Below are 57,137 nucleotides of genomic sequence, written 5' to 3'. Positions count from 1 at the left end.
ACCGTCTCGTCTTGGGCATGAAGGGCACCATGAGCGAGATGGAGCTTTCCATCCTGCGCCAGCGATCGCTGGAAGCTCTGCGGCAGAAGGCCCGCCGGGGCGAGCTGTTTTTGACCGTGGCGGTCGGCTACGTCAAAACCCGCCATGACCGGATCGCCCTGAATCCGGACCAACGGGTGCGCGAGGCGCTCGCCTTGGTGTTTCGCAAGTTCGCCGAGTTCCAGAGTATCCGGCAGGTCCACCTCTGGCTTCGTCAGGAGCAGATCAGGCTACCGGCTGTCGAACAGACCGCCGACGGCCCCCGCATCGCGTGGAAGCTGCCTGTCTACAACACCATCCACCATCTGCTGACCAATCCCGTCTATGGCGGCGCCTACGTGTTTGGTCGGACCGGCAGCCGGGTCAGCGTGCGGGATGGGCGCAAACATGTCGTGCGCGGCTTCCGTCGCGCCCAGTCGGAATGGGAGGTGTTGATCCCCGAGCATCACGAGGGCTACATCTCGTGGGCGGAGTTCGGAAGGAACCAGGCACTGATCGCCGATAACGCCAACGGCAAAGGGCTTATGGCCCGCGGTTCGGTGCGCCGCGGTGACGCGCTGTTGGCTGGGCTGCTGCGCTGCGGGCACTGTGGTCGACGACTGCACGTCTCCTACAGCGGCACGGGCGGCTATTGTGTGCGTTACAACTGCCGTGGCGCACACATCAATCATGGAAGCGAACGCTGCATCTCGTTTGGCGGCTTGCGGGTCGATGGTGCCGTTGCGACAGAGGTCCTCAGGTTTCTGGCCCCATTGGGCATCGAGGCGGCCTTGCAGGCGATCGAAGCCCGCGAGGCCGAGGGGTCCGAGGCGCGCCGACAGACGGAACTCGCTTTGACCCAGGCCCGCTATGAGGCCGAGTTGGCACGCCGCCAGTATGATGCGGTTGATCCCGGCAACCGTCTCGTGGCGGCCGAGCTTGAGCGTCGGTGGAATGACCGGCTGGTAGAGGTCCACCGGCTGGAGGAACGCATAGGGGCGTTTGACGCCAACCCACGGGCCAGTTTCAAGGCCCAGGACCGTGCCCGCCTGATGGCGCTGGGCGCCGACATCCATACGCTCTGGCATCATGCTGGCGCGACGGCGGAGACGCGCAAGCGTATCCTGCGCACGGTCATCATCGAGATTGTCGCGAGGGTCGCCGCCGACACGATCCACCTCACCATTCACTGGCAGGGAGGCGATCACACCAGTCTGACCGTGCCGAAGAACCAAACCGGCAAACACCGTTGGCGAACCGACGCCGACACCGGTGACCTCATTCGGACCCTGGCACGGCAGCAGCCGGACGGGGGTATCGCCGCGATCCTGAACCGGGCCGGTAAACGTACCGGCAAGGGTAATAGTTGGACCGAAGCGCGGGTGCGCAGCTTCCGCAGCGCCCATGGCATAGCCGTCTACAGGGAGGGCGAGATCGCTGAACGAGGGGAACTGACCTTGGAGGAAGCGGCCACACGCCTACAGGTCAGCAAGATGACGGTGTTGCGTCTGATCGCCGGTGGTGCCATCCAGGCAAACCAGGCGTGTAAGGGAGCGCCTTGGGCGATTCCTGAAGCCCAGCTATCCGGGCTCAATCCGGCTTACCGTCCGGTAACAAAAAATCCGGATCAGAAGACCTTTGATTTCCAATAACGTAGCGAGGTGGGCATCATGACGCGAGAGCGGTTCCGCCGACCAGGACGACGTTACGCTGATGGGCCAGGAAGTCGCCGCCCGCCAGGTCACGGACCAGGGTCTGGTTGATGGGTGTGCCCTCGAACGCGAAGTCATCGACGTCCTTGGCCAGGGGCAGCTTGGCCAGGGTGATCTGGTAGCGGATGGAACGAGCCTGCTTCTCGCTGATCTCTGCACCCAGCAGGTCGCCGACGATGCGCTGGGGTTCGTGCTGGCGCTTGACGGCCGTGGTGATGATCTCGTCATACGCCGCCTTCATGCCGTAGAGCTTCAGCTCGGCCATGGCGGCCAGGATTTCCGGGCGCTCCATCACTGTACCCTCCCCAAGGTGTCGTACCGGGCGCAATCGGCCATGGGGGCTTGGTGCAACCGCAGCGTCTCGGGCGTTTGAATGGGCGCCGGCGCCGCCGCTTCCCGCCGCCGGGCCAAGATGTTGAGGATGACGGCGGCGGAATGGACGTTCTCGCGCAGCGCCTCGGCACAGGCCGCCTCCACCGCCGGGAGGCCGTCGCTCAGCACCGCCGTCAGGATGTCGACCATCTGCCGGTCGCCATCGTCGCTGCCCGCCAGCTTGCGCCGCACCCGGTCCAGCGCCGTGGGCAGCACCCAATCCTTGAAGGGCGCGCCGTTGCGCAGGGCCCCCGGCTTGCGCGCCAGCACCGGCACATAGTGCCAGGGATCGTAGACGGTGCGGTCGCGGCCGAAGCAACGCGCGTGCGTCCCCACCACCTGGCCGTCCTGGCGCAGTTCGATCCGGTCGGCATAGGCCCGCACCTCCACCGGGCGCCCCACCGCCTTGGCCGCCACCGAGTACTTGTTGTGGTCGAACCGCACCAGGCAGGTCTTGGACACCGACGCCGGGGTGGCGTGGAAGCCATCGAACCGCCCCACGTAGCCCACCAGGCTGGGTCGCTCCGCCTCGAACATCTCCCAGACGGTGCGGTCCCGCTGCTCGGGATGCCGGTGCGCCCTGGCGTAGGCGACGCACTGGTCCAGCAGCCAGCCGTTCAGTTCCTCGTAGCTCGCCACCCGCAGGCGCGGCGTGAAGAACCGTTCCCGCACCAGGCCCACCTGGTTCTCAACCTGGCCCTTCTCCCATCCCGCCGCCGGGGTGCAGGCCACCGGCTCCACCAGGTAATGGCTGCACATCTGCTGGAAGCGCCGGTTGTAGGCTCGCTCCTTGCCCACGAAGATCGTCTCCACCGCCGTCTTCATGTTGTCGTAGATCCCGCGCGTGCACGTGCCCTTGAAGAAGGCGAACGCCCGGTCGTGGGCGTCGAACACCATCTCCTGCGTCTCGCGCGGATATGCGCGCGCGAACAGCATCCGGCTGTGGCACAGCCGGACATGCGCCACCTTCACCGTGACCGTCACCCCGCCGATCAGCACCACCTCGTGGCTCCAGTCGAACTGGTAGGCCTCCCCCGGCGCGAAGCTCAACGGCACGTAGGCCGCCGCCTGCGACGCCCCCCGCGCCTTCTGCCAGGAACGGGCGTAGCGCCGCACGGCGTCATAGCTGCCGTCGTACCCGGCACCCCGCAGTTCCTCGTAAATCCGCACCAGCGTCAGCCGCTCACGCGCCGCCTTGGTCTCGTTGGCCAACAGCAGCGCGTCCAGCCGCTCCCGCCACGGGCCGATCTTCGGCTGGGGCTGCGCCGTTCGCTCGTACCGGAACTCCGTCGCCTCCGAACGAAGCACCTTGCGGACTACCTTCCGCGACAAACCCAGTTCACGGCAGATCGCCTTGATCGGCTTCTGCTGAACAAAGTAGGCGCGCCGGATCTTCGCGATCGTCTCCACTATCAGCATCCCAATCAAGGCTCCCGCCATTGCCATGGGAGCCAGTATGGACCCGCGCAAAAGGGGTCCCGATTGGACGCCGATCACCCCTCATACGGGGTCCTTATTCCACGCCGATTCACATGCCGGTCATGCCCATGGCCTGAACCAGGTCGTCCACGGCGCGGGTGGAGACGCCCTGGATATAGGCTTCCTGGATCACGGCGGTCAGCGCCTTCTCCGCCATGCGACGGGGCTCCAGAAATCCTGGGAAGTAGCTGCCCTTGCGCAGTTTGGGAATGTGTAGCTCCACCGTGCCGGCGCGGGTATGCCAGTCGCGGTCACGGTAGCCATTGCGCTGAACCAGGCGGTCGGCCGACCGTTCGCCGTGGCCGGCACCGGTCAACTCCTGAACCTCCAGTTCCATCAGCCGTTCGGCGGCAAAGCCGATCATCTGTCTCAGCACATCGGCGTCTGCGCCCTTTTCAAGCATCACGCGCAGCGCCATCATCGGGTCGGTCATCGTGGTCACCCTCGGTTGGGGTTTTGTTGTGGTGACCAAACTTTACCGAAGAACCGCGATGACCGCCCGCCGTGTCAGGCCTTCCAGCCGGCTACGCCGGCCTCCACGCCTGACACGGCGGAGGCGCTCCTACACCACGCGGTGGGACGTGACCCTGGACTGATGCCGAAGGGCGTCCAAACTCTTCTCGAACGCGAACCGAAAAGTGTCACTCATCCGGACGAGACAGAGTCCGGCCACCAAAGCCCGTGCTTTCTGTGGATCGGGTGTTTGGTCCAACAACGCGAAGTCGCACATGGCCTCGCTCAGCAGCGAGGCCATCGCATCGTCCCTGAGCCAACGATGATCTACGGTGACGGTATCAGCCATCTCGCATCCCCCGAACCGCCAATGTCGGGCCCAGCGGCCCATCGGACAAGCAACCAAATATGGGTTGTGTTTCCCGTGGCAACATAGCCTTCCGTGCTCTGTCGAAGGTATGTTAGCGCGCGCATCAATCGACTCTCTTAGCCTGTGCCCTGTAAAATCGCTGGCAGCGCAGGATGGGCGCGAACCGACACGACCGGTCTGCTATTGGATGTGGCGGTGACACCCGCCAAATTTTCATGACACACGCGGCGCCAAGATGGTGCTGAAGCGCTTGGTGGCCAAATGGCCTGGGGGCGATATCAAGGGCAAGGTGAAGGCCATCTTTGCCGACAAAGGCTATGCCGGAAAACCACTGGCCACCTGGGTCGAAAAGACCGTGGGCGCCGCTATGGTGATCGGCCAAAATCTGACGGCGGCAGTGAAGCGCTTTGTCCCTGATGCCAAGCGGTGGGTGGTCGAGCGCACCTTTGCGTGGATACGCGACTACCGCCGGCTGACCGAAGACGTGGAACGACATGTCCGCAACAGCGTCACTATGATCCGTTTGGCGTTCATCCGCGTGTTGCTGAGACGATTGGCGCCTCCTGAAACTCGAAGGTGGGAGCGAAAATAGGCATTAAGAGGCTGTTTGGAAAATAGCATAGGCCCTTGCGGTGTCGGCGATGTCATGATTCAAGCTGTTGATGTGGACGAAGCAGAGCCGTGGTCGGATGACCGAAATCGCCAAGAAGACGAAGCGCTATCCGTCTGACCTGACGGACGAGGAGTGGGAGCGGATCGCGTCACTGATGCCGAAGCCAGGCCGCCGCGGCCGGCCGCGCGAGGTTGACTTTCGGGAAGTGATCAACGCGGTTCGCTATCTTGTCCGGTCGGGTTGCGGGTGGCGGATGTTGCCGACCAATTTCGGCCCCTGGCAGACGGTCTACGGTTGGTTCCGCGAAATGGCGCGCCGGTTTCTGTTCCAGACCATTCACGATGTCGCGCTGATGGTTGATCGGGAGCGGGCGGGTCGGGAAGCGAGCCCCACGGCCGGGGTGATTGACAGCCAATCAGTCAAAGCACCGCATGCGGAAACAAGGGGTTACGACGCGGGCAAGACAGTCGTTGGTCGCAAGCGGCACATCGCCGTCGATACCGATGGGCGCCTGCTGATGGTCAAGCTGACACCAGCCGATATCTCCGACAGCGCCGGCGCACAGGCGATCCTGGAGGCGATCCGCAAACGCTGGCCTTGGGTGAAACACCTGTTCGCCGATGGCGCCTATGATCGCATGAAGCTGATGAACAAAGCCGCTTACCTGGATTTCGTCGTCGAGGTCATACGCCGGTGCGATGATCAGAAAGGATTCCGGGTGCTGCCCCGCCGCTGGGTTGTCGAGCGCATCTTCGGCTGGATGATCCGTTGGCGACGTCTCGTTCGTGATTATGAACGGCGAACCGATGTCTCACAGGCCATGATCTACGTCGCCATGGGCGGCAATCTGCTACCATGAAACGCTCATCCCTGATTTCCAAAACGGACTCTGAGATCGGTCAGATTATCTGTCACCGACACTCTGCTAGGGTGGGGCTTGACGATGTCGCAAGCGGCTGTGATAGGGTATGGACTTCTAACCTGGGTGATGGCCGTGCTTGAGATATTTGATCATGTCGCGCAATTCAGAGAGAAATTAGCTGAATTGATTTCGGGACCAGAATACATATTCGTGGACTGGCCCGATTACACAAATACTGGAGATCATCTAATTTGGTTAGGCGCAAAGGCGGCTATGAATAGCTTAGGGAAACACTGCCTTGCAGAACTTACAGCATGGGATGTACGATCTCGTCGCCTGCCTAACCTAAATCAGGATGTGACTATTGTTACGTCGGGCGGGGGGAATTTTGGCGATATATACCAGAACTTTCAAGTATCAAGGGAAATTCTACTAGAAAAATACCCAAATAACAGAGTAATTGTATTGCCGCAAACGATACATTTCTCATCTCCTGAAAAGATGAATTTGTCATCTCAAAAGTTCTTGGCGCACAAGAATTGCTTTATATTTACAAGAGATAAAAGAAGCAGAAGTCTCGCACACAACTTTGCAAGTGATGATCGGGTTTTTCTTGCCCCTGATTGCGCATTTTTCTTAATGCCATTAATTACTTATATTTGCCAGCGCGTCCCGCTGCTCGATCCTCATTTTGAGATGTTGTATATTGTTAGAGATGACCAAGAGAGAATAGATGATGGCGGGGCATCTGATAAACCGGATATGGTAATTGATTGGTGCAATGAAGAAAATTATTATTATGGATATATATCAAGAAATCTTCTAGATGAATTCGATCTAAAGCAATCTGATATTTCCAGGATATTTGGCGCCCCATCCTATTTTGACCTCATATCGATGAGGCGTCTGATCTTAGGTATGCATATCGTAGGATTGGGAAAGAATTTGAAAACTGACCGGCTGCATGCGCACATCCTTTCATGTTTGTTGATGAAGGAACATGTTTTTCGCGACAATATTTATGGGAAGAATAGATCATTTTATGAGGCATGGACGCATTCTCTAAAATTCATTGATACTGAATTCAAATAAAATAAGGGATAAAGAATAAATGTCCACATCGATCGCATATTTTATACTAGCACATTCCTGCGTTCGGCAAACAATACGGCTACTGAAGGCCTTATATAATCCTAAAGATCAATTTGTATTGCATGTCGACAAGCGATCTTGCCCTAAAGTGCTTGATGATTTGAGGGAAGCAACCAAAGGATTAGAGAATTTTTCTCTTATTTCTACTAGACTATGTTCATGGGGAGGGTTGAGCTTAGTTGACGCTACGCTTGATATGATGTCGTTGGCGCTTCAAGGGAAAACCTCCTGGTCACATGGGATTATCTTATCTGGGACTCATCTTCCTCTATGGTCGCCGAACAAAATCCGGGACTGGGTGCAAGATGGTCAGAGCATTATGTCCTGGCATCAATTACCCGATGGTGAGTGCCCAAGATGGCTAGAAGGGCTGGCTGAGCGTGTGGAATGGGAATATGTAGAGCATTTGGGGCGCGGCATGGTTAAAACCAATGCTGTACAGCGGCCTAATTTTCCATATTTTAAGGGATCTCAGTGGTCTATTTTGGCAAAAGAGCATGTAAATTTTGTTGTAGGATCTGCGGGGTCCGAAATAGAAAGAAGATTGCGGATAACAAACATTCCAGATGAATCTTATTTTCAAACAATTCTTTTAAATTCCGACTATTCTAAATTTTGCATTCAGGGAAATATTACTCAATTTAAATGGGTTTCTGGCGCTTCAAGTCCATCTATTTTAGATTTTGATCAGCTTTCTGAGATGGCGCGCAATAGAGATAAGCCCTTTATAAGGAAAATTGATAATGATTTGGGAGATGAAAAAAGGGTTGTCGATTTATTGGAAATGATCTACGGCCATAAATTAAGTTTGCAGGTAAATTGCAACTAGTTCTACTGTGTCACAAGATGCGCAATTGCTGACAGCAAGGACATCGCGGGAGTGTCCTGGCGAGAGCCCTTGCAATGGTAATGCGCATTGTGGCGATGGATGTTGGGACGTGACGCTCAGGCCGTGGGGGCGGCGCCCCTTGGTCTGTAGCCTTCGGGAATGTCAGGCGCCTTGATGCCCCTGGTTTGAGCAGAAGCTGAGGGGGGAATCGCGGCCCGTTCGCGGAGCAGGAATCCGTAGGCGGCGATGCAAAGGGTGGCGTGGTGGTGGAATCCGCGCCATCCCCGGCCCTCATAGTGGCCGAGGCCGAGTTCCTGCTTGAGTTCAAGGTAGTCGCGCTCAATGCGCCAGCGCAGCTTGGCGGTGTCGATCAAGTACGGCAGTGCCGTGGCCTCCGGCAAGGTCGATAGCCAATACTTGGTGGGTTCTTCTTCTCCCTCCGGCCATTCGATGAGCAGCCATTCCGCCGGGCGTAATTCGGCGCGCTCATTGTCGCGATGGGCGGGATGGACACGAACGGCGGCGAAGCGGGATGTCAGCGGGGCGTTGGTGCCTTCACGCCAGGTGACGGTCTGCCACGCTTCCGATGCCAGGCCAGTGGCCAGTGGCCAGTGCCTTCGCCGATACCGGTTCATGTCCGGGGCTTCGACGCAGGCGTGAGGGCGGCCGCCCCTTGCCGCTCCAGGGCTTGGGTGGCAAGGGCGCCACACCGGGCGGCCAGACGGTGATGTTGGAGTGGACGCCAGCGACATAGGCGAGGCCCAACGCGCTGATCCCGTCCCGCAGAGCGGTGTCGTTGCCGTAGCCAGCATCCATGAGCACCACGCCGGCGGGCAGACCCGCCGCTACAGCGGCACGCACCTGGTCCAGGGCGATGGCCGGCTTGGTCTGAAAGGCGACCGTTTCGGGGACGCCGGCCTTGGTCCGTAGCGCTGGGTCGTTGGCCCAGGGGTCGGGCAGATAGAGTTGGAAGGCGAGGGGAAGGCTGGCGTGGTCGGAGGCCAGCGACAGCGAGACGGCGACCTGGCAATTGTCCTGCTTGCCCAGTTGGCCGCAATATTGCCGGGCCACGCCAACGGAATGGCGGCCCTTCTTGGGCATGCCGGTGTCGTCGATGATCCAGGCCCGGATCGGTCCATGTGTCAGTGGCGAATGAATACTCCCCAGAAGTGGCGCCTGAATTTTCCCCAGTTTCGTTGACCGGCGAGGTCCCGGGGGGCATGCCCCCCGGGACCTCGCGGCCGCTGGTCACCCAGACTGTCCTCGCAGGAGCGAGGGAGGGGACTGGTGGTCACACTTGGGGAACTCGTCATGATCCTGGAACTTGCCCGTGAAGGGCTGACCGTCTCCGCCATTGCCCGGCAGACCGGCCTGGACCGCAAGACTGTCCGTCGCTACATCGCCCAGGGGCTGGAGCCGCCCCGCTATACGCCCCGGCCGTCCAAGCCCACGGTGGTCGGGCCCTATGAGGCCTACCTGCGCCAGCGGGTGATCGCGGTGCCCGGGCTGAGCGCCCGCCGTCTGCTGCGGGAGATCCAGGCCCTGGGCTATTCCGGCGGCTACACGGCAGTGAAGGACTTCCTGCGCACCGTGCGACCGGCGGCGGCCAAGGGCTATGAGCAGCGGTTCGAGACGCCGCCGGGGCATCAGGCCCAGGTGGACTTCGCCCACTTCAAGGCCAGCTTCACCGATGAGCCCGGCGTGGAACGGGTGGTGTGGCTGTTCTCCCTGGTGCTGGGCCACAGCCGCATGCTGTGGGCACGCTTCGTCGCGCGCCAGGACCTGGCCACCGTGCTGAGGTGCCATATCGCCGTCTTCCAGGCCCTGGGCGGCGTGCCCGCCCGCATCCTCTACGACCGCATGAAGACCGCCGTGCTGGGCGAGGCGGCGGGCGATGACGGCGCCGATGGCGGCATCGCCTACAACGCCCGCCTGCTGGAGCTGGCTGCCCATTACGGCTTCCTGCCCAAGGCCTGTAAACCTTACCGCCCCAAAACCAAGGGCAAGGTCGAGCGGCCCTTCCGCTACATCCGCCAGGACTTCTTCCTGGGTCGCACCTTCCGCAACCTCGACGACCTGAACGGCCAACTGCGCCAATGGCTGGACCAGGTCGCCAACATCCGCCGCCACGCCACCACCCAGCGCATCGTCATCGAGCACTTCGCCGAGGAGCGGCCCCACCTCAAGCCCATCCCCCCGATGCCCTATGCCACCGTCCTGTCCCTGGAACGCCGCATCACCAAGGACGGTATGGTATCCGTTGGCGGCAACCTCTATTCCGTGCCCGATAGCACCCGGCGCCGCGCCGTCGAAGTGCAACTCACCGCCGACCAGGTACACATCCTGGAGGATGGCCGCCGGATCGCCGTCCATCCTGTGCTGGAGGGACGTGGACACCGGCACCTGATCGCCGGGCATCGTGTCCTGCCGCCGCCTGTCAACAGCACGACACCCCGGCAATGCGCCCCCCAGGCGCCGCCGCCACGGCGGCCCGGCGAGATCGTTACGCCGCGCGACCTGGCCATCTACGACGCCGTTGGCCGCCAGCTCGCCCAAGGCGACATCCAGCGCGAGGTCGCGCCATGACCGCCACCCTCGACAGCATCCGGCGCCACCTGGTGGGCCTGAAGATGCCGCGCGCCCTGGAAACGCTGGACCACGTCCTGCGCCAGGCTGAGCGCGGCACCCTCTCCACCCTGGAGGCCATCGACGCCCTGCTCGGCGAGGAACTGGCGCTCCGGGAAGCACGCCGTGTCAAGGCAGCCCTCCAGATGGGCCGCCTCCTCACCGTCAAGACGCTGGCGGGCTTCGACTTCGCCTTCCAGCCTTCCCTCGACAGGGACCGTATCCTGGCCCTGGCCCAACTGGACTTCATCGACCGGCACGAAGTCCTCCACCTCTTGGGCCAGCCCGCTCTCGCGTCATGATGCCCACCTCGCTACGTTATTGGAAATCAAAGGTCTTCTGATCCGGATTTTTTGTTACCGGACGGTAAGCCGGATTGAGCCCGGATAGCTGGGCTTCAGGAATCGCCCAAGGCGCTCCCTTACACGCCTGGTTTGCCTGGATGGCACCACCGGCGATCAGACGCAACACCGTCATCTTGCTGACCTGTAGGCGTGTGGCCGCTTCCTCCAAGGTCAGTTCCCCTCGTTCAGCGATCTCGCCCTCCCTGTAGACGGCTATGCCATGGGCGCTGCGGAAGCTGCGCACCCGCGCTTCGGTCCAACTATTACCCTTGCCGGTACGTTTACCGGCCCGGTTCAGGATCGCGGCGATACCCCCGTCCGGCTGCTGCCGTGCCAGGGTCCGAATGAGGTCACCGGTGTCGGCGTCGGTTCGCCAACGGTGTTTGCCGGTTTGGTTCTTCGGCACGGTCAGACTGGTGTGATCGCCTCCCTGCCAGTGAATGGTGAGGTGGATCGTGTCGGCGGCGACCCTCGCGACAATCTCGATGATGACCGTGCGCAGGATACGCTTGCGCGTCTCCGCCGTCGCGCCAGCATGATGCCAGAGCGTATGGATGTCGGCGCCCAGCGCCATCAGGCGGGCACGGTCCTGGGCCTTGAAACTGGCCCGTGGGTTGGCGTCAAACGCCCCTATGCGTTCCTCCAGCCGGTGGACCTCTACCAGCCGGTCATTCCACCGACGCTCAAGCTCGGCCGCCACGAGACGGTTGCCGGGATCAACCGCATCATACTGGCGGCGTGCCAACTCGGCCTCATAGCGGGCCTGGGTCAAAGCGAGTTCCGTCTGTCGGCGCGCCTCGGACCCCTCGGCCTCGCGGGCTTCGATCGCCTGCAAGGCCGCCTCGATGCCCAATGGGGCCAGAAACCTGAGGACCTCTGTCGCAACGGCACCATCGACCCGCAAGCCGCCAAACGAGATGCAGCGTTCGCTTCCATGATTGATGTGTGCGCCACGGCAGTTGTAACGCACACAATAGCCGCCCGTGCCGCTGTAGGAGACGTGCAGTCGTCGACCACAGTGCCCGCAGCGCAGCAGCCCAGCCAACAGCGCGTCACCGCGGCGCACCGAACCGCGGGCCATAAGCCCTTTGCCGTTGGCGTTATCGGCGATCAGTGCCTGGTTCCTTCCGAACTCCGCCCACGAGATGTAGCCCTCGTGATGCTCGGGGATCAACACCTCCCATTCCGACTGGGCGCGACGGAAGCCGCGCACGACATGTTTGCGCCCATCCCGCACGCTGACCCGGCTGCCGGTCCGACCAAACACGTAGGCGCCGCCATAGACGGGATTGGTCAGCAGATGGTGGATGGTGTTGTAGACAGGCAGCTTCCACGCGATGCGGGGGCCGTCGGCGGTCTGTTCGACAGCCGGTAGCCTGATCTGCTCCTGACGAAGCCAGAGGTGGACCTGCCGGATACTCTGGAACTCGGCGAACTTGCGAAACACCAAGGCGAGCGCCTCGCGCACCCGTTGGTCCGGATTCAGGGCGATCCGGTCATGGCGGGTTTTGACGTAGCCGACCGCCACGGTCAAAAACAGCTCGCCCCGGCGGGCCTTCTGCCGCAGAGCTTCCAGCGATCGCTGGCGCAGGATGGAAAGCTCCATCTCGCTCATGGTGCCCTTCATGCCCAAGACGAGACGGTCGTTCGGAAGCCGCGCGTCGTAGACCCCGTCCTCGTCCGCCAGCAGGCAGTCAACGAGGCCGCAGAACTCCAACAGCGTGTGCCAGTCCCGGCCGTTGCGGGCGAGCCGCGACGCTTCGATCGCCAGGACAATGCCGACCCGCCCTTCGCAGATCGCCCCCAGCAGCCGCTCGAACCCGGGACGCGCGATGCCACCACCTGATCGCCCGAGGTCATCGTCAATCACCACCACATCCGTCCAACCGAGTTGGCGGGCACGATCCGCCAGTCCGTATTGGCGCCGTCGGCTCTCATGGTTGTGCAGGAGCTGGTCGGCACTGGATTGACGGACGTAGATGTAGGCGCGACGGGCCAGGTGGTCAGGGGTGATCTTGTTCATCGTTCCCCTCCAGCGTCACGGCCTCGCTCGCCAGGACTTCCAGCAAAAGTTGTTCCAGAAGCGGCAAGACTCGGCGCGCAACCTCCTGCGGAAGAGCTGCCAGTGGCCGGGTCGCCGTGAACAGATCCGTCTGCACCATCATTCCGCGATGCCTCATGCCGCCCTCCGTTGCGTCGTTCACACAGCAACGATAGGGCCGCGTCAGCGGTCAGACGCAGAGCCTGCAATACCTCCATGGGAAAGCGGGGAGCGTCACGGATGGCGGCGTCACGGGCTGCAGGGGCGGTCATCCATTCCGGCACATGGGTCAGCGTGCCGTCCGGTTGCTCGACCACCAGCATGACGCTACCGCCAAGGCAATGGCGCCGGATGATGCCTACGCGTTCACCGCATCGCGGATGAAACGGATAATGGATCGTCGCGTCCTGCCCCTGATATCGGGCAGTATGCCGCTGCCTCGACCGGCACCGGCAAGAGCCACCTCGCCACGGCCCTGGGCGGAGGCCGTCAAGGCGGGACGCTCCGTCTACTTCACCACCCTGGCCGACCTCATCGCTTCCCTGGCCAAGGCCGAACGCGAGGGCACCTTGCGCGAACGCCTGCGCTTCCTCTGCCGCCCCCAACTCCTCATCGTCGATGAGATCGGCTACCTCCCCGTCGTCCCCGGCGGCGGCAACCTCTTCTTCCAGCTCGTCAACGCCCGATACGAAAAGGGCGCCATGGTCCTCACCTCGAACCGCGGCTTCGCCGAATGGGGCGACGTCTTCGGCGACACCGTCGTCGCCACGGCTCTCCTCGATCGCCTTCTCCACCACGCCATCGTCGTGCAGATCGAGGGCGCCAGCTACAGGCTACGCCAGCACGCCGACCTCATCCCCGAAAACGTCCGGCGAAGACCCGATACCGCGCCGCTCCAAGCCATTCGGAAACGCGGAAGACCGCCGGAAGTGAGGCCCGACGACACCCACCCAATCAATTAGCCAACCAAACCATTTGGGGATTTTTAAGTCGCCACTTCTGGGGAAAATCACTTCGCCATTTACACCATGGGCTTGCAGCGCCGGCAACACCAGGTCGCGCACCGCGCTCAGCACCGCCGTATCATCCCAGGCCGCCTTGGCGACAAAGTGATGCAGGGACTGGTGCGCCGCCCCAACCCGGCCCGGCTCCACCCGTGCCGCCATCGGCTCCACGCTCTTCCGGTCGCCTGGTAGCACCAGCCCGGTGCAGTAGCCCCGGAATGGAGCCACCCGATCCGCATGCCCCAACGCGGAGGCCAAATGCTCGACATAGGTCGCAAACCGGCCTTCGACGCCGCTTCCCTCTGAAGAAAGACCCATGCCAGCCCTCGAACAGAACATGAATCTCTCTTATACTCTTCACCTCATTTAATCGCTATATTTATGACATAGTAGAACTGAGAGGCTGTTTGGAAAATAGCATAGGCCCTTGCGGTGTCGGCGATGTCATGATTCAAGCTGTCGATGTGGACGAAGCAGAGCCGTGGTCGGATGACCGAAATCGCCAAAAAGACGAAGCGCTATCCGTCTGACCTGACGGACGAGGAGTGGGAGCGGATCGCGCCACTGATGCCGAAACCAGGCCGCCGCGGCCGGCCGCGCGAGGTTGACTTTCGGGAAGTGATCAACGCGGTTCGCTATGTTGTCCGGTCGGGTTGCGGGTGGCGGATGTTGCCGACCAATTCCGGCCCCTGGCAGACGGTCTACGGTTGGTTCCGCGAATTGGCGCGCCGGTTTCTGTTCCAGACCATCCACGATGTCGCGCTGATGGTTGATCGGGAGCGGGCGGGTCGGGAAGCGAGCCCCACGGCCGGGGTGATTGACAGCCAATCAGTCAAAGCACCGCATGCGGAAACAAGGGGTTACGACGCGGGCAAGACAGTCGTTGGTCGCAAGCGGCACATCGCCGTCGATACCGATGGGCGCCTGCTGATGGTCAAGCTGACACCAGCCGATATCTCCGACAGCGCCGGCGCACAGGCGATCCTGGAGGCGATCCGCAAACGCTGGCCTTGGGTGAAACACCTGTTCGCCGATGGCGCCTATGATCGCATGAAGCTGATGAACAAAGCCGCTTACCTGGATTTCGTCGTCGAGGTCATACGCCGGTGCGATGATCAGAAAGGATTCCGGGTGCTGCCCCGCCGCTGGGTTGTCGAGCGCATCTTCGGCTGGATGATCCGTTGGCGACGTCTCGTTCGTGATTATGAACGGCGAACCGATGTCTCACAGGCCATGATCTACGTCGCCATGGGCGGCAATCTGCTACCACGAAACGCTCATCCCTGATTTCCAAAACGGACTCTGAGGCGGCCAAGCAACCTAAGGTCATTTGAAGCGACTGAGACCTGGTAATTGCCGGTCATTGGTCGAGGCTCGACCCAACTGATCACATAACCGCGATAAGTCTCTTCACGATGCGCCATGGCGTCACCCTTGAGTTGAATATCACTATCGTATCACCAGCACTCAAGGTTTCTCATCTGGCAAATGAGGCTGGCAAGCCGTTGATGCGAATCAACGTTTCCGGCCAGTTGACCGACTTTCGAAACAGTCTCTAAGAGAAAATCCACCTGGTGGCCCCTTCCCCAGAGGCGGCGTTTGGTGCCATAGAGGGCGCCTCGCCCTTACCAACCGCCGGCCCATCCCATGAACCGCCTCGACAAAATCGCCAGGATCGTCCTGTGGGTATTGGGCCCGCTGCTGATCGTCGCCGGGTGCTGGGCCATCTTCCCGGCGCTGTTCCTGACGGTGGTGGCGGCCAACGACACCGCGTCGGATGCGGCGGCACCCGGCATGGCCTTCCTGCTGCTGCCCCTGGCGGTGGGGTGCGTGCCGGTGCTGATCCTGCTGTCGGCGCGCAAGTTTCCCCGCCTGGTGGCCTATCACGCGGTGACCATGGTGCTGGCGTGGGTGGGCGCGCTGTACCTCTACTCCCAGCTCTGGCTGCACCGCTGAGCGGTCAGCGCCCGTCGGGCACGTAGTCGTCCCGCTTGCTCATCATCTGGCACAACTGCTTGCCGAAGGTGGCCATGAAGGCGTCGATCGTCGGCTCGTTCCGGCGATAGTAGGTCCACTGGCCCACGCGCTCGGACGTCAGCAGGCCGGCGCGGTGCAGCATGGCGAGGTAGGTGGAGACGGTGGATTGCGACAGCCTGGCCTTGTCCAGGATGCGGGAGACGCACACGCCCCGCTCCAGCGGATAGCCTTCGGGCTGCGGCGCGAAATGGGCGGCGGGGTCCTTCAGCCACATCAGGATGTCGCGGCGCACCGGGTTGGCCAGGGCCTTCAGGATTTCTTCCACGTCCATGGCAGCGCCATACCTCACTTAATCAAACGCCCCCTCAAACGCCGGGCGGCGGACATCCGTCCGCCTTGGCTTATCCTCGATTTCCAGTCCGCCTTCGGCTTCCCGGAAATCTGCGGCGGATGCGGTCGCATCCTACAGCGGCACGAGGCCGTTGGTGACAACCGGGGGGCGAAGGCGTCCCCGCCCCCCGGTATCGGCCTATAAAGCCGTCAGACCACCAGCCGGTCCAGGGACGCGCGGTCGAAGGGCGTCACCTCGTCCACGCGGCCGTCGCGGACCTTGATGGCCCAATCGGGATCGCTGAGCAAGACCCGGCCCACGCCCAGCAGGTCGAAATCACCGCGCGCCAGGGCCTGCGCCGCCTCGGCCACGTCGGTGGGGCGGACGTGGAAGGCGTCGCGGCTGGCGAACATGCCGACCTTGAAGGCATCATCCAGGCCGACACTGCCCACGGCGATGACCGGCTTGCCCGTCAGGCGCCGGGTCAAGGCGGCCAGCGTCTCGTCCGCGCCGTCGAACGCCGGTTCCCAATAGCGCCGGGTGCTGACGTGGAAGACGTCCACGCCGGCCTCGGCCAGGGGCAGCAGGATGCGGGCCAACTCGTCCGCCGTCTCGGCGATGCGGGCCTTGTAGTCCACGCCCTTCCATTGGGAGAAGCGGAAGACGATGGGGAAGTCCGGGCTGACCGCCGCGCGCACGGCGCGCACGATCTCCACCGCGAAGCGGATGCGGTTTTCCAGGCTGCCGCCGTACTGGTCGGTGCGCTGGTTGGTGACCGACCAGAAGAAATCGTCCAGCAGGTAACCGTGGGCGCCGTGCAGTTCGGCACCGTCGAAGCCCAGCCGTTCGGCATCGGCGGCGGCCTGGGCGAAGGCGGCGATGACGGCGTCGATGTCGGCCTGGGTCATGGCCTTCACCACCTCAACCCCGTTCTCCACCACCGCGGAGGGGCCATAGCCCGGCACGGTCGCGTCGGGCTCGATGCCCGGGCGGCGGGCCACGCCCACATGCCACAGCTGCGGGATGATGCGTCCGCCCTCGGCGTGCACCGCGTCCACCACCTTCTGCCAGCCGGCCAGCGCCTGACCATAAAAAGCCGGGACCTGTGGATAACCGTTGGCACCCGGGTGGTTGATGTAGGTACCCTCGGTGATCAGCAGGCCGACACCGCCCTGCACCCGGCGGCGGTAATATTCGACCACGTCGGCGCCCGGCACGCCGCCCGGCGACTTGTTCCGGGTCATGGGCGCCATCACCACCCGGTTGGCCAGGACGTGCCGACCAAAGGGGAAGGGCTGGAACAAGGGGGCGACGGTCGCGTTGACCTGATGAGTGTCCGGAGTCGGGCCTGAAGAGGGGCTTTGCGCCGGGGTCAGGGTATCCATGGATGTGACCTTGCGTGGGTGACGTTAAGGGACGCTTCGATATATCGCACTTTCTCGATATATCAAGCCCCTGGTTTTGCGGCGTTTTTACACGGCTGAAATGTTGCGGCGCAAACCACGGGGATCCCAAGGATTCCTTAACCCTTGATCCCCTATGGTATCGGCCAAGGATGCGCTACGCTTTCGTGACAGGGCCTTTACAGTTCAGGTGAAAAACCAACGGCAGCTTGATTTTCCAGCGCCCGTCGGGCGCGTGAACGGTAGGAGGACGGCAGTATGGCGGCACCCGTGGCAGCCCGTGGGACCCCTTTGGAAACCGCGCGCAATGATGCGCTGCAACGGAGCCTGATCCCCTGCTTCGACGCCTTCTACGGTGCGGCCCTGACCCTGATCGATGACTGGACCGCCCCCACCCGGCCGCGCGTGCTGGATCTGGGATCCGGCGGCGGGCTATTCGCCTCGCTGGTGCGCAGCCGCCTGCCCCACGCCCACCTGCACCTGATCGAGGAGACCCCGGCCGCGCTGGAGCAGAGCCGCAAGCGTTTCGCCGGCGACGCCCGCGTCAGCTTCGCCCTGGCGGAACTGGAACAGGCCGACCTGAAGGGCCCGTGGGATCTGGTGATCTCCACCCTGGCCATCCACCGGCTGGAGCATGGCGCCAAGCGCGACCTGTACGGCCGCGTCGCCCAGGTGCTGTCCCCCGGCGGGCTGTTCATTTCCGCCGAGCAGGTGCTGGGCCCCACGGCGAACCTGGAAAGCCAGTATGATCGCCTGTGGCAGGCGGAGGCCGGCGATTTGGGCGTGCCGGCGGTGGAACTGTCCCGCGTCCGCGACCGCCTGCGCCAGGACCATTGCGCCACCATGGGCGAACAGCTGATGTGGATGGCGGAGGCCGGCCTGAATGACGTGGATTGCGCCTTCAAGGCCTGGCGCTTCGCGGTGCTGAACGCGCGCCATCATTGATGCCTTCGGCGTTTGATCATGATGGATCAAACGCCCCCTCAAGCGCCGGGCGCCGGCATCCGCCGGCTTGGGCTTCCTCCCTTTTCAGTCCGCCTTCGGCTCCCCGAAAAGGTCCGGCGGCGCCGGTCGGCGCCTACAGCGGCATGAAACCATGCCGCTGGTTAAGGCATACGTGCCACCCATGGTGGCGCGCCCTGCCGCCGACCGGTAGGATGGTCGCCCCTCTCCCACCGGCCCTGAGTCCCCATGATCAAAAGCCTGGTCCGCCGCCTGCATGGTCGGGTGGAGCGTTTCCTGCCCCTGGACAATTGGGGTGAGGTCCTGCTGCTGGCGGCCTCGCTGGCGGGGCTGGCGGCCGCGAATTCCCCCTGGGCGACGAACTATTTCCACCTCTTGCACGCGGCCGTCGGCGTGGGCGACGCCACGCTGTCGGTGGAACAATGGATCAACGACCTGCTGATGGCGTTGTTCTTCCTGCTGGTCGGGCTGGAGATCAAACGCGAGATGGTGGGGGGCGAATTGTCGTCCCTGGGCCAGGTGGCCCTGCCCGGCATCGCCGCCCTGGGCGGGGTGCTGGCCCCGGTGCTGATCTATATCGGCCTGAACCGGGGCGACGCCGACGCCCTGACCGGCTGGGCCACGCCGGCCGCGACGGACATCGCCTTCGCGCTGGCCGCCCTGTCCGCCTTCGGGCGCGGCCTGCCCCGGTCCGCCTTCCTGTTCCTGTCCTCGCTGGCCATCTTCGACGACCTGGCCGCCATCCTGATCATCGCCCTGTTCTACAGCGGCGGCCTGTCCTGGCCCGACCTGGGACTGGCAGCGGCGGCGCTGGCCGTCCTGGCCGGCATGAACCGGCTGGGCGTGCGGCGGCTGGCGCCCTATCTGCTGGTGGGGCTGGTCCTGTGGGTGGCCGTCCTGCGGTCCGGGGTGCATGCCACCATGGCCGGCGTGCTGCTGGCCCTCACCATTCCCTTGGGCGATACGGAGGCGGAGAGGGGGTCGCCCCTGCACCGGCTGGAGGGGACGCTGCATCCCCTGATCTATTTCGGTGTCCTACCGCTGTTCGGTTTCGCCAATGCCGGCGTCAGTTTCCAAGGACTGGGCTGGGCCGATCTGCTGGCGCCCGTGCCGCTGGGCATCGCCCTGGGCCTGTTCCTGGGCAAGCAGGCGGGCGTATTCACCTTCACCATGCTGGCCCTGCGGCTGAAACTGGCGCGCCCGCCGACCGGGGTGGACATGCGCGCGCTCTATGGTGTCGCCATGCTGTGCGGCATCGGCTTCACCATGAGCCTGTTCATCGCCACCCTCGCCTTCCCCGATCCCCGGCTGGTGGGTGAGGCCAAGGTGGGCGTGTTCGCGGGCTCCCTGTTGTCGGCGCTGGCCGGCGGCGTCTGGCTGACCGCAAGCCGACGCCTGGCCGCGCGACGCACCGGAGCACGGTGATAACTACTCTTGGTAAGCGCTCCACATAAAAATTCTCATAATGGTAATTTATCGCGCGACGAACTTGGCCTAGGCTGTGCCCATCCTACAACCATGGGAGGTGGCCATGATCGAGGCTCAATTCGGTTTATCGCTGCAGTACGACACCGGCTTTCAGCCGTCGGTGGCCCTGAACGCCAACGGCCTGGTGATTGAGGTTCATCAGTCCGAGGGCGCCTCGAGTGACCTGTGGTCCCGCGTGGGCCGGGTCGAGGGCCTGTCGGTGATCTGGAGCGGCGCCAAGCATTTCGACGAGGGCAAGCCCCCCGTCTGCGCCCTCAACAACAACGGCATCGCCATCGAGGTGCATGAGACCAACAGCCCGTTCAGTTCCGCCCTCTGGTACCATGTCGGTTATGCCAACGCGGACGGCCTGGAATGGGGCGGCAGTCACAAGTACCAGGACGGCGCCCAGCCGGCGGTCGCCGTCAACGACGGTGGCGAGGTGGTGGAGGTCCACAAGTCCCAGTCCAATTCGGGCCTGTGGTACCTGGTGGGCAAGGTCGCCAACGGCGGCATCACCTTCGGGTCCAGCGTCCATTTCGGCGATGGTCGTGAGCCCAAGGTGGCGATGAACAATCGCGGCGGGGTCGTGGTGGTGTACCGGGACGCGAACGGCGACGGGCTGCATTACAGCGTGGGAACCCTGCGCAACGGGACGCTGAGCCTGGGCCCGGCGCGATCCTACGACGCGGGCGCCCTGCCGGCGGTGGCGCTGACCGATGATGGCGTGGTGGTCGAGGCGCACGAATCCCAGAGCCTGAACGGCGTATGGCAGCGCACCGGCCGCATCGTCGGCGACAGCATCGAATGGGCGGGCGGGGCCACGCAGTTCGACAACGGCGCGCAAATGTCGGTGGCCGCCAGCGGCACCCGCGCCATCCAGGTCCACCGGGCGGAACTGGCTGGCCGGTCGCTGTGGAGTTCGGTGTGCCTGCTGGTCGACCGGGCCAACTGGATGCGGGACAACCGATCGACGGTGGGCCAGCGGCGGCTGCGCGATGTCGTCACCTCCGCCTCCCACGACGCCGGCATGTTTGACGGCGGCCTCGCCGGGCGCACCCAGGATTTGAGCCTGTACGGCCAGATGAACTACGGCGTGCGTTACTTCGACCTGCGGCCCAAGCTTTTCCTGGGGGATTTCTATATCGCCCACGGCATCGTGCTGGGCCCGCTGTTCGCCCGCGTGCTGGACGACACGGCGCAGTTCATGAGGGAGGGGCATCAGGAGCTGGTGATCCTCAAGATCTCCCACTACGATTCCTTCGATGACACCGTCTATAAGAACTTCACCAAGCTGGTGGAGGAGAAGCTGGGCCCCTGGCTGGTCAAGGATTTGCCCGGCCCCTTGCGCGACCAGACGGTGGCGGACCTGACCGCAAACGGCGGCCGGGTCCTGGTGCTGTGCGACGGCGATTATCCGGTGAACACGGACACCAAGCGTCCCGGCTTCTGGGTCTATCGGGACTGGCAGAGCGAAACCGCCGACAAGGGCGACCTGGTCGTCTTCGACCAGTATTCCGACACCACGTCGTTTTCGGGCATGCAATCGGACCAGTTCAAGAAGTTCAACGAGTATACCGGCCGCACCAAGTCGGGGGACCATGTCTGCGACATGTTCCTGCTGTCCTGGACCCTGACGCCGGTCACCGACGTCTGGGCCTTTTCCAAGGAAGCGAACCGGAACCTGGACTTCTCACTCCGGTCGCTGACCATCCCCAACGGCCATGGCCAGATCGTCAACCTTATCTATGTCGATTACGTCCAGTACTCACGGGCGACGGACGTCGCCATCCTGCTGAATCAGAAAGTCCGGGTCTGATAAGCGTGGCCTTTGATCGTGACCGATCAAAGACCCCCTCAAACGCCGGGCGCCAGCATCCGCTGGCTTGGCTGTCCTCGTTCCGCCCTGCGGTGCTCACTCCGGGGCCGGCAGTCGCCCGCCTCCAGCGGCATGAGTTAAAATTTCGTGCCGCTGGTATGGAGCATTGGCTGGAGCCGCGCCTGCCCGGGGTCGGGTGGGCGCGGCTTCGCAACAGCTTGATTCTGCTCTACAGCATCGCCCCCGCCAGGGCGCCGTTGGCCAGCAGCATGCGCAGCATCTCCTGCAAATCCAGTTCCGGCTCCACCGCCAGGCCGGCGGCGGCGGCGTCCGCCAGGGGCCGGCCGTCCAGCAGGGCCTGGATGGCGGCCGCGGCGCCCGGCGGCAGGGCCACGCACAGCACGCCGTCGCCGGGACGCAGCACCAGCACCTCCTCCGCCCCGTGCGCGGTCCAGGACAGGTCGGCGTCCTCGTCCTCCTGGGCCGACCGCCACAAATCCAGCACGGCGTGGTCCAGCCACACCAGGCGGGCGGCGGGGTGGGGGGTGAAGCACAGGCCGGCGTAGTCGCCGGGTGGGAAGGCCGCCACCTCCTCCGCCGTCAGGGGCACGGCATCGGCGGCGAAATAGGCCTGCATCACCGCCCATTCCAGCCGCGCCATGTTGCCGGCCATGGGATGGTCGGCCACCAGGGACCCGGGCAGGCCACCGCCATAGGCCGACAGCTGCGGCCGGTCCGGCGGCTGGCGGCGCACATGGGCCAAGGCCGCGCGGCGGAATGCCGGCACGCCCATCAGGCGCACCGTCACCGGGAAGGCGGCGGCCAGCGCCTCCACCAGCGACTGCTGGACATTGGCGCGGTAGATGTTCAGGCGCGCCTGGGCCAGCGAGCCAGCCGCCAGGTCGACCGCGCCGTCATCGGCCGACAGCAGGGCGCGCCGCATCTGTTCCTGGAACCGCTCAAGCATGGGCGACCCCCAGCAGGGCATCGGCCTTCGCCGCCTCGGCCAGCAGCACGTCCAGCGGCGGCACGTCGCGATCCCATTCCACCAGCACCGGCAGGGGACCGGTGCGGGCCAGCACCCCGGCCAGCAGGTCCCAGACGGCGTCCGACACCACGCTGCCGTGGTCGTCGATCAGCACCAGGCCGTCCGGCGTGCCCGACCAGGCGGGATAAGCCTCACGCCGATGGCCGGCCACATGGATTTCCCCCACCGCGTGCAGCGGGAAGTCCGCCAGGTAGGCGGCCGCGTCGAAACCCAGATTGTGGGCGCAGACCACCACGTTGTTGACATCCAGCAGCAGGCCGCAGCCGGTGCGGGCGACAAGCTCCGCGAGGAAGTGCGGTTCCGGTATCGCCGCCACCCCGGCCGGCAGGGTCAGCGGCATGTAGAGGGAGGGGTTTTCCACCAGCAGGCGCCGGCCCAGCGCGTCCTGGGCGTGGGCGACGTTGGCGGCCACCACCTCCAGCGTCTCCGCCGTCAGCGGCAGGGGCAGCAGGTCGTTGAGATAGGTCCCGTCCGTGCCGGCCCAGGCCAGGTGGTCGGACACCTGGTCCGGTGCCAGGCGGTCGTACAGGCGGCGCAGGGCGGCCAGATGGTCGCGGTCCAGCCCGGTGGCGGAACCCAGGGACAGGCCCACGCCGTGGCAGGACAGGGGATGGTCGCGGCGGATGGCCTCCAGCGCCGCCAGCCGGGGGCCGCCCGCCACCAGATAGGTTTCGCTGTGCACCTCCACCCACGCCACCGGCGGCCGGTCGTCCGCCAGCAGCGCCGCCACGTGTGGTGCGCGCAGGCCGATGCCGGCCCGGCGGGGCAAGGTCACCGCCGTCGGGGATTGAAGCGTGGGGGCGGCGGTGTCCATCGTCTGGGTATCAGCCCTGGTGCGGCCCGGCCTTGTCGGCCGTGGGCTTGGGCGGGCCGCCCACACCCTTGAAGGGCTTGAGCTTGCCGCCCAGGGCGACGCACTGGCCCTTCTTCACGTCGCTGAATTCCTGGCCGTCATAGTCCACCTTGGACAGCGCGCCGCAGCCGTGCGTGCCGGCGGCCGACCCGCATGAATTCTCCCCCGCCTTGGCGATACCGTAGCACTTCTCCATACCCTTGGGCGCCGGGCCCTCATGGGCGGCGGCCGGCCCGGTGAGGGCGGCCAGCGCGCTGGCCAAGGCCAGGGCGGCGACAGTGGCGATGGGGGGCGGGGGTTTCTGCGTCATGCGGGGTCGTTCCTTGGATAGGATTGCGGGCGCCAACGCGCGCCCCGGGGGCCATCGCCAACCGGCGGGCCCGCCGACCCTACCCCCTTTGGGCCACGGGCAAAACCCCCGCGTTACGTGCAAAATCGTCCCATGGGGCCGGCAATTGGTGCGCCGGGCAGAACAATTAATTCCTCGCGCGCTTGATTGTGCGCCCAAGGGGACCGACTTAGATTATCGCTCGTACCGCCCACGGCGCCTTTGACGGGCATGCCGGGGCCCTTCCACCCGTCTCATTGCCCATTCCATCCCAACCGATCCAAAGGATCCCGTCCCATGAAGCGCACTTCCGCCCTGCTGCTGGCCGCCCTGCTGGCCGCCGCCACCCCGTCCCTGGCGCTGGCCCAGGCCAGCACCGACGCGACCAAGCTGGAAAGCGGCCACTTCACCATCGACAGCAGCCACGCCAAGGTGGTGTTCGCCATCACCCACTTCGGCTTCTCCACCTACTACGGCGCCTTCCCGGACCTGAAGGGCACGCTGGACTTCGACGCCAAGGCCCCGGCCAAGAGCACGCTGGACGTGGAGATCAACGTCGCCGGCCTGGCGACGATGAACCCGAAGTTGGACGAGCACCTGAATTCGAAGGACTTCTTCGACACCGCCCAGTTCCCCAAGGCCACCTTCAAGGCGACCAAGATCGAAGTGACGGGTGCCGGCAAGGGCAAGATCACCGGTGACCTGACCCTGCACGGCGTGACCAAGCCCGTGACCCTGGACGCCACCCTGCACGGCGGCGGCACCAACCCGATGACCAAGGCCTATGTCATCGGCTTCGACGCCAAGACGGTCGTGAAGCGTTCCGAATTCGGCGTCAGCACCTATGTCCCGGCCGTGGCCGACGACGTGGAACTGCTGATCAGCGCTGAATTCGACCGCGCCCAGTAAGCCTTAAAGACTGAAATGAAGGGGGAGCCTGGACCCATGACCACCTCAGCGCGTTACAACGGCGTGGCCATGCTGGTTCATTGGCTGACCGTCATCGCCATCCTGGCCCTGCTGGCCATGGGCTGGACGATGACGTCGCTGCCGCCCGGCTCCCCCGATCAGTTCAAGCTGTTCCAGTTGCACAAATCGGTGGGCATCACCGTGCTGGCCCTGACCCTGTTCCGGGTGGTCTGGCGCCTGTCCCACCGGCCGCCGCCCCTGCCGGTCCACATGCCGGTCTGGGAAAGGGCGGTGGCCCATCTGGGGCACTTCGGCCTGTATGTCCTGATGCTGGGCATGCCGCTGACCGGCTGGGCCGTCGTCTCCACCTCCGCCTTCAACATCCCGACCGTGCTGTATGGCGTCATCCCTTTCCCCCACATGCCCATCCTGGCGGAGCTTCAGGACAAGGCGGGCGTGAACGGCGTGGTGTCCACGGCGCACGAACTGGCCGCCTGGCTGCTGGCCGCCCTGATGGCGGGCCACGCCCTGGCCGCCTTGCGCCACCATTTCCTGCTGCGCGACGACGTGTTGCTGCGCATGATCCCCCGTTTCGGCAAGCGGGCCTGACCGGCCCCCCACCCCCCGAGATTTCCCCAGAGGATGCATCCCATCGAAATTCCTCACCCCCGTTTTCGCCGCCGCCCTGACGCTCGCCGCCGGCACGGCCGGTGCCGCCAGCTGGACCGTCGATACCGCCCACAGCAAGCTGGGCTTCACCGGCAGCCAGAGCGGCACCGCCTTCAGCGGGCAGTTCAGCCGCTGGGACGCCGCCATCGATTTCGACCCGGCCAACCCCGCCACCGGCCATGCCACCGTCACCATCGACATGACCAGTGCCACCACCGGCGACGTGCAGAAGGACCAGTCCCTGCCCCAGGCCGAGTGGTTCAGCACCAAGGCCTTCCCCAAGGCGGTGTTCGAGGCCACCAGCTTCCGCGCCAAGGGCGGCAATGCGTACGAGGCCGTGGGCACCCTGACCATCCGCAGCATCAAGAAAGACGTGGTCCTGCCCTTCACCCTGGACGTGGCCGGCGGCAAGGCCCACGCCGTGGGCAAGCTGGACCTGGTCCGCACCGACTACGGCGTCGGCCAAGGCGCCTGGAGCACCGGCCAGATGGTGGCCCTGAACGTGGGCGTCACCCTGGACCTGACGGCCGCGACCAAGCCCTGAACCGGCCGTTAAGTCCCTCTCACATTTATATCTTTCACCTATGGGTAGCCCCACTCCCCCGTCCGGGAGTGGGGCTTTTTGATGCAGCGCAAAGACAGCGCACCTTTCGCCGGGCTATCCTTCCGCTGCCGGACCCATCGTGAGAGGAGAAGCCGCCCCCATGCGCGCCCATGACGTTATGACCGCCGACGTGCTGACGGTGACCGCCGATACACCGGTCAGCCGCATCGCCACCCTGCTGCTGGACCGTGGTGTCAGCGCCGCCCCGGTGGTGGACGACCATGGCGCCGTCATCGGCATGGTGAGCGAGGGCGACCTGCTGGACCGCGGCCAAGAGGAAGCGGGCGAGGCCCGGCGCGACTGGTGGCTGGCCTGGGTGGCGGAAGGGGAGCAACTGCCCCCCGGTTATCTGGCCGACGCGCAGAAGCGCGAACGCACCGCCCGTGACATCATGGCGGCCCCCGTCATCACCGTCGATCTGAACACCGACACCGCCGACATCGCCCGCCTGCTGATCACCCACGCCATCAAGCGCGTGCCGGTCATCCTGGACGGCGCCCTGGTGGGCATCGTGTCGCGCGCCGACCTGCTGAAGGTGCTGGCGGCCGAACCGGCGGAGAAGGTGGAGACGCCGCACCGCACCGGCTTCTTCCATCGCGCGGAGAAGAAGGCGCCACCGCCGGCGCCGGAACCGGTGCACGAACCCCTGTTCAGCGCCGCCGACTTCCGCCACCTGGTGGGCGATTTCCACGACGTGCACGCCCGCGAGATCGTCACCCAGCGCAAGGAGGCGCTGGCCCGCCGGCAGGACCAGGTGAAGACCCTGATCGACCATCACGTCGCCGACCACGGCTGGCACCGCCTGCTGGAGGAGGCGCACGACGCCGCCGTGCGGGGCGAGAAGGAATTCCAGCTGCTGCGCTTCCCCAGCGAACTGTGCAGCGACGGCGCCCGCGCCATCAACGTGCCCGAGCCCGACTGGCCCCGCACCCTGCGCGGCGAAGCGGCCGAGATCTACCAGCGTTGGAAACATGAGCTACAGCCGGCGGGCTTCAGCCTGACCGCCCGTGTCCTGGACTTCCCCAACGGCTTCCCGGGCGACGTGGGGCTGTTCCTGGTCTGGGGTGAGGGCGACTCACATGACTGACGAGGAAACCACCGCCTTGGCCGCAGCCGTCGCGGAAGCCGATGCCGATTTGCGGGCGGTCCCGCACGAGGAAATGCGGGCCTGGCTGCTGGAACTGGCGGCCGGCAACTTCGCCGCGCCACCGCCGGTCGCCCGGTTTTTGTAAAAGCGCTGGACTGGGGAACGGCGCGCCTTCCCCAGTCCAGTGCGTGCGACCGATCAAATCCCCGACGTGTCGCGTACCGCCCCGCGCGAGGCGGAGGTGGCGAAGTAGGCGTAGGCCTTGAGCGCGCCGGAGACCTTGCGGTCGCGGTTGGCCGGCTTCCACGCCGCCGACCCCTTGGCCTTCATGGCGTCGCGGCGGCGGTCCAGTTCGACGTTCTCCACATCCAGGTGGATGGACCGGTTGGGAATGTCGATGACGATGCGGTCGCCTTCCTCCACCAGGCCGATGGTGCCGCCCTCGGCCGCCTCGGGCGAGATGTGGCCGATGGACAGGCCGGAGCTGCCGCCGGAGAAGCGGCCGTCCGTCACCAGGGCGCAGACCTTGCCCAGGCCCTTGGACTTCAGATAGCTGGTCGGGTACAGCATTTCCTGCATGCCGGGGCCGCCGCGCGGGCCTTCATAGCGGATCAGCACCACGTCGCCCGCCGCCACGCGATTGCCCAGGATGGCGGACACGGCGTCGTCCTGGCTTTCGAACACGCGAGCCTTGCCGGTGAAGGTCAGGGCCGCCGGGTCCACGCCCGCCGTCTTCACGATGCAGCCGTCGACCGCCAAATTGCCGTACAGCACGGCCAAGCCGCCATCCTGGCTGAAGGCGTTTTCCTTGTTGCGGATGACGCCGTTCACCCGGTCACGGTCCAGGCTGGTGTAGCGCGACGCCTGGCTGAAGGCCTGGGTGGTGCGCACGCCGCCGGGGGCGGCGGCATAGAATTCGGCGATGTCGGCGTCGTTGGCGCGGGTGATGTCCCAGCCGTCGATGGCGGCCCCCAGGGTGGGGGCGTGCACGGTGGGCACGTCGCGGTGCAGCAGGCCGGCGCGGTCCAGTTCACCCAGGATGCCCATGATGCCGCCGGCGCGGTGCACGTCCTCGATATGCACGGTGGCCGAGGATGGCGCCACCTTGCACAGGTGGGGCACGCGGCGCGACATGCGGTCGATGTCGGCCATGGTGAACGGCACCTCGCCCTCGTACGCCGCCGCCAGCAGGTGCAGCACCGTGTTGGTGGACCCGCCCATGGCGATGTCCAGCGCGATGGCGTTCTCAAACCCCTGGAACGTGGCGATGGAGCGCGGCAGGACGCTGGCGTCGTCCTGTTCGTACCAGCGGCGGGCGATTTCCACCGCCGTGCGGCCGGCGCGCTGGAACAGCGCCTTGCGGTCGGCGTGCGTCGCCAGCACCGTGCCGTTGCCGGGCAGGCCCAGGCCCAGCGCCTCCACCAGGCAATTCATGGAATTGGCGGTGAACATGCCGGAGCAGGAACCGCAGGTGGGGCAGGCGTTCTGTTCCAGGGCTTCAAGCTCGGCATCGCTGACGCTGTCGTCGGCGGCGGCCACCATGGCGTCGATCAGGTCGATGGAGCGGATCTCGCCATGCACCGGGGCCTTGCCGGCCTCCATCGGGCCACCGGAGACGAACACCGTGGGGATGTTGAGGCGCAGGGCCGCCATCAGCATGCCGGGCGTGATCTTGTCGCAGTTGGAGATGCACACCAGCGCGTCGGCGCAGTGGGCGTTGACCATGTACTCCACCGCGTCGGCGATGACCTCACGCGACGGCAGGCTGTACAGCATGCCGGCGTGGCCCATGGCGATGCCGTCGTCCACCGCGATGGTGTTGAATTCCTTGGCCACGCCGCCGGCCGCCACCACCTCGTCCGCCACCAGCTGGCCCAGATCCTTCAGGTGCACGTGGCCGGGCACGAACTGGGTGAAGGAATTGGCGATGGCGATGATGGGCTTGCCGAAGTCGGCGTCGGTCATGCCCGTGGCGCGCCACAGGCCGCGGGCGCCGGCCATGTTGCGGCCATGGGTGGAGGTGCGGGAACGAAGCTGGGGCACGGAACCAGATCCTGAAAGATTGTTACCTGACTGAGGCCAATTTCTAAAACTATCTGGCCGATGAGGCAACCTTCCCGATGCGCCGCGACGCGCCCGGCCGTCATGCCGTGGATGCGGGGCCCTGCGGCCGACGCTTCGGGATAGGGTCCCCGCCGCACACCAGAATTTAACCAATTAATCATTCCCACCCGCCAAGGTAGGTCTATCGTATTAGGACGTATGGGAAGAACGGCATGCGGGGCGGACGGTTGCTGTGGGCGACGGGCGCCATCCTGGCGTCATTGCTGCCGGCCTTGGCGGCCAGCGCCTTTTCCGGCCCGGGCGGCGGCTTCGCGCTGGCGGTTTTCCCGCCCTGGGTGGCCTTGCCCGACCAGGTGGCGGCGTTGGCCGGGGCCGACGCCCTGCTGGTGGACGGCCGTCCGGGACGCTGGGTGGTGAAGGTCGGTGACGGGGGATTGCCCCGACCGATCACAGCGGGCCGGCCGCGCAACGCCGGCTTGCTGTTGCCGTTGGGCGGTTTCAGGGGATGCGGCACGGGCAGGGGCTCGGCCGCGTAAAAGTTTCGCAAAAGCGGGGCGACGACATGATCAACATGATTTCCATCCGGGCCACGGCCCTTCGGGTGTTCATCGTTTTCCTGTGGGTGTGCGTGCCGGCGGCGGCGCTGACCGGCGTCCTGGCCGGCAATGGCTGGCTGGCGCCGGGCCTGTCGGCCCTGGGCCTGGCATTGGTGCTGACCGGCGGCGTGGCCGTCGGCTTGCCGCGCCAGACCCTGGAATACATGACGGCGGTGTTGGCCATCGCCCAGACCTCGATCCTGGTGGCGGCGTCCGCCGGTGACTGGCAGGTCGATTTCCACATGATCTACTTCGCCGTCCTGGCCATGCTGACGGCCTTCTGCGACTGGCGCATCATCATCCTGGCGGCCGGCGCCACCGCCGTGCACCATCTGACGCTCAGTTTCCTGGTGCCGGCCTGGGTGTTCCCGCACGACCGGGGCGACATCGGCCGCGTGCTGTTCCATGCCGGCATCGTCCTCATGGAGACCGGCATCCTGGTGTGGCTGGCCTGGAGCCTGGAGCAACTGTTCGCCGCCATGGACACCGCCCTGGGCAAGGCGGAAACGGCGGCGGCCGAAACCGAGGCCCTGCGCAAGCAGCAGGAACAGCAAAGCCAGCAGGCCCGCCAGCAGCGCGTGGCCCTGCGCCTGGCCCTGGCGGACCAGTTCGCGACGGAGATCGCCGGCCAGACCGACCAACTGGTCGGCGCCATGACCGACCTGTCGGAAAACGCCGTGTCGCTGGACCAGCTGGCGGACACCGCCCGCACCTCCGCCACCGGCGCCACGGCCGAGGCCGACGACGCCATGAGCCATGCCGGCACCGTGGCGGCGGCGGTGGAGGAGATGGCCGCCACCATCGCGGAGATCGTGCGGTCGGTCGATGACGCCGCCGGCCGCGCCCGGTCGGCCGCCACACAGGTGGAGGCGGTGGACCGCCAGGTCGCGACCCTGAGCGAGGTCGCCACCCGCATCGGCAGCGTGGTGCAGATGATCCAGGACATCGCCGGCCAGACCAACCTGCTGGCCCTGAACGCCACCATCGAGGCGGCCCGCGCCGGGGAGGCCGGCAAGGGTTTCGCCGTCGTGGCATCCGAGGTGAAAAGCCTGGCCAACCAGACGGCCAAGGCGACGGAGGACATCGCCCGCCAGATCCAGGAAATCCAGACCGCCGCCCACGGCACCGCCGAGGCGGTGGCGGAGATCGGCCAGTCGGTGGCGGCATTGGACGCCAGTTCCGGCGAGGTCGCCAACGTCATCGGCCAGCAGAGTGCGGCGGTGGACGAAATCTCCCGCAGCATCCAGCTGGTGTCCGACCGCACCCGCCGCCTGGGCGAGGCGGTGGGCGGCATGAGCGACCTGGCCGGCAAGGTCGCCAGCCAGGTGACCGCCACCCGCAGCACCGCCGACCACGCCGACGGCACCGCCGCCGCCATGCGCAGCGGCATCCAGGGCTTCCTGACCCGCCTGCGCGAGAACGCCTGAAGCGTCCGATTTTCCTACGCACAAACAACGCCGGCGGCATGAGACGCTCATGCCGCTGTAGCCCCCGACCGGGGCCGCCGGAGCTTTCCGGGGAACGTCAGTGGACTGGAAAGCGAGGATAGCCCAGCCGGCGGATGCCGGCGCCCGGCGATTGAGGGCGACAGGCATAAGTACGGCCCGGTTCCCGCCGTGGGGAACCGGGCCGTGAACCGACGGCAGGGTGCGGGGGAGGATGCCGCCGGTAATCGGGCTTCTGCGCGGCGCCTGGCGCGGCTACAGTTTCCCTATGCCGAATGGGCCGTCGCGGGGGATATTTCGCTATGGTCCGTTTCGTAAGTGTAGGATAGTGTCATCCAGCGGGTGGGAGCACTGCGACAATCGAAACGCTGTGTAGCGTTTCTGTCCTTTGGGGAGGACGTCGCGAACGGCCGGCCCGCGCATTGGATGCTGGCGCCTTCAGGGGAAAAGGAGACAGGGTGACGGACAAAGCCATGCGGGGACCCGGACGTCCCCGATCGGATCAGGCGCGCGACGCCATCCTGGAGGCGGCGTTTCTGCTGCTGGAAGAAAACGGCCTGGAAAAGTTCACCATCGAGGGCGTGGCGGCGCGGTCCGGCACCGCCAAGACCACGATCTACCGCTGGTGGCCGGGCAAGGGCGCCCTGGCGATGGAAGCCCTGCTGGCCTATGCCGAGCTGACGGTGCCCTTCCCCCACACAGCGTCCGCCGTGGCCGATCTGCGCGCGGTGCTGGACGGCATCGCCCGCAATTTCGCCGGCGCCACCGGCCGGGTGGTGGCCAGCATCGTGCTGGCCGGGCAGAACGACCCCGCCACCCTGAAGGTCTATCATGAGAAGGTGGTGGAACCCCGCCGCCAGCGCCTGCGCGACATCCTTGAACGCGGCAAGAAGAACGGCGAGTTCCGCACCGACCTGGACGTGGAGACGCTGGTGGAGGCGCTGTACGGCGCCCTGTACGCCCGCCTGCTGATCCGCTTCGCCACGCTGGATGAGCCCGGCTGGATGGACCGGCACATCACCCAGCTGCTTGAGGGCGCCCTGCCCCGGCCCTTGTGCGGCCAAGCTTCCCTGTAAGACACCCGTACAGCTTCCCGTGCGAATGGGATATTTTCCGGTGGCGGAACGAAATATACTCCGCCGGCACCCGCCCCTCTCCTGGTAGAGGTCGGATGGGACTGGATTTTACAATGGGTTGGGGCGGGGGCCTCGGGTGGGCATGATCGACAATCAGAAGCAGGATGCGGGCGAGGACGTGCCGCTGGTCGTGGATTTGGATGGCACGCTGATCCGGACCGACCTGCTGGTGGAATCCTTCTTCGCCCTGCTGACCACGTCGCCGTTGGATGCGCTGGCGGCCTTGCGCCACCTGGGCGACAAGGCCCGCTTCAAGGCGGCGGTGGCCAAGCGCGCCCTTCTGGATTTCCACACCCTGCCCCTGAATGAGGAACTGGTGTCCTGGCTGCATGAGGAAAAGGCCAAGGGCCGCCGCATCTACCTGGCCTCCGCCTCCACCCACGCCCACGTCCAGGCCATCGCCGACCGCGTCGGCCTGTTCGACGGTATCTTCGCCTCAACGCCGGAAAACAACCTGGCCGGTGCCGCCAAGTCGGCCGCGCTGTGCGCGGCGTTCGGCCAGGGCGGATTCGACTATGCCGGCAACGCGGCGGTGGATTTGGCCGTGTGGAAGGACGCGCGCGGCGTGGTGGTGGTGGACGCCGCCGCCGGCCTGCTGCGCACCGTCAAGGCGCGCCATCCCGACGCCCAGGTGATCACGCGGAAAAACACCGGCCTGGCGGAATACCGCCGCGTGCTGCGCGTGCATCAATGGCTGAAGAACCTGCTGATCTTCGTGCCGGCCTTCACCGCCCACCATTTCAGTTTCGCCACCTTGGCCGCCTGCGCCGCCGCCTTCCTCAGCTTCAGCCTGTGCGCCTCCAGCGTCTACATCCTGAACGACCTGCTGGACCTGAAAAGCGACCGGGAGCATCCGACCAAGCGCTGGCGGCCGTTCGCGGCGGGGCAGGTGGACATCCTGCACGGCCTGTTCCTGCTGCCCCTGACGCTGGTGGGGGCCGGCGTCATCGCCCTGTTCCTGCCCTGGCATTTCCTGCTGGTCCTGGCCGGTTATTACGCCGTGACCATGGCCTATTCCCTGGGCGTGAAACGACAGCCGACCCTGGACGTCATCACCCTGGCCTGCCTGTATGGCAGCCGCCTGGTGGCCGGCGCCGCCGCGACGGACGTGCCGCTGTCGTCCTGGCTGCTGACCTTCTCCGTCTTCCTGTTCCTCAGCCTGGCGCTGGTCAAGCGCTGCTCGGAACTGCGGGCGCGCGTCCTGCGCGGTGCCGCAGCCCCGCCGCGCTACGCCTACCGCCTGGACGACCTGCCCATCCTGGAAATGATGGCGGCCTCCAACGGCACCGTCGCCGTGCTGACTTTCTTCCTCTACCTCACCAGCGACACGGTGGCGCAGCTGTACAGCCGGCCCGAGGTGCTGTGGGGCACACCGGTGGTGCTGCTGTACTGGATCGGCCGCATCCTGATCAAAACCCATCGGGGGGAAATGCACGACGACCCCGTGCTGTTCGCCGCCAAGGACCGCGTCTCCTGGATCTGCGCCGGGCTGATCGGCCTGATCATGCTGACCAGCATCTGATATGGCCCTGACCGAACAGACACAGGCAAGCCTGAGCGGCTGGGGCAATTTCCCCCGCCTGCGCGACGCCCGTGTGCTGCGCGCGCGGGGGGAGGCCGAGATGCGGGCCGCCATCGCGCAGGAACGGTCGCTGATCGCGCGCGGCAACGGCCGGTCCTACGGCGACCCCGCCATGGGCAGCCGGGCCACCCTGTCGCTGCTGCCCAGCGACCGCCTGATGGCGTTCGACGCCGACAGCGGCGTGCTGACCTGCGAGGCCGGCGTGATGCTGGCCGATATCCTGGACGTGTTCGTGCCGCGCGGCTGGTTCGTGCCGGTGACGCCCGGCACCAAGTTCGTCACCGTGGGCGGCGCCATCGCGTCCAACGTGCACGGCAAGAACCACCACGGCGCCGGTTCGTTCGGCAACCATGTGGAAAGCCTGACCCTGGCGCTGGCCGACGGCCGGGTGGTGCGCTGTTCGCCGCAGGAGAACGCCGACCTGTTCGCCGCCACCTGCGGCGGCATGGGCCTGACCGGCGTGATCGTCAGCGCATCCTTCCGCCTGATGCGGATCGAGACGGCCTACATCCGCCAGGAAACCCACCACGCCGCCAACCTGGAAACGGTGATGGCGATGTTCGAGGCCAACCAGGCCTGGACCTATTCCGTCGCCTGGATCGACTGCCTGGCGCGGGGGCCGGATCTGGGCCGGTCGCTGCTGTACCTGGGGGAACATGCGCGGGCCGACGAATTGCCGGCGGGAAACGGCCAGCCGCTGGTCCTGCCCCCCAAGGCGACGCGGCGGGTGCCCATCGACTTCCCCGCCTTCGCCCTGAACCGGTGGAGCGTGCGGGCCTTCAACGCCCTGTATTACCGCCGTGCCCAAGCGGGCGGTTCCCTGATCGACTACGACAGCTATTTCTACCCGCTGGACGCCATCCTGGAATGGAACCGCATCTATGGCCGGCCGGGTTTCCTGCAATTCCAGTGCGTGCTGCCCAAGGCCACGGCGGCGGCGGGCCTGCGCCTGCTGCTGGACCGGGTGGCGCGGTCGGGCCGCGCCTCTTTCCTGGCGGTGCTGAAGCTGCTGGGGAAACAGGACGGCCTGCTGTCCTTCCCCATGGAAGGCTACACCCTGGCGCTGGACTTCCCCGCCGACACCGGCACGCTGGGCCTGATGCTGGAACTGGACGCCATCACCGCCGACCATGGCGGCCGGCCCTACCTGGCCAAGGACAGCCGCTGCGGCGCCACCTTGGTCCGCCAAGGGTATCCCCACCTGGGTGAGTTCCAGTCCATTCGCGCCCGGGTCGACCCCACGGGCAAATTCTCCTCCCTGCAATCGGAACGGCTAGGCCTATGACCGCCGCATCATCCCAGACTGTCCTTATCCTCGGCGCCGCCAGCGACATCGGCCTGGCCCTGGCCCGCGCCTATGCCCGGGGCGGCGCCCGGCTGATCCTGGCGGCCCGCGACGCCCGGCGGCTGGAGACGGACGCCGCCGATTTGCGCCTGCGCAGCCAGGCGGAGGTGCGGCTGGTGGATTTCGACGTGCTGGACATCGCCGGCGCCGGCGCCTTCCTGGACGGGCTGGGTGACTTGCCCGACGTGGCCGTCAGCATGGTGGGCCTGCTGGGCGACCAGGCGGCGTCGGCCACCGACCCGCTGACCGCCGACCTGGTGATGCGCAGCAACTACAACGGCCCCGCCGCCATCCTGGGCGAACTGGCCCAGCGCATGGAAAAGCGCGGATCCGGCATCCTGATCGGCGTCAGTTCCGTGGCCGGCGACCGGGGCCGGGCCACCAACTATGTCTACGGGTCCGCCAAAGCCGGCTTCACCGCCTTCCTGTCCGGCCTGCGCCAGCGGCTGCAGGGAACGGGCGTGCACGTCATCACGGTGAAGCCCGGCTTCGTCGATACCCGCATGACCGCCGGCATGCCCCTGCCCAAGCCCCTGACCGCCCAGCCGGCGGAGGTGGCGGACGCCATCCTGCGCGCCCAGGCGAAAGGCCGGGACGTGGTCTACGTGCGTCCCGTCTGGCTGCTGGTCATGACCATCATCCGCCTGCTGCCGGAGGCGGTGTTCAAGCGCACGCGGATCTGAGGATTCATACGCGCGGCATTTGATCTTGATCGATCAAATGCCCCCTCAGGCGCCGGGCGCCAGCATCCGCTGGCTTGGCTCACGGACCTGGCCGGTCCGGGCCGGCGGTCGCCGGCCGAAGAACGGCATTACGGCACCGACAACAGTGTCGCATACCGGCCACAGCAGGCCAGCCATCCGCCGACCGGCACCCGCCAACCCTTTCCACTCCCTATCCTGGAAGTGATATGGTCCCGCCGTCTGACGGATTGGGGATCTTGGGGCCGATGGCCGATAAGCAGCGATTGTTCATCACCGGGGCGACGGGCTTCGTCGGCGCGGCCGTGGCCCGTGCGGCCTTGGCGCGCGGCCACGACGTCACCGTGCTGAAGCGCCCGGCCACACCGCCCACCAACCTGGCCGGCCTGGACGTGCGCGTGGTCGAGGGCGATTTGGGCGACCGCGACAGCCTGGCGCGCGGCATGGAGGGCGCCGACGCCCTGCTGCACGTTGCGGCCGACTATCGCCTGTGGGCGCCCAACCCGGAAGAGATCGTCCAGAACAATCTGCGCGGCACCCGCGCCATCATGGAACTGGCGCTGGAGCGCCGCCTGAAGCGCGTGGTCTACACCAGCAGCGTCGCCGTGCTGGCACCGCGCACCGACGGCGTCGCGGTGGACGAACGCGCGGTGATGGCGCCGGAGGCGGCCATCGGCGCCTATAAGCGCAGCAAGATCCTGGCGGAACAGGCGGTGCTGGACATGGTGGCCAAGGATGGGCTGCCGGCCGTCATCGTCAACCCGTCCACCCCCATCGGCCCGCGCGACCTGCGCCCCACCCCCACCGGCCGCATCATTGTCGAGGCTGCCACCGGCAAGATGCCGGCCTTCGTCGACACCGGCCTGAACCTGGTGCATGTCGATGACGTGGCGGAGGGCCACATGCTGGCCTTTGAGAAGGGCCGGTTGGGCGAACGCTACATCCTGGGCGGGCAGGACGTGTCGCTGCAGCAGATGCTGGCCGACATCGCCGGCCTGGTGGGGCGCAAAGCCCCCACCGTCAGCATCCCGCGCGGCCTGATCTACCCCATCGCCGTCGGCGCCGAGGCCGTGGCCAAGATCACCAAGCGCGAGCCCTTCGTGACGGTGGACGGCCTGCGCATGTCCAAGTACCGCATGTTCTTCTCCTCGGCCAAGGCGGCGGCCGAGCTGGGCTACACCGCCCGCCCCTACGGCCAGGCCCTGGCCGACGCCCTCACCTGGTTCAAGACCGCGGGGTACCTTGCATGAGCGTGCTTTTCCTCATCGGTGCCATCGCCTTGGCGGTGTGGGTGGTCCTGGTCTTCGCCCGCGGCCTGTTCTGGCTGGGGCTGGAGCGGGACGACATGGCCGTCGTGCCGGTGGCCAAGCCGGGCGAGGTGCTGCCCAGCGGCTTCAGCCACGGCGGGCTGGACGGCGGCTGGCCATCCGTCACCGCCGTCATTCCCGCCCGCAATGAGGCCGACGGCATTGCGCGGGTGATCACCTCCCTGGGCGCGCAGGATTATCCCGGCGCCCTGAACATCGTGCTGGTGGATGACGGCAGCGACGACGGCACGGCCGACATCGCCCGTCACGCGGCGGAGACCTCGGGCTCCACCGCCACCCTGACCGTGCTGACGGGGGCGGAGCTGGCGCCGGGCTGGACCGGCAAGATGTGGGCCGTGCGCCAGGGCATCGCCCATGCCCAGGCCGGCGATTTTCCGCCCGATTACCTGTGGCTGACCGACGCCGACATCGCCTACGCCCCCGACACGCTGACCCGCCTGGCGACCCGGGCGCAGACGGAAAACCGCGTGCTGGTCAGCCTGATGGCCAAGCTGCGCTGCGACAGCTGGGCGGAAAAGCTGTTCATCCCCGCCTTCATCTATTTCTTCCAGATGCTGTACCCCTTCGGCCGGGTCAACGACAGCGGGTCCACCGTGGCCCGCAGCTGCCGGCGGCTGCATGCTGGTGGACCGCCAGGCGCTGGCGCGGGCCGGCGGCATCGACAGCATCCGCGACGCCCTGATCGACGATTGCGCCCTGGGCCGCCGCATGAAGACGCAAGGTTCCATCTGGTTGGGCCTCAGCGACCGCGCCGTCAGCCTGCGCGCCTATGACAAGGTGGACGACATCCGCCGCATGGTGATCCGCAGCGCCTACGCGCAGTTGAACTACTCCCCCATCCTGCTGGCCGGCACGGTGCTGGGCATGCTGCTGACCTATGTGGCGCCGGTGCTGCTGGCCCTGTTCAACCGCGAGGCGGCGGGGGTGTTCGGCGCGCTCGCCATCGGCCTCATGCTGGCCAGCTTCGCGCCCATACAGGCGTTCTATCGCCTGTCGCCTATGCGGGCCGTCACCTTGCCGCTGATCGGTATCGTCTATACCGTGTGGACGGTGGACAGCGCGGTCCAGCATTGGATGGGCCGCGGCGGCATGTGGAAGGGGCGCGCCCAGGCCCAGCATGTGCATCCGGTCCAGCCGACCACGGACCAGAACGGAACCACCACGCCATGACGGCAGCCAACCACCGCACCGGCAAGGGCCACAAGGACGAGAACTTCCCCGTCGCCTCGCTGATCATCCGTCCGGATGCGCGGGCGCCGGTGATGGCCTATTACGCCTTCGCCCGCGTGGCCGACGACGTGTCGGACAGCCCCATCCTGGCGCCGGACATGAAGCTGAAGCTGCTGGACGCCATGGGCGCCAGCCTGCGCGGCGACCGCCAGAACGAGCCGGAGGCCGTGGCCCTGCGCGAGGTGCTGGCCGAATACAAGCTGCCCGACCAGCATGCCCAGGATCTGCTGACCGCCTTCCGCCGCGACGTCACCCAACTGCGCTACACCGACTGGGACGACCTGATCGACTATTGCCGCTATTCCGCCATGCCGGTGGGGCGCTACGTCCTGGACGTGCACGGGGAGAGCCGCGACACCTGGGCGGCGTCCGACGCCCTGTGCGCCGCCCTGCAGGTCATCAACCACCTGCAGGATTGCGGCAAGGACAAGCGGGCGCTGGACCGCGTCTACATCCCCCTGCCCATGCTGATCGCGGAAGATTTGACGCCGGATGCGCTGCTGGAACCGGTCTCGCCGCCGGCCCTGCTGGACATCATCCGCCACCTGGCCAAACGCACCGACGCCCTGCTGGACCAGGCGGAGCCGCTGGCGGCCCAGGTGAAGGATCTGCGCCTGGCGATCGAGGTCGCCATCATCCAGCGCCTGGCCCGCCGCCTGGTGCAGGTGCTGCTGACCCGCGACCCGCTGTCCCAGAACGTGCACCTGGGCAAGGCGGCGACGCTGTGCATCGCCGCGCGCGCCACGCTGTCCACGCTGTGGCGGCGCCTGACGGGCAATGGCGCCACCGCCGTGGCCGCCGGGAAGAAGCCATGACCGCGGCCGCCGACATGCCCGCGAACACCCAGAACGAAACCGCCGCCAGGTCCGCCAGCGGCAGTTCGTTCTACACCGCCATGCGCGTGCTGCCGCCGGCCGAGCGCGACGCCATGTTCCACATCTACGCCTTCTGCCGGGCGGTGGACGACATCGCCGACGGCGACGACCCCACCATCGCCGCCAGCAAGACGGCCCGGCGCGAGGCGCTGGACAAGTGGCGCCGCGACATCGCCGCCCTCTGCGCCGGCAAGGGCCCCGCCGAACTGGCGGCGTTGCAGGCCGCCACCCAGCGTTTCGGCCTGCGCTACGACGACTTCATCGCCGTCATCGACGGCATGCAGATGGATTTGGACGCCGACATCCAGGCGCCGGACATGGCGACCCTGGACCTGTACTGCGACCGGGTGGCCAGCGCCGTGGGCCGCCTGTCGGTGCGCGTGTTCGGCATGCCGGAGGACAGCGGCATCGCCCTGTCCCACCATCTGGGCCGCGCCCTGCAACTGACCAACGTGCTGCGCGACGTGGATGAGGACGTGGCCATCAACCGCCTGTACCTGCCGTCGGAACTGCTGCGCGCCCAGGGCATCACCGCCACCGACCCCGCCACCGTGGCGGCCGATCCGCGCGTGGATGGCGCCTGCCGGGCGCTGGCCGTGCGCGCGGCCGAGCATTTCGCCGAGGCCGGCCGCCTGCTGGCGGCGGCCCCGCGCCGGGCCGCGCGCGCGCCCCGGCTGATGCGCGACGTTTACAAGATCTACCTGGACCGCCTGCTGGTGCGCGGCTGGGCCGGGCCCCGGCCCAAGGTCCGCCTGTCCAAGCCGCACCTGCTGTGGGTCGTGCTGAAGGCCTTCCTGTTCTGATGACCACCGCCCATCCATCCACCGGGCCGACGGTTCACGTCGTCGGCGCCGGCCTGGCCGGCTTGGCCGCCGCCGTCCGCCTGACCGAACAGGGCCGCCGCGTCCGCCTGTACGAAGCCGCCGCCCATGCCGGCGGCCGCTGCCGGTCCTATGACGAGCCCGCCCTGGGCGTGCGCATCGACAATGGCAGCCATCTGGTGGTCAGCGGCAACCATGCAGCCATGTCCTACCTGCGCAGCACGCACGGCCCCGGCCGCGCGTTCGGGCTGGAGAAAGTGGACTACCGGTTCTGGGACGGCGCCACCGGCCGCCGCTGGCAGGTGCGCCCCAACGAGGGCAAGCTGCCGTGGTGGGTGCTGGTGCCCTCACGCCGCGTGCCCGGCACCACCGCCGCCGACTATCTGGCCGGCATGAAGCTGATGCGTGCCGACCCGCTGGCGCCCATCGGTGAGGTGCTGTCCTGTTCCGGCCCGGCCTGGGACAATTTCTTCCGCCCCGTGCTGCTGGCCGCCTTGAATACCGAGCCGGAGCAGTCGGCCGCCGGTCTGGCCGGCGCCATCATCCGCGAGACCCTGGCCCAGGGCGGGGCGGCCTACCAGCCCCTGCTGGCCAGCGGCGGCCTGTCGCCCGTGTTCGTGGACCCGGCGCTGGACTGGCTGGCCGCCAACGGCGCCGAGATCGCCTGGCGCCGCCGCCTGCGCGGCCTGACGCGGGATGGCCAGGTCGCGACGGCACTTGATTTCGGCACCGAAACGATAGCGCTGGGCCCGGATGATGCGGTGGTCCTGGCCGTGCCCGCCTGGGTGGCGGCCGACCTGCTGCCGGGCCTGACCACGCCGACGGAACACCGGTCCATCCTGAACGTCCATTTCCGCCTGGACCGGCCGGCGGACATGCCCCGGATGACCGGCATGATCAACACGGTGGGCGAATGGGCCTTCGCCTATGACGACCACCTATCGGTGACGGTCAGCGGCGCCGACCGCCTGATGGAGTCGGACCGCGAGGCCACCGCCCGCACCATCTGGGGGGAGATCGCGGCCTTGGCCGGCCTGCCCGCCGACGCGCCCCTGCCCCCCTGGCAGGTGGTGAAAGAGAAGCGGGCGACCTTTGCCGCACTGCCGACGCAGGCAAAGCGTCGCCCGAATGCAACGGCCGCCGGAAAAAACCTTGTGTTGGCAGGGGATTGGACGGCTACCGGATTGCCTTCGACCATCGAAGGCGCCATACGTTCGGGATTCACCGCCGCGGATGCGTTGCTGCGCGGGGCGTGAAGCCTGGACGGTTCCCCGTCCAAGCGATTCAGGCATGAGACAGAGGTGTGCGCTTGCGCACAGCTTCCATGACGGTTTCTTGAAAAACCGATCTTAGGCATTCGCGTTCAGGTAGGTAGAGGTCTTTTGGTGATGGATGTTCGTATGGAGGCCGTCCCGGTTGGCGGTGACGTGGGCGATGCCCGCGCCGGCGAAGGGGCGCTGCAGCAGTCGATCGACCGCGCCGCCCGCGTCCTGATGGACAGCCAGGCGGCCGATGGCCACTGGGTCTTCGACCTGGAGGCCGACGCCACCATCCCCGCCGAATACATTCTGCTGAAGCACTACCTGGGTGAGGAGCCGGATCCGGAGGTCGCGCGGCGCATCGGCAATTACCTGCGCCGCATCCAGGGCGACCACCACGGCTGGCCGCTGTTCTTCAAGGGCGCCTTCAACATCAGCGCCAGCGTAAAGGCCTATTTCGCGCTGAAGGCCATCGGCGACGACATCGACGCCCCCCACATGGTGCGTGCCCGCCAGGCCATCCGCGACAATGGCGGGGCCGCCGCCACCAACGTCTTCACCCGCATCATGCTGGCGCAGTTCGGCGCCGTGCCGTGGACCGCCGTCCCGGTGATGCCGGTCGAGATCATGCTGCTGCCCAAGTGGTTCCCCTTCCACCTGAGCAAGGTCAGCTATTGGGCGCGCACCGTCATCGTGCCGCTGCTGGTTCTGATGAGCCTGCAGTCCAAGGCCAAGAACCCGCATAACCTGCGCATCGATGAGCTGTTCCTGGTGCCGGCGGACAAGGTCAGGTCCTGGCCCAAGGCGCCGCACGTCAAGAAGCCCTGGGGCGAGATCTTCGGCGTCATCGACCGGGTGCTGCGCCTGGCCCGGCCCTTCTTCCCCAAGAAGAGCCGCGACCGGGCGGTGGAGAAGGCCGTGGCCTTCGTGCGCGAACGCCTGAACGGCGAGGACGGCCTGGGCGCCATTTATCCGGCCATGGCCAACACGGTCATGATGTTCGACCTGCTGGGCTGGTCGCCCAAGCACCCCGAGGTCGCGACCGCGCGCTACGCCATCGAGAAGCTGCTGATCATCGATGAGGCGGCGGACGAGGCCTTCTGCCAGCCCTGCGTCAGCCCCGTGTGGGATACCAGCCTGCTGTGCCACGCCATGATGGAAGTGGGCACGGATGAGGCGCTGGCGCGTACCGGCCAGGCGCTGGAATGGCTGAAGGGGGAGCAGGTGCTGGACGTGGTCGGCGACTGGGCGGAACAGCGCCCCAACGTCCGCCCCGGCGGCTGGGCCTTCCAGTACGGCAACGACCATTACCCCGACCTGGACGACACCGCCGTCGTCGTCATGGCCTTCCAGCGCGCGCAGCCGCAGCTGGCCGCCGCAGGCCTGCCTTCCGACTACGGCACCACCATCGCCCGCGGGGCGGAGTGGGTGGAGGGCCTGCAGAGCCGTAACGGCGGCTGGGGCGCGTTCGACGCCGACAACACCCATTACCACCTGAACTACATCCCCTTCTCCGACCACGGCGCCCTGCTGGATCCGCCCACGTCCGACGTCACCGGCCGCTGCCTGGGCATGATCGCCCAGCTGGGCGCCGACCGGGACAGCCCGGCGATGAAGGAGGCCGTGGCCTACCTGCTGGACGAGCAGGAGAAGGACGGCAGCTGGTTCGGCCGCTGGGGCGTCAACTACGTCTACGGCACCTGGTCGGCCCTGAACGGCCTGAACGCCGCCGGCCTGGCGCCGGACCATCCCGCCATGGTGCGGGCGGTGGACTGGCTGGTGCAGATCCAGAACGCCGACGGCGGCTGGGGCGAGGATTGCGAAAGCTACGCCCTGGACTACCGTGGCTATCGCCCCTTCCCCTCCACCGCGTCCCAGACCGCCTGGGCCCTGCTGGGCATGATGGCGGCCGGCGCTGTGGACCACCCGGCGGTGGCGCGCGGCATAGCCTGGCTGACGAAGAACCAGGGTACGGACGGGCTGTGGAAGGAAGAGTTCTACAGTGGCGGCGGTTTCCCGCGCATCTTCTACCTGCGCTACCACGGCTATTCGAAGTACTTCCCCCTGTGGGCGCTGGCGCGGTACCGCAACCTGTCGCAGGGCAACAGCAAGCTGGTCGGCTACGGCCTGTAAAAGCCGCTGGTTTTAAATGTAAAGCGCCCGCGAGAGCGGGTAATAAAGACGCCTGGAAGGAACCCCCTTCCAGGCGTTTTCTTTTCCCCCTTGGAATCATCATGGTCCAGCCACAGCGGCGCGTGCTGGCGCGCCCCATCATCGTCGTCACCGGCCTGAAGCGGGAGGCGGACATCGCCCAGGGGCGCGGCTGGCTGCCGCTGGTCAGCGCCGGCGACCTGGAACGGACGGAGCGGGAACTGACGGCCCATGCGCCGGGCGCCTGCGGCTTCCTGAGTTTCGGCCTGGGCGGCGGCTTGCAGCCGGACCTGGCGCCCGGCACCCTGGTGGTGGCCAACCGCATCATTACCGACCAGGGCGACTTCCTGCCCGACGCCGACTGGACGGCCGGCCTGGCCGCAGCATTGCCCCGGGCCATGGTGGGGCCGGTGGCGGGCCAGGACCGCATCATCGACAGCGTGGCGGGCAAGCAGGCGCTGTACCAGGCCACGGGGGCCGCCCTGGTGGATACGGAATCGCAGATCGCCGCCCGGGTGGGGGCGCGCTTCGGCGTGCCGGTGGCGGTGCTGCGCGCGGTGTGCGACCCGGCCCACATGGCCCTGCCGCCGGCGGCGACCGCCCCCCTGAAACGCAACGGGACGCCGGACCCCTTGCGGATCCTGGCGTCCCTATGGCGTCAGCCGGGCCAGATCCCGCACCTGATGCGGCTGGCCCGGGATTCCGAGGCGGCGTTTAAGGCCTTACTCGGCGGCTTTGCTGGGGTCGCGCGCGCGGATGTCAGCCAGCGCCTTCTCGACATGGCGTGAGAAGACGAATTCCGGCGGGCGCTGGTTTTCCAGGCTGATTTCCGGCGCCATGGCGCCGGTGGTCTTCACACCGCGCAGGCCCACCCAGGCGGCCTTCAGCGGGTTGGTCAGGGTGTCGGTCACGGCCGACGCCTCATACCCGCAATGGACCATGCAGTCGGCGCACTTCTCATAGTTGCCGGTGCCGTACTTGTCCCAGTCCGTATCCTCCATCAGCTCCTTGAAGGTCTTGGCGTAGCCTTCACCCAGGAGGTAGCAGGGACGCTGCCAGCCGAAATAGGTGCGGCAGGGGTTGCCCCACGGCGTGCAGTGGTATTCCTGGTTGCCGGCCAGGAAGTCCAGGAACATGGCGGACTGGTTGAACCGCCAGTTCTTGCCACCGTTGCCGTGCTTGAAGATCTCACGGAACAGGGTCTTGGTGGCGGTGCGGTTCAGGAAATGCTGCTGGTCGGGCGCACGCTCGTAGGCATAGCCCGGCGAGACGGTGATGCCTTCCACGCCCATCTCCATCACGCTGTCGAAGAAGCGGGCCACGCGCTCCGGATCGGCGTCGTTGAAGAAGGTGCAGTTGATGCTGACGCGGAAGCCCCGGTCCTTCGCCGCCTTGATGGCCGCCACGGCGCGGTCGTAGGTGCCCTTCTGGCAGACGGACTTGTCATGCGCCTCGCGGTCGCCGTCCAGGTGCACCGACCAGGTGAAGTATGGACTGGGCTTGAACAGGTCCATCTTCTTTTCCATCAGCAGCGCGTTGGTGCACAGGATGGCGTATTTCTTCTTGGCGATGATCCCTTCGACCATCTTGTCGATTTCTTTGTGCAGCAGCGGCTCACCGCCGGCAATCACCACCACGGGCGCGCCACACTCATCCACCGCCGACAGGCAATCCTCCAGCGGCAGTCGCTGGTTCAGGATCTCGTCCGGATAGTCGATCTTGCCGCAGCCGGCACAGGCCAGGTTGCAACGGAACAATGGTTCCAGCATGAGGACCAAGGGGTAGCGCTTCACGCCCGTCAGCCGCTTCTTGAGAAGATACGAGCCGATACGGACGACCTGATGCAGCGGAATACCCATGCCTTCAATCTCCTTGAGCCCCAGCGCCTGTTGACTGCGGCGGCGCGGGTTTAAACGTTTTCTCTAGCGAATTGGCGGTCAAAAAACCATCCACCGCCATGCGCGTCAGGCCAGCGTTTCAGGCAGGCGGAACTGCACGTCTTCCACGATGCCCGGCAATGTCGATAGCTCGATGGGACCCAGGCGCCCAAGCGCCGCGATCACACCGTCCACCAGTACTTCCGGGGCCGAGGCCCCGGCTGTGACGCCGACCACACCGCATCCGGCCAACCAGGCCGGATCCAGCGCGTCCGCGTCGGGGACAAGGTAGCTGGGCACGCCCAGTTCCTCACCAATTTCCCGTAGCCGGTTCGAATTCGAACTGTTTGGTGACCCAACTACCAGGATAAGCTCCGCCACTTTGGACCAATTCGCGCACCGCCGCCTGGCGATTCTGCGTCGCATAGCAGATATCCTTGGTTTCAGGCCCCTGGATATCGGCGAATCGACACTTCAACGCCTGGATGATGGCCCGCGTGTCATCCACGCTGAGCGTGGTTTGCGTCACATAGGCCACCGGCGTGTCCGACGGCAGCGGCAAAGCCGCCACGTCATCCACGCTGGACACCAGATGGGCACGCCCGGGGATTTGGCCAAGGGTGCCTTCCACCTCCGCATGGCCGGCATGGCCGATCAGGATGACGGTGCGGCCTTGCGCCACGTACCGCTTGCCCTCGACATGCACCTTGGACACCAGCGGACATGTCGCATCGATGACCCGAAGATCCCGCGTCAGCGCCTCAACCTCCACCACCTGCGGCACACCGTGGGCGCTGAAGATGGTGAGGGATCCCGGCGGCACCTCCGCCAAATCCTCCACAAACCGTGCGCCCTTGGCCCTAAGCCCTTCAACCACATGATGATTATGGACAATCTCATGCCGCACATAAACGGGTGCGCCGTGACGTTCCAGCGCGCGCTCGACAATGTCGATGGCGCGGATGACTCCAGCGCAGAAGCCCCGCGGCTGAGCGAGAACTACCTGCATTCGGAAAACCCCTGAAGGCGCCCCCCTTGTACCTTCGGGAAGGATCCGGCTGGAAACAGGCCGGACCAAGGCGCCCCACTTCAACTTTGTTAGCGATACCAACCGGTTCCCGCCAAGCCAGGCCTGACGGTTCCCATTTGGCTACGGATGGTAAAACCGACCCCCCGCCCCGACCGAGCCCGGGTGATTCATACCCGCGCCAATCGAATCCGCTACCGCCCTATGGTAACGCCAGACTTGCACAAAATTCGAAAGGTGCCAACGCGCACCGATTGCTTGCGCAAGGTCTGCTTCAAGTGTGACATCGCCGCAACGGGGTGACTTGACCTTGGACTCGGACGCGCAAGTAGGTGCCGCATGCCGACATCTTCCTGAATCGGCAATCAAGCGGTGGCCTGCAAGTAACTTTTCGGATAAGCGGCGACGGGTGCCCGTCGTCCCGGACGCAACAAACCGCCCCGCCGGCCGCAAATGTGACAGCCCTGCTGCCCGGCGATACGGGTTTCCAGCGATCCCGGCGATGGCGTAAAGAATTGACATAACCGCTGTCGCGCAAAAAACCGCGCCCGTAAAACCGTACCGTGGTGGCTGTCGGCTGCGCGCGTTTGTCGCGTGCGGGCGCGGCGTGTAAGGGAATGGTTCCCGGCAGTGATCCGTTCCGTCCCGCAGCCCCGGGCCCCCTTGTGCGGGACCGCCTGCCCCCATACGTACGCTTCCTTAAGTCTTCGAGGAGATGTCGCAGATGACCTTCCGAACCCCTGTTTCCCACCCATCCCAGCCCGGGCGCCTGCGCCGGCTGGCCGGCGGCCTGACCCTCCTGGCCGGCATGGCCGTGGCCCCCCTGCTGGCCCCGGTGGTCGCGCAGGCGCATGCCATCGTCATCCAGAGCAATCCCAAGGTGAACGACACGCTGGGTATCGGCGGCAACGTCCTGACCGTGCACTTCAACAGCCGAATCGACCGCGCGCGGTCCAAGCTGACCATCATCGGTTCCGACAAGAGCGAGACCCCGGTGACGATGAGTGACAGCCCGGATGACGAGACCCTGAGCGGCAGCGTCACCCTGTCCATCGTCGGGTCGTACAAGCTGCGCTGGCAGGTACTGGCCGTGGACGGGCACACCACCCGCGGCGACATCCCCTTCACCGTCATCCAGCCGTAACCGGGGCCTGTCGCACGTGGATACCCTTGTCGATATCTTCGGTTACCTGACCGTCGTCATCAACGGCATCAACCTGGTGGCCATGACCATGGCCTTCGGCAGCGTGCTGTTCCTGGCCTGCCTGGCCCTGCCGCTGGCGCCCAAGCTGAAGCTGTCCGCCGACGCGGTGGCGGATGCCGGGGCCCGCTATGCCCGCTGGGGCGCCATCGCCACCGCCATCGCCACGGCCTCGTCACTGACGCTGAACGCGTTGGTGCTGGCCGGCACGCTGGGCATGCCGGTGCTGAAGGTGGCCGGCGCCTTCTTCATCGAGGCCGGCATCGTCCAGACGCTGGCGGCCGTCGCCATCGCCGTGGCGGCGCGCGGCCACATGACCCGCAACCGCGTCATCACCCTGACGGCCCTGGCCCTGCTGATGCTGGTGGCGTCGCTGGCCACCAGCCATGCCGCCGCCCGGCCGGGTGAGCGCGTGTGGATGCTGCTGGCCACCTTCTCGCACATCCTGGGCGCCGGGCTGTGGCTGGGCGGCCTGCCGGCCTTCCTGTCGTCGCTGGGCCAGGCCCAGTCGCGCGATGAGGGGGCCGCCATCGGCCAGCGCTACAGCCAGCTGTCCATCACCGGCGTCCTTCTGATCGTGCTGGGCGCCATCGGTATCGGCGTCGGCTTCATCGGCAGCTGGGACGGCTTCTACGGCACCGCCTACGGCGCCATGGCGGCCACCAAGGGCGCCATGCTGGGCCTGCTGCTGCTGCTGGGCCTGGGCAATTTCCTGACCATCCGCCGCTTCGCCGCCGGCCAGGGCGAAAGCCTGACCCGCGTGCGCCGCTTCGTGGAGGTGGAGATCGCCTTCGCCATCGCCGTGCTGCTGGCCGCGGGTTCCATCACCTCGCAACCGCCGGCCATCGACCTGACGGACGACCGCGCCAGCTGGGCCGAGGTGGTGGCGCGGCTGACGCCCGTCATCCCGCCGCGCCTGGAAAGCCCCACCCACGACAGCCTGGCCATCCCCGCCTTGCAGGAGAAGCTGGACAAGGAATGGCAGGACCACAAGGCGTCCAACCGGCCGGAGGCCTTCGTGCCCGGTGCCGGCGAATTGCCGCCGCGCAACGCCGACGACATCGCCTGGTCGGAATACAACCACCACTGGGCAGGCCTGGCCGTGCTGCTGGTCGGCCTGGTGGCGCTGTTGGAACGGGCGGGCGTGCGCTGGGCCCGGCATTGGCCGCTGCTGTTCCTGGTGCTGGCGGGGTTCCTGTTCCTGCGGTCGGATCCGGAAACCTGGCCCATGGGCGACGTCGGCTTCTGGGACAGCTTCCGTGATCCGGAGGTGGTGCAGCACCGCACCTTCGTGGTGCTGATCGTGGCGTTCGCCATCTTCGAATGGGGGGTGCGGACCGGGCGGTGGAAGAACCAGTCCCTGGCCCTGGTCTTCCCCATCCTGACCACGGTGGGCGGCGACCTGCTGCTGACCCACAACCACGCCATCAGCAACATCAAGGAACAGCTGCTGATCGAACTCAGCCACCTGTTCCTGGCGGTGCTGGGCGTGGCGGCGGGTGCCGCGCGCTGGATGCAGATCCGGGGTACCGGCCGTGACGCCCGCTGGGCCGGCTGGATCTGGCCGGTGTGCTTCGTGCTGGTCGGCCTGCTGTTGCTGGGCTATCGCGAAGCCTGATATATCAATCGTCTGCCATTGAAGGTTGGCCGGCCCGGACCCCGTTTCAGGGGAACCGGGCCGGCCCGCCCTTGATTGACACGGGCGCCGGGCAACCGGCGCCCGTTTCGATATCCGCAGAGTTTGGGCGCGTATAAGGGAAGGAAGCGACAAGATGGGCCTCAACGACCGCATCGGCGCCCTGGTGGCCGCCTGTTGCCGCCGCTGGCAGCTGACCCTGCTGGCCGGCCTGGTGCTGGGCATTGCCGCCGCGTTCCATGTCGCGACCCATTTCGCCATCGACACCGACGCGGTGAAGCTGCTGTCGCCCGAGCTGACCTGGCGCAAGCGTGAGATCGCCTTCGACGCGCTGTATCCGCAGAAGGTGCAGCAGACCGCCGTGGTGATCGACGGCGTCACGCCGGAACTGGCCGAACGCGCCGCCAGCGCCCTGACCGCGGCGCTGATCAAGCGCACCGACGTGGTGCACAACGTCTTCCGCCCCGACGGCGGCCCCTATTTCAACCGCGAAGGCCTGATGTTGCTGCCCACCGAAGAGGTGCAGTCCAACATGCAGTCGCTGATCCAGGCGCAGCCGCTGCTGGGCCCGCTGGCGGCCGACCCGTCGGCGCGCGGCCTGCTGGATACCTTGGGCACCTATCTTCAGGGCGTCAGCTACGGCCAGGCCAAGCTGGAGGATCTGGGCCGCGCCTTCGACGCCCTGGGCGGCACGATGCAGGCCGCGGCCACGGGCAAGGTAGTGCCGCTGAACTGGCGCGGCCTGGTGACGGGCCAGCCGCCCAACCCCATGGAACTGCGCCGCTTCATCCTGTTGCAGCCGGTGCTGGACTTCAACGACCTGCAACCGGGGCAGATGGCGTCCGACGCCATCCGCGCCACCGCCAAGGATCTGGGCCTGACGCCGGACAACGGCGTGCGCGTGCGCCTGACGGGCGAGGTGCCGATGGCGGATGAGGAATTCGGCACCCTGGGCGAAGGGGTGGCCTTCAACGGCACGCTGACCGGCATCGCCGTGCTGGTGCTGCTGTGGCTGGCGGTGAAGTCCTTCCGCATGGTGGGCGCCATCCTGCTGACCGTCATCGTCGGCCTGGCCGTCACCGCCGCCTTCGGCCTGATCGCCACCGGGCCGTTCAACCTGCTGTCCATCGCCTTCACGGTGCTGTTCGTGGGATTGGGCGTGGATTTCGGCATCCAGTTCTCCGTCCGCTATCGCGCCGACCGGCTGATGCACGACGACCTGGCCACGGCCCTGGCCGCCGCCGGCCATGGCGTGGGCCGGGGCCTGACGGTGGCGGCCGCCGCCACCGCCGCCGGCTTCCTGGCCTTCCTGCCCACCGACTATCGGGGCGTGTCGCAGCTGGGCATCCTGGCCGGGGTGGGCATGGGCATCGCCTTCCTGCTGTCCATCACCTTCCTGCCCGCGCTGCTGATGCTGCTGCGCCCGAAGGGGGAGCATGTGGAGGTGGGCTACAAGGCGCTGGCGCCACTGGACCATCTGATCGCCACCCGCCGCCGCTGGGTGCTGGGCGCCGCCGCCGTCGTGGCGGTGGCCTGTGCCGCCCTGCTGCCGCGCCTGACCTTCGACTTCAACCCGCTGAACCTGCGCAGCCCCAAGACGGAAGCGGTGTCGGTGGTGCTGGAACTGATGAAGGACCCGCTGTTCACGCCCAACACCATCGACGTACTGGCGGCATCGGAGGATGAGGCCAACGCCCTGTCCGACAAGCTGTCCAAGCTGCCGGAGGTGGCGCAGGCCATCACCCTGAACGACTACATCCCCACCGACCAGGACGCCAAGCTGGCCATCATTTCCGATGCCGCCACCCTGCTGGGCCCCAGCCTGTCGCCGCCGGAGACCAAACCCGCCCCCAGCGTGGAGGATGTGCGCCAGTCCATGACCGCCGTGGTGGCGGCCCTGGGCAAGCTGGCGCCCGACGCCGGCACCCCCGGCGGCGCGTCCGCCCTGAAGTTCAAGGCGGCGCTGGAGGCGGCCTTGGCCGCCCCGGCCGAAACGGTGGTCCCGGCCTTCCAGAAGGCGACGGAGCCGGGCCTGCAGACCCTGCTGGCCCAGGTGAACGACAGCCTGCAAGCCACCCCCGTCACCCTGGCCGACCTGCCGGCGGACCTGAAGCGCGACTGGGTGGCGGCCGACGGCCACGCCCGCATCTCCGTCTTCCCCAAGGGCGACAGCAACGACAACCAGGTGCTGAAGCGTTTCGTCAAGGCGGTGCGCACCATAGCACCAGACGCCACCGGCACCCCCATCGCCATCCAGGAAAGCAGCGCCACCATCATCCACGCCTTTTTGCAGGCGGGCATCCTGGCCGTCATCCTGGTGACCATCATCCTGGCCGTCACCCTGCGCAACGTGGCCGACGTGCTGAAGACCCTGGCGCCCCTGGCGCTGGCCTCATTGCTGACCCTGGCCGCCGCCATCCTGGCGGGCAAGCCCATCAACTTCGCCAACATCATCGCCTTGCCCCTGCTGTTCGGCATCGGCACGGCCTTCAACATCTATTACGTCATGGCCTGGCGGCAGGGATTGCGCGACCCGCTGGCGTCCAGCCTGACCCGCGCCACCATCCTGTCGGCCCTGACCACCGGCACCGCCTTCGGCAGCCTGTGGACCAGCCACCACCCCGGCACCGCCAGCATGGGCGAACTGCTGGTGTTCTCGCTGGCCAGCATCCTGGTGACGGCGCTGCTGTTCCTGCCGGCCCTGCTGGGTCCCCCCAAAGGCGAGGCTACCTGAGGGCGCTTCCCGTCCCATGGGGGGTGGCCCATAGTCCGGGCAACGCCTTCCCCTGAAGAGGACGAGGACATGCCCGCCATCACCCCCTTCCTGTGGTTCGACACGGTGGCCGAAGACGCCGCGCGTTTCTACGTCGGAATCTTCCCCAATTCCCGCATCACCACCATCGCCCGCTATGGCGAGGCTGGCCCCAGGCCCGCCGACATGGTCATGACCGTGTCGTTCGCGCTGGACGGCAAGCCCTTCATGGCGCTGAACGGCGGACCGCACTGGAAGATCAACGAGGCCGTCTCCTTCGTCATCGACTGCGCCACCCAGGCGGATGTCGACCGTTACTGGGACGTGCTGGGCGACGGCGGCCGCATCCACGCCTGCGGCTGGCTGACCGACCGGTTCGGCGTGACCTGGCAGGTGGTCCCCAGCGGCTTCATCGACCTGATCACCGACCCCGACCCGGCACGGGCGGCGAAGGCCATGAAAGCCATGCAGGAGATGATCAAGCTGGACTTGGCGGCGCTGCGCCGGGCGGTGGACACGGACACCGCCTGACCCGCCGACGGCGGGCCGGCAAGGTGAACGCCCGGCTGGGGGGCGGCTCATGGCCCCAGAGCCCCGGACCTTCATAGGAAATCCCCCCGTTCCGCGTTCAGGCGCGACGCTTCAGGCCGGGCCAGAAAGGCCTGGAAAACACCGGGACGGCTCGATTCACCCTCACAAAAATAACCTTTAAGTTGTATTTATAGACGATATGGCGCATTATGGTTGCTCTTCTGATGGGTAGTCACGCGACGAAAGGAACGAGAATCATGTCATACACACTCAGGTTAGCCGCAAATGTGCTTAAGATTGCAGAAAAAGAATGGGGAAAAGCCGGTGAAATCAAGTTCACCCTCTTTACATCCTGCATTGGTATCGTCGCCAAAAAGGCTGGTAGCAACGAAGTCATCGGTGTTCATCTCGTCATGACCGATGATCAACACGAATTTTTTACTGATGGTGATGCAGATGATGTGAAAAGACAGTTCGATACGTACGGCGCAGACGCAAGTACGATCGAATTTATCGGAGAAATTGGAACATGGGAGTCTTCACGTCCGAATCCGTATAAACGTCTCGTCGCCCTGATCAAGCCGGTCGCGAAAAAAGATCTCGGCGAGGGAACCTATGGTGCGAAATTGACCAACGGTAAAGTCGTGATCGTTACCTATTGACGGGCAGGGTTAAGACAAAATCCGCCAGCATGTACATTCAGCAACGATTGCCGTGCGGCGGCTTGGAAACCGCCGCCGCGCGGCAACCGGACATCACCGGAATTGCATCACCCCCAGTACAGAATCAGGGGCGCGCCCTCAAACACCGGCACTAAACACCTAGGGGCGGACCGAGCTTTCCCCGATCAGTTCTTCCAATTGGTCGAACGCTTCGGACAGCCCGCCGGCCATGCCATCCGCCGCGTCAGGCGCCTCCTTGGAGGGATAAAGCTCATGCAGGGCCAACAGGTCTTGCCGTCCTTCTCCTCGAAGGTCACCGTGGTGATCGAGTTCCCCCCTCGCTTTCGTCATTGGTCCAGACGATGCGCGAGTATGGCGTCACTTCCAGATATTTGCCAAAGAAGGCCATGGTCTTCGCCTCGCCGAGATCGAATTCCAGGCGATAACCGCCACCGATCCGGACGTCCATTTCGCAGGAACGCAGCGACAGGCCCATCGATCTCGGGACCCACCACCGCCTGAAGAGCCCGGCCATGCTCCAGGCTTCGAACATGACCTGCGCCGGAGCGTCGAAAGTCCGCGAGACGACCATTTCCCGGTCGGATGTGCGCTCCACCGCCGTGGGACCATTCATCGGCATTCCCGGCCCCTCTTTATTTTGCGCGCGCCCTGGCGATCCAGACGGCCGGCGCGCAACGATAAACCGCGCCGGCCGCCGGCTTCCAATGAGCGAAAGGGGGGGGGGGAGGAGATGGAATCCCCCTAGGCCCCTGTCCCTCCAGCCCCCTTCGCGCCCGGCCGGGCGAATTGCCAGGTCAGGCCGGTCAGCAGGCCCAGCGCCAGGTATTCGAAGAAGAACTGGCTTTCACTGAGCATGGCGGCCCCCAGGGGTGCCGGGATGAAGAAGCTGTACAGGAAGGGCCGCAGCACCAGCCCGCGCAGGAACAGGACCAGGAGCATGAACTGCGCCAGGCGGGTCAGCGGCCGGGCCGACAGCTTGTCCCAGATCAGCGCCGCCATGGCCAGGCAGCTGGCCACCGGCTCCACGAAGGTCAGGTAGGCGGGGATCTCCACCTGCCAGCCATAGGGCATCTGGTAGACCTCGTCATGGTCAAAGCCGCTCAGGGCCGCCATCACCGGCTTCCAGACGTGCGCGATCAAGGGCTGGAGGCCCAGCAGCACGATGGCACCGATGATGACACCCGCCACCAGCCGGGACACGGGGCCACGGGTGAACGCTGACGCCGCGACCACCAGGGCGGCAGAGCCCAGCGCGACCAACAGGCCGGGCACGGCCCCGGCCAGGGCATAGACCCAAGCCGTCGTCACCACGCCGTTCATGACGATCAGGCGCAGGCTTTCCCGCCCCATGGCCAGCAGCGCGAACAGCGCCAGGACGGCCAGGACGGGCCCGCGCTTGGCCAATGCCGGCCGTGCCATGCCATAGAAGACGCACGCCGCCGCCATCGCGCCCATCAGGATCGGCATCCGCGCCCAGGTTGGCGCGCCGCCGTCCTGCGGATAAGCGACATCCAACACCTGCAACATGACCACGTGAATGCTGAGGGAGATGAAGCCGGAGATCACCGCCCCCACGGCCAGGATTGTCCAGTTGACGCGCCGGTCCCCACCCGGGCCCCTGTCTTGGGACCCGTATTCCACTGCCGCCATTATTTTGTTCCTTGAGAGTTACCAGAGTGTGCCGGGCGCCTTGTCAGCAAGCCCCATGCCACCCCCTTAACCCTGGGGAAACCCTCAAAAACAGATAAACACTGTGCGAACTCCAGCCAAGAATTGGCGATTTTGACCATCGTAGGCGGCCCCAACTGTCCGCTTTTGATGAAAGCGGACAGTGATGGTCCGGTATCGGGATAGGGGGCGATCCTTGAGGACCGCTCCCCTCCCACACCACCCGGCATGCGGGTCCGCACCGGGCGGTTCGAGGAGTTGAGGTCAAGAGAGACGGGGCATTCCCAGGGCGTCCGCCCATTGCAGGGAGAGGACGGCATTGAGGGCCATCCCGCTGTTGCGCCACCAGCGGCGGCTATTGGCCGCCACCTGATGGAGCACCTTGGGTTTGGCCCCGAGTGCTTTCAGTTCCCTGTAGATGGTCGTGCCCCGTTTCCAATGCTTGAGCTGGATGGCCCGCAGCCGATGGCGCATCCACTTGTCCAGGTCGTTCCAGACCCGGGGTGTCTGCGCCAGGCGGAAGTAGGCCTTCCATCCCAGAACATAGGAACGCAGGCGCATCACCACCTCCTGCACACTGTTCCCGCCGGAACGGCGGGTCAGCTGCCGGATGCGATGCTTGAAGGTCGCCAGCGGCTTGTCGGCAACCCGCCGCTTGATGACGCCACCGGGCGCCACCCAGAAGCCGTAGCCCAGGAACTTGCGGCCGAACACGCTGGTCACCGCGCTCTTGGTCTCGTTGACCGAGAGACGCAGTCGGCCGTAGAGCCGCCGCAACAGCGCCATCACCCGTTCACCCGCCTTCCGGCTGCGAACGTAAACGTTCGCATCGTCAGCGTAGCGCACGAAGCGATGACCCCGGCGCTCCAGTTCCCGGTCCACCTCGTCGAGCAAGACGTTGGCCAGCAGCGGCGACAGCGGGCCGCCCTGCGGCGTCCCCCTCTCCCGTGCCTGGACCACGCCCCCCACCATGATCCCGCTGTCCAGGTACGACCGGATCAGCCGGACGATGCCGGCATCCCCAATGCGCTTCCAGAGACGGTCGATCAGGATGTCGTGGTTCACCCGGTCGAAGAACTTCTCCAGGTCCACGTCAACCACAACCCGCCGGCCCGACTGGACGTACGACTGTGCCTTCAGCACCGCGTCGTGCGCCCCTCGCCCCGGACGGAAGCCGTAGCTGTACTCGCTGAAGCTCGGATCAAGGAGCGGCTGCAACACCTGCAGCAGCGCCTGCTGGATCAGGCGATCCGTCACCGTCGGGATGCCGAGTTCACGCTCGCCACCGTCCGGCTTCGGGATCGCCACCCGTCGTACCGGCCAAGGCCGGTACGTCCCCGACAACACCTGGCTCCGGATCGCGGGCCACACCGTGCGCAGATGGGCCGCCGTCTGGTCAATGTCCAGACCGTCAACCCCCGCCGCGCCCTTGTTGGACCGCACCCGTCGCCAAGCCCGTTGCAGGTTCTCTCGCGTCAGGGCCGCCAGCAGCAGCCCTGACCCCGTGTTTTCCATTTCCGGGCACGGGCGCAAGGCTTCGTCGCTGCCGGGCCCGGGCAAGGCTTCACCTCGCCCCCCTCCCGACCGCCCCGCTTGCGCGGACATCTGACGCTCTGCCTTCCGCATCGCCACGGTGGATCAACACTCCTCCTCGTTCGGTCCTTCGGCACCAGTTGAACCGGCCCCTACTATGACCTCTGCTGACTTCCCGCTCCGGCTCGACACCGTCACCCTTTCAGGCATAAGGCGGGATCTCCCCAGGTAAGAGCGCGCTCCTTCACCACACAACCGCCGGATCTACGGCGCCGACCCTTGATCACGAGAGCTTCGCGGTTCATGGCCCGCTCGCCCTGCTCGGCACCGCCTTCTATCCGGTTCTTGTTCATCGGCTCGTGGT

The 57,137-nt window shown here is 66.1% G+C and carries 51 protein-coding genes and 5 pseudogenes (1 of these 56 cut by a window edge); 37 read left to right on the top strand and 19 right to left on the bottom strand.

The window, feature by feature from the left end; all coding sequences use genetic code 11:
* Nucleotides 1–1,670, top strand: the 3' portion of a protein-coding gene (locus PW843_10510; GenBank protein MDE1147036.1) for a recombinase family protein. The gene continues 379 nt to the left of window position 1, outside the view; 1,670 of the gene's 2,049 nt are visible here — the last part of the coding sequence; the start codon falls outside the window, past its left edge; it ends in the stop codon at nt 1,668–1,670.
* Between the two features lie 31 nt (nt 1,671–1,701).
* Here the strand turns inward: PW843_10510 and PW843_10505 are convergent.
* The 3 genes and pseudogenes from PW843_10505 to PW843_10495 all read right to left on the bottom strand — a co-directional run bounded on the left by PW843_10505 (nt 1,702) and on the right by PW843_10495 (nt 4,014).
* Nucleotides 1,702–2,022 (bottom strand): annotated as a pseudogene (locus PW843_10505) (ATP-binding protein).
* Nucleotides 2,022–3,521: an IS21 family transposase gene (gene istA, locus PW843_10500; GenBank protein ID MDE1147035.1), complete on the bottom strand. Its 1,500-nt coding sequence runs from the start codon at nt 3,519–3,521 to the stop codon at nt 2,022–2,024. The pseudogene PW843_10505 and the gene istA (PW843_10500) overlap by 1 nt, the downstream one beginning before the upstream one ends.
* A gap of 115 nt (nt 3,522–3,636) precedes the next feature.
* Nucleotides 3,637–4,014 (bottom strand): annotated as a pseudogene (locus tag PW843_10495) (transposase).
* 625 nt (nt 4,015–4,639) lie between these two features.
* On the opposite strand from PW843_10495, the gene PW843_10490 reads away from it, so the two are divergent.
* From PW843_10490 to PW843_10475, 4 genes are all read left to right on the top strand, one after another.
* Nucleotides 4,640–4,996 carry a transposase gene (locus PW843_10490; protein MDE1147034.1) on the top strand — a complete coding sequence of 119 codons (357 nt, stop codon included), beginning with the start codon at nt 4,640–4,642 and terminating at the stop codon, nt 4,994–4,996.
* A gap of 70 nt (nt 4,997–5,066) precedes the next feature.
* Nucleotides 5,067–5,876, top strand: a complete 810-nt coding sequence (locus tag PW843_10485) for an IS5 family transposase (protein MDE1147033.1) — start codon at nt 5,067–5,069, stop codon at nt 5,874–5,876.
* An 84-nt stretch (nt 5,877–5,960) separates the two neighbouring features.
* Nucleotides 5,961–6,971, top strand: coding sequence for a polysaccharide pyruvyl transferase family protein (locus PW843_10480; GenBank protein ID MDE1147032.1), 1,011 nt, complete (start codon nt 5,961–5,963; stop codon nt 6,969–6,971).
* 19 nt (nt 6,972–6,990) lie between these two features.
* Nucleotides 6,991–7,860: a beta-1,6-N-acetylglucosaminyltransferase gene (locus PW843_10475; GenBank protein MDE1147031.1), complete on the top strand. Its 870-nt coding sequence runs from the start codon at nt 6,991–6,993 to the stop codon at nt 7,858–7,860.
* A gap of 116 nt (nt 7,861–7,976) precedes the next feature.
* Here the strand turns inward: PW843_10475 and PW843_10470 are convergent.
* Nucleotides 7,977–8,997 (bottom strand): annotated as a pseudogene (locus PW843_10470) (IS701 family transposase).
* A 150-nt stretch (nt 8,998–9,147) separates the two neighbouring features.
* Between PW843_10470 and istA (PW843_10465) the strand changes: the two are divergent.
* Together istA (PW843_10465) and PW843_10460 are read left to right on the top strand one after the other, a co-directional pair.
* Nucleotides 9,148–10,446, top strand: coding sequence for an IS21 family transposase (gene istA / locus PW843_10465; protein ID MDE1147030.1), 1,299 nt, complete (start codon nt 9,148–9,150; stop codon nt 10,444–10,446).
* A complete protein-coding gene (locus PW843_10460) occupies nt 10,443–10,787 on the top strand; it encodes an ATP-binding protein (protein ID MDE1147029.1) in 345 nt (114 codons plus the stop codon). Before istA (PW843_10465) ends, PW843_10460 begins: the two co-directional genes overlap by 4 nt.
* Before the next feature lie 16 nt (nt 10,788–10,803).
* Here PW843_10460 and PW843_10455 read toward each other — a convergent pair whose 3' ends face one another.
* Together PW843_10455 and PW843_10450 are read right to left on the bottom strand one after the other, a co-directional pair.
* Nucleotides 10,804–12,852: a recombinase family protein gene (locus PW843_10455; GenBank protein ID MDE1147028.1), complete on the bottom strand. Its 2,049-nt coding sequence runs from the start codon at nt 12,850–12,852 to the stop codon at nt 10,804–10,806.
* Nucleotides 12,833–12,994 (bottom strand): hypothetical protein, encoded by a 162-nt coding sequence (locus PW843_10450; protein ID MDE1147027.1) that lies wholly within the window; start codon nt 12,992–12,994, stop codon nt 12,833–12,835. Before PW843_10450 ends, PW843_10455 begins: the two co-directional genes overlap by 20 nt.
* Nucleotides 12,995–13,298: 304 nt before the next feature.
* Here PW843_10450 and PW843_10445 point away from each other — a divergent pair.
* Nucleotides 13,299–13,655: pseudogene (locus tag PW843_10445) on the top strand (ATP-binding protein).
* Nucleotides 13,656–13,703: 48 nt separating this feature from the next.
* Here the strand turns inward: PW843_10445 and PW843_10440 are convergent.
* Nucleotides 13,704–14,192, bottom strand: a complete 489-nt coding sequence (locus PW843_10440) for a transposase (protein MDE1147026.1) — start codon at nt 14,190–14,192, stop codon at nt 13,704–13,706.
* 144 nt (nt 14,193–14,336) lie between these two features.
* On the opposite strand from PW843_10440, the gene PW843_10435 reads away from it, so the two are divergent.
* The gene (locus PW843_10435) at nt 14,337–15,161 is read left to right on the top strand and encodes an IS5 family transposase (protein MDE1147025.1); all 825 of its coding nucleotides are present in this window, start codon (nt 14,337–14,339) and stop codon (nt 15,159–15,161) included.
* A gap of 360 nt (nt 15,162–15,521) precedes the next feature.
* On the top strand, nt 15,522–15,830 hold the full coding sequence (locus PW843_10430; protein ID MDE1147024.1) for a hypothetical protein: 309 nt from the start codon (nt 15,522–15,524) through the stop codon (nt 15,828–15,830).
* A gap of 4 nt (nt 15,831–15,834) precedes the next feature.
* Here PW843_10430 and PW843_10425 read toward each other — a convergent pair whose 3' ends face one another.
* Both PW843_10425 and PW843_10420 read right to left on the bottom strand, forming a co-directional pair.
* Nucleotides 15,835–16,182, bottom strand: coding sequence for a metalloregulator ArsR/SmtB family transcription factor (locus PW843_10425; protein MDE1147023.1), 348 nt, complete (start codon nt 16,180–16,182; stop codon nt 15,835–15,837).
* Nucleotides 16,183–16,391: 209 nt separating this feature from the next.
* Nucleotides 16,392–17,567 carry an NADH:flavin oxidoreductase gene (locus PW843_10420; GenBank protein MDE1147022.1) on the bottom strand — a complete coding sequence of 392 codons (1,176 nt, stop codon included), beginning with the start codon at nt 17,565–17,567 and terminating at the stop codon, nt 16,392–16,394.
* 309 nt (nt 17,568–17,876) lie between these two features.
* Here PW843_10420 and PW843_10415 point away from each other — a divergent pair, with 309 nt between their 5' ends.
* The 3 genes from PW843_10415 (at nt 17,877) to PW843_10405 (ending at nt 21,834) form a co-directional block, all read left to right on the top strand.
* Nucleotides 17,877–18,530, top strand: coding sequence for a class I SAM-dependent methyltransferase (locus PW843_10415; protein MDE1147021.1), 654 nt, complete (start codon nt 17,877–17,879; stop codon nt 18,528–18,530).
* Between the two features lie 246 nt (nt 18,531–18,776).
* Nucleotides 18,777–19,973, top strand: a complete 1,197-nt coding sequence (nhaA, locus tag PW843_10410) for a Na+/H+ antiporter NhaA (protein MDE1147020.1) — start codon at nt 18,777–18,779, stop codon at nt 19,971–19,973.
* 106 nt (nt 19,974–20,079) lie between these two features.
* Nucleotides 20,080–21,834 carry a hypothetical protein gene (locus PW843_10405; protein MDE1147019.1) on the top strand — a complete coding sequence of 585 codons (1,755 nt, stop codon included), beginning with the start codon at nt 20,080–20,082 and terminating at the stop codon, nt 21,832–21,834.
* 229 nt (nt 21,835–22,063) lie between these two features.
* On the opposite strand, the gene PW843_10400 is transcribed toward PW843_10405, so the two are convergent.
* From PW843_10400 to PW843_10390, 3 genes are read right to left on the bottom strand one after another with little or no spacing between them, the layout of a single operon-like run.
* Complete coding sequence (locus PW843_10400; protein MDE1147018.1) at nt 22,064–22,801, bottom strand: DNA-binding domain-containing protein; 738 nt, start codon at nt 22,799–22,801, stop codon at nt 22,064–22,066.
* Entirely contained in the window at nt 22,794–23,696 is a 903-nt protein-coding gene (locus PW843_10395; protein ID MDE1147017.1) for a DUF692 domain-containing protein, read from the bottom strand. Before PW843_10395 ends, PW843_10400 begins: the two co-directional genes overlap by 8 nt.
* A 10-nt stretch (nt 23,697–23,706) precedes the next feature.
* Nucleotides 23,707–24,045, bottom strand: a complete 339-nt coding sequence (locus PW843_10390) for a DUF2282 domain-containing protein (protein ID MDE1147016.1) — start codon at nt 24,043–24,045, stop codon at nt 23,707–23,709.
* Between the two features lie 315 nt (nt 24,046–24,360).
* Between PW843_10390 and PW843_10385 the strand changes: the two genes are divergently transcribed.
* From PW843_10385 to PW843_10365, 5 genes are all read left to right on the top strand, one after another.
* Entirely contained in the window at nt 24,361–24,972 is a 612-nt protein-coding gene (locus tag PW843_10385) for a YceI family protein (protein ID MDE1147015.1), read from the top strand.
* A 36-nt stretch (nt 24,973–25,008) separates the two neighbouring features.
* Nucleotides 25,009–25,581, top strand: a complete 573-nt coding sequence (locus tag PW843_10380; GenBank protein MDE1147014.1) for a cytochrome b — start codon at nt 25,009–25,011, stop codon at nt 25,579–25,581.
* 139 nt (nt 25,582–25,720) lie between these two features.
* A complete protein-coding gene (locus PW843_10375) occupies nt 25,721–26,185 on the top strand; it encodes a YceI family protein (GenBank protein ID MDE1147013.1) in 465 nt (154 codons plus the stop codon).
* 160 nt (nt 26,186–26,345) lie between these two features.
* Nucleotides 26,346–27,332 carry a CBS domain-containing protein gene (locus PW843_10370; protein MDE1147012.1) on the top strand — a complete coding sequence of 329 codons (987 nt, stop codon included), beginning with the start codon at nt 26,346–26,348 and terminating at the stop codon, nt 27,330–27,332.
* Nucleotides 27,325–27,477, top strand: a complete 153-nt coding sequence (locus tag PW843_10365) for a hypothetical protein (GenBank protein ID MDE1147011.1) — start codon at nt 27,325–27,327, stop codon at nt 27,475–27,477. The genes PW843_10370 and PW843_10365 overlap by 8 nt, the downstream gene beginning before the upstream one ends.
* Before the next feature lie 53 nt (nt 27,478–27,530).
* Here PW843_10365 and ilvD read toward each other — a convergent pair whose 3' ends face one another.
* The gene (gene ilvD, locus PW843_10360; GenBank protein MDE1147010.1) at nt 27,531–29,375 is read right to left on the bottom strand and encodes a dihydroxy-acid dehydratase; all 1,845 of its coding nucleotides are present in this window, start codon (nt 29,373–29,375) and stop codon (nt 27,531–27,533) included.
* A 233-nt stretch (nt 29,376–29,608) separates the two neighbouring features.
* Here ilvD and PW843_10355 point away from each other — a divergent pair, with 233 nt between their 5' ends.
* The 14 genes from PW843_10355 (at nt 29,609) to PW843_10290 (ending at nt 44,653) form a co-directional block, all read left to right on the top strand.
* Complete coding sequence (locus PW843_10355; GenBank protein MDE1147009.1) at nt 29,609–29,932, top strand: hypothetical protein; 324 nt, start codon at nt 29,609–29,611, stop codon at nt 29,930–29,932.
* A gap of 26 nt (nt 29,933–29,958) precedes the next feature.
* Nucleotides 29,959–31,419 carry a methyl-accepting chemotaxis protein gene (locus PW843_10350; GenBank protein MDE1147008.1) on the top strand — a complete coding sequence of 487 codons (1,461 nt, stop codon included), beginning with the start codon at nt 29,959–29,961 and terminating at the stop codon, nt 31,417–31,419.
* A 491-nt stretch (nt 31,420–31,910) separates the two neighbouring features.
* Nucleotides 31,911–32,513, top strand: coding sequence for a TetR/AcrR family transcriptional regulator (locus PW843_10345; GenBank protein ID MDE1147007.1), 603 nt, complete (start codon nt 31,911–31,913; stop codon nt 32,511–32,513).
* Between the two features lie 142 nt (nt 32,514–32,655).
* Entirely contained in the window at nt 32,656–34,095 is a 1,440-nt protein-coding gene (locus tag PW843_10340) for a UbiA family prenyltransferase (GenBank protein MDE1147006.1), read from the top strand.
* 1 nt (nt 34,096) lies between these two features.
* Nucleotides 34,097–35,440: an FAD-binding oxidoreductase gene (locus PW843_10335; GenBank protein ID MDE1147005.1), complete on the top strand. Its 1,344-nt coding sequence runs from the start codon at nt 34,097–34,099 to the stop codon at nt 35,438–35,440.
* Nucleotides 35,437–36,183 carry an SDR family oxidoreductase gene (locus PW843_10330; protein MDE1147004.1) on the top strand — a complete coding sequence of 249 codons (747 nt, stop codon included), beginning with the start codon at nt 35,437–35,439 and terminating at the stop codon, nt 36,181–36,183. Before PW843_10335 ends, PW843_10330 begins: the two co-directional genes overlap by 4 nt.
* Before the next feature lie 266 nt (nt 36,184–36,449).
* On the top strand, nt 36,450–37,451 hold the full coding sequence (locus tag PW843_10325) for an NAD-dependent epimerase/dehydratase family protein (GenBank protein MDE1147003.1): 1,002 nt from the start codon (nt 36,450–36,452) through the stop codon (nt 37,449–37,451).
* Nucleotides 37,448–38,302: a glycosyltransferase gene (locus PW843_10320; protein MDE1147002.1), complete on the top strand. Its 855-nt coding sequence runs from the start codon at nt 37,448–37,450 to the stop codon at nt 38,300–38,302. The genes PW843_10325 and PW843_10320 overlap by 4 nt, the downstream gene beginning before the upstream one ends.
* Nucleotides 38,238–38,699 carry a hypothetical protein gene (locus tag PW843_10315; protein MDE1147001.1) on the top strand — a complete coding sequence of 154 codons (462 nt, stop codon included), beginning with the start codon at nt 38,238–38,240 and terminating at the stop codon, nt 38,697–38,699. The genes PW843_10320 and PW843_10315 overlap by 65 nt, the downstream gene beginning before the upstream one ends.
* Nucleotides 38,696–39,574, top strand: a complete 879-nt coding sequence (hpnC, locus tag PW843_10310) for a squalene synthase HpnC (protein ID MDE1147000.1) — start codon at nt 38,696–38,698, stop codon at nt 39,572–39,574. The genes PW843_10315 and hpnC overlap by 4 nt, the downstream gene beginning before the upstream one ends.
* On the top strand, nt 39,571–40,437 hold the full coding sequence (hpnD, locus tag PW843_10305) for a presqualene diphosphate synthase HpnD (protein ID MDE1146999.1): 867 nt from the start codon (nt 39,571–39,573) through the stop codon (nt 40,435–40,437). The genes hpnC and hpnD overlap by 4 nt, the downstream gene beginning before the upstream one ends.
* A complete protein-coding gene (hpnE, locus tag PW843_10300; protein MDE1146998.1) occupies nt 40,437–41,711 on the top strand; it encodes a hydroxysqualene dehydroxylase HpnE in 1,275 nt (424 codons plus the stop codon). The genes hpnD and hpnE overlap by 1 nt, the downstream gene beginning before the upstream one ends.
* Before the next feature lie 132 nt (nt 41,712–41,843).
* Nucleotides 41,844–43,847 (top strand): squalene--hopene cyclase, encoded by a 2,004-nt coding sequence (shc, locus tag PW843_10295; protein MDE1146997.1) that lies wholly within the window; start codon nt 41,844–41,846, stop codon nt 43,845–43,847.
* Between the two features lie 101 nt (nt 43,848–43,948).
* On the top strand, nt 43,949–44,653 hold the full coding sequence (locus PW843_10290) for a hypothetical protein (protein MDE1146996.1): 705 nt from the start codon (nt 43,949–43,951) through the stop codon (nt 44,651–44,653).
* On the opposite strand, the gene hpnH is transcribed toward PW843_10290, so the two are convergent.
* Together hpnH and ispH are read right to left on the bottom strand one after the other, a co-directional pair.
* Nucleotides 44,588–45,724: an adenosyl-hopene transferase HpnH gene (gene hpnH, locus PW843_10285; protein MDE1146995.1), complete on the bottom strand. Its 1,137-nt coding sequence runs from the start codon at nt 45,722–45,724 to the stop codon at nt 44,588–44,590. The genes PW843_10290 and hpnH overlap by 66 nt on opposite strands.
* Before the next feature lie 105 nt (nt 45,725–45,829).
* Nucleotides 45,830–46,751, bottom strand: a pseudogene (gene ispH, locus PW843_10280) (4-hydroxy-3-methylbut-2-enyl diphosphate reductase).
* A gap of 742 nt (nt 46,752–47,493) precedes the next feature.
* Between ispH and PW843_10275 the strand changes: the two are divergent.
* The 5 genes from PW843_10275 (at nt 47,494) to PW843_10255 (ending at nt 53,551) form a co-directional block, all read left to right on the top strand.
* Nucleotides 47,494–47,913 carry a copper resistance protein CopC gene (locus PW843_10275; protein ID MDE1146994.1) on the top strand — a complete coding sequence of 140 codons (420 nt, stop codon included), beginning with the start codon at nt 47,494–47,496 and terminating at the stop codon, nt 47,911–47,913.
* 16 nt (nt 47,914–47,929) lie between these two features.
* Entirely contained in the window at nt 47,930–49,588 is a 1,659-nt protein-coding gene (locus PW843_10270; GenBank protein MDE1146993.1) for a copper resistance protein, read from the top strand.
* A gap of 154 nt (nt 49,589–49,742) precedes the next feature.
* A complete protein-coding gene (locus tag PW843_10265; GenBank protein ID MDE1146992.1) occupies nt 49,743–52,340 on the top strand; it encodes an MMPL family transporter in 2,598 nt (865 codons plus the stop codon).
* 69 nt (nt 52,341–52,409) lie between these two features.
* Nucleotides 52,410–52,889 (top strand): VOC family protein, encoded by a 480-nt coding sequence (locus tag PW843_10260; GenBank protein MDE1146991.1) that lies wholly within the window; start codon nt 52,410–52,412, stop codon nt 52,887–52,889.
* Between the two features lie 257 nt (nt 52,890–53,146).
* On the top strand, nt 53,147–53,551 hold the full coding sequence (locus PW843_10255; GenBank protein MDE1146990.1) for a hypothetical protein: 405 nt from the start codon (nt 53,147–53,149) through the stop codon (nt 53,549–53,551).
* Nucleotides 53,552–53,710: 159 nt separating this feature from the next.
* Here the strand turns inward: PW843_10255 and PW843_10250 are convergent, their stop codons facing one another.
* The 4 genes from PW843_10250 to ltrA all read right to left on the bottom strand — a co-directional run bounded on the left by PW843_10250 (nt 53,711) and on the right by ltrA (nt 56,755).
* Complete coding sequence (locus tag PW843_10250) at nt 53,711–53,836, bottom strand: hypothetical protein (protein ID MDE1146989.1); 126 nt, start codon at nt 53,834–53,836, stop codon at nt 53,711–53,713.
* 28 nt (nt 53,837–53,864) lie between these two features.
* On the bottom strand, nt 53,865–54,191 hold the full coding sequence (locus PW843_10245) for an SRPBCC domain-containing protein (protein ID MDE1146988.1): 327 nt from the start codon (nt 54,189–54,191) through the stop codon (nt 53,865–53,867).
* Between the two features lie 122 nt (nt 54,192–54,313).
* Complete coding sequence (locus PW843_10240) at nt 54,314–55,222, bottom strand: hypothetical protein (protein MDE1146987.1); 909 nt, start codon at nt 55,220–55,222, stop codon at nt 54,314–54,316.
* 282 nt (nt 55,223–55,504) lie between these two features.
* Nucleotides 55,505–56,755, bottom strand: a complete 1,251-nt coding sequence (gene ltrA / locus PW843_10235; GenBank protein MDE1146986.1) for a group II intron reverse transcriptase/maturase — start codon at nt 56,753–56,755, stop codon at nt 55,505–55,507.
* Nucleotides 56,756–57,137 lie beyond the last annotated feature (382 nt).

The organism is Azospirillaceae bacterium (assembly GCA_028283825.1).
Lineage (GTDB): Bacteria > Pseudomonadota > Alphaproteobacteria > Azospirillales > Azospirillaceae > Nitrospirillum.
The sequence above is the reverse complement of the archived record's forward strand: the minus strand, read 5'-3'. Positions and strand labels throughout refer to the sequence as shown.

Coding starts and splice junctions, on each gene's coding strand:
- PW843_10260 (MDE1146991.1), top strand. CDS start 52,410: ATGCCCGCCATCACCCCCTTCCTGTGGTTCGACACGGTGGCCGAAGAC.
- PW843_10265 (MDE1146992.1), top strand. CDS start 49,743: ATGGGCCTCAACGACCGCATCGGCGCCCTGGTGGCCGCCTGTTGCCGC.
- PW843_10385 (MDE1147015.1), top strand. CDS start 24,361: ATGAAGCGCACTTCCGCCCTGCTGCTGGCCGCCCTGCTGGCCGCCGCC.
- PW843_10430 (MDE1147024.1), top strand. CDS start 15,522: ATGAACCGCCTCGACAAAATCGCCAGGATCGTCCTGTGGGTATTGGGC.
- PW843_10480 (MDE1147032.1), top strand. CDS start 5,961: ATGTCGCAAGCGGCTGTGATAGGGTATGGACTTCTAACCTGGGTGATG.
- PW843_10315 (MDE1147001.1), top strand. CDS start 38,238: ATGAAGACGCAAGGTTCCATCTGGTTGGGCCTCAGCGACCGCGCCGTC.
- istA (MDE1147035.1), bottom strand. CDS start 3,521: ATGCTGATAGTGGAGACGATCGCGAAGATCCGGCGCGCCTACTTTGTT.
- PW843_10365 (MDE1147011.1), top strand. CDS start 27,325: ATGACTGACGAGGAAACCACCGCCTTGGCCGCAGCCGTCGCGGAAGCC.
- PW843_10240 (MDE1146987.1), bottom strand. CDS start 55,222: ATGGCGGCAGTGGAATACGGGTCCCAAGACAGGGGCCCGGGTGGGGAC.
- PW843_10435 (MDE1147025.1), top strand. CDS start 14,337: ATGTGGACGAAGCAGAGCCGTGGTCGGATGACCGAAATCGCCAAAAAG.
- PW843_10350 (MDE1147008.1), top strand. CDS start 29,959: ATGATCAACATGATTTCCATCCGGGCCACGGCCCTTCGGGTGTTCATC.
- PW843_10390 (MDE1147016.1), bottom strand. CDS start 24,045: ATGACGCAGAAACCCCCGCCCCCCATCGCCACTGTCGCCGCCCTGGCC.
- PW843_10450 (MDE1147027.1), bottom strand. CDS start 12,994: ATGATGGTGCAGACGGATCTGTTCACGGCGACCCGGCCACTGGCAGCT.
- PW843_10275 (MDE1146994.1), top strand. CDS start 47,494: ATGACCTTCCGAACCCCTGTTTCCCACCCATCCCAGCCCGGGCGCCTG.
- PW843_10340 (MDE1147006.1), top strand. CDS start 32,656: ATGATCGACAATCAGAAGCAGGATGCGGGCGAGGACGTGCCGCTGGTC.
- hpnE (MDE1146998.1), top strand. CDS start 40,437: ATGACCACCGCCCATCCATCCACCGGGCCGACGGTTCACGTCGTCGGC.
- PW843_10400 (MDE1147018.1), bottom strand. CDS start 22,801: ATGCTTGAGCGGTTCCAGGAACAGATGCGGCGCGCCCTGCTGTCGGCC.
- PW843_10490 (MDE1147034.1), top strand. CDS start 4,640: ATGGTGCTGAAGCGCTTGGTGGCCAAATGGCCTGGGGGCGATATCAAG.
- PW843_10475 (MDE1147031.1), top strand. CDS start 6,991: ATGTCCACATCGATCGCATATTTTATACTAGCACATTCCTGCGTTCGG.
- shc (MDE1146997.1), top strand. CDS start 41,844: ATGGATGTTCGTATGGAGGCCGTCCCGGTTGGCGGTGACGTGGGCGAT.
- PW843_10420 (MDE1147022.1), bottom strand. CDS start 17,567: ATGGATACCCTGACCCCGGCGCAAAGCCCCTCTTCAGGCCCGACTCCG.
- hpnH (MDE1146995.1), bottom strand. CDS start 45,724: ATGGGTATTCCGCTGCATCAGGTCGTCCGTATCGGCTCGTATCTTCTC.
- PW843_10255 (MDE1146990.1), top strand. CDS start 53,147: ATGTCATACACACTCAGGTTAGCCGCAAATGTGCTTAAGATTGCAGAA.
- PW843_10370 (MDE1147012.1), top strand. CDS start 26,346: ATGCGCGCCCATGACGTTATGACCGCCGACGTGCTGACGGTGACCGCC.
- PW843_10335 (MDE1147005.1), top strand. CDS start 34,097: ATGGCCCTGACCGAACAGACACAGGCAAGCCTGAGCGGCTGGGGCAAT.
- PW843_10245 (MDE1146988.1), bottom strand. CDS start 54,191: ATGCCGATGAATGGTCCCACGGCGGTGGAGCGCACATCCGACCGGGAA.
- hpnD (MDE1146999.1), top strand. CDS start 39,571: ATGACCGCGGCCGCCGACATGCCCGCGAACACCCAGAACGAAACCGCC.
- ltrA (MDE1146986.1), bottom strand. CDS start 56,755: ATGGAAAACACGGGGTCAGGGCTGCTGCTGGCGGCCCTGACGCGAGAG.
- PW843_10395 (MDE1147017.1), bottom strand. CDS start 23,696: ATGGACACCGCCGCCCCCACGCTTCAATCCCCGACGGCGGTGACCTTG.
- PW843_10425 (MDE1147023.1), bottom strand. CDS start 16,182: ATGGACGTGGAAGAAATCCTGAAGGCCCTGGCCAACCCGGTGCGCCGC.
- PW843_10485 (MDE1147033.1), top strand. CDS start 5,067: ATGTGGACGAAGCAGAGCCGTGGTCGGATGACCGAAATCGCCAAGAAG.
- PW843_10455 (MDE1147028.1), bottom strand. CDS start 12,852: ATGAACAAGATCACCCCTGACCACCTGGCCCGTCGCGCCTACATCTAC.
- PW843_10440 (MDE1147026.1), bottom strand. CDS start 14,192: ATGGGTCTTTCTTCAGAGGGAAGCGGCGTCGAAGGCCGGTTTGCGACC.
- PW843_10325 (MDE1147003.1), top strand. CDS start 36,450: ATGGCCGATAAGCAGCGATTGTTCATCACCGGGGCGACGGGCTTCGTC.
- PW843_10330 (MDE1147004.1), top strand. CDS start 35,437: ATGACCGCCGCATCATCCCAGACTGTCCTTATCCTCGGCGCCGCCAGC.
- PW843_10405 (MDE1147019.1), top strand. CDS start 20,080: ATGATCGAGGCTCAATTCGGTTTATCGCTGCAGTACGACACCGGCTTT.
- PW843_10345 (MDE1147007.1), top strand. CDS start 31,911: ATGCGGGGACCCGGACGTCCCCGATCGGATCAGGCGCGCGACGCCATC.
- PW843_10355 (MDE1147009.1), top strand. CDS start 29,609: ATGCGGGGCGGACGGTTGCTGTGGGCGACGGGCGCCATCCTGGCGTCA.
- PW843_10320 (MDE1147002.1), top strand. CDS start 37,448: ATGAGCGTGCTTTTCCTCATCGGTGCCATCGCCTTGGCGGTGTGGGTG.
- PW843_10290 (MDE1146996.1), top strand. CDS start 43,949: ATGGTCCAGCCACAGCGGCGCGTGCTGGCGCGCCCCATCATCGTCGTC.
- PW843_10380 (MDE1147014.1), top strand. CDS start 25,009: ATGACCACCTCAGCGCGTTACAACGGCGTGGCCATGCTGGTTCATTGG.
- PW843_10460 (MDE1147029.1), top strand. CDS start 10,443: ATGACCGCCACCCTCGACAGCATCCGGCGCCACCTGGTGGGCCTGAAG.
- hpnC (MDE1147000.1), top strand. CDS start 38,696: ATGACGGCAGCCAACCACCGCACCGGCAAGGGCCACAAGGACGAGAAC.
- nhaA (MDE1147020.1), top strand. CDS start 18,777: ATGATCAAAAGCCTGGTCCGCCGCCTGCATGGTCGGGTGGAGCGTTTC.